Annotated in this window: 48 protein-coding genes and 1 pseudogene (1 of these 49 running past the window's edge); 21 read left to right on the forward strand and 28 right to left on the reverse strand. The window is 71.8% G+C overall.

Going from position 1 to position 56,693, the window contains the following annotated elements:
- Positions 1-58: 58 nt before the first annotated feature.
- Both hrpA and Air01nite_RS26045 read right to left on the reverse strand, forming a co-directional pair.
- On the reverse strand, positions 59-3,970 hold the full coding sequence (gene hrpA / locus Air01nite_RS26040) for an ATP-dependent RNA helicase HrpA (RefSeq protein ID WP_203705938.1): 3,912 nt from the start codon (positions 3,968-3,970) through the stop codon (positions 59-61).
- Between the two features lie 32 nt (positions 3,971-4,002).
- Positions 4,003-5,142 carry a winged helix DNA-binding domain-containing protein gene (locus Air01nite_RS26045; protein WP_203705939.1) on the reverse strand — a complete coding sequence of 380 codons (1,140 nt, stop codon included), beginning with the start codon at positions 5,140-5,142 and terminating at the stop codon, positions 4,003-4,005.
- Positions 5,143-5,260: 118 nt separating this feature from the next.
- Between Air01nite_RS26045 and Air01nite_RS26050 the strand changes: the two genes are divergently transcribed.
- Positions 5,261-7,549 (forward strand): HelD family protein, encoded by a 2,289-nt coding sequence (locus Air01nite_RS26050; protein ID WP_239090978.1) that lies wholly within the window; start codon positions 5,261-5,263, stop codon positions 7,547-7,549.
- Between the two features lie 43 nt (positions 7,550-7,592).
- Here the strand turns inward: Air01nite_RS26050 and Air01nite_RS26055 are convergent, their stop codons facing one another.
- From Air01nite_RS26055 to Air01nite_RS26070, 4 genes are read right to left on the reverse strand one after another with little or no spacing between them, the layout of a single operon-like run.
- Entirely contained in the window at positions 7,593-8,330 is a 738-nt protein-coding gene (locus tag Air01nite_RS26055; RefSeq protein WP_203705941.1) for an ABC transporter permease, read from the reverse strand.
- A 16-nt stretch (positions 8,331-8,346) separates the two neighbouring features.
- A complete protein-coding gene (locus tag Air01nite_RS26060) occupies positions 8,347-9,231 on the reverse strand; it encodes an ABC transporter ATP-binding protein (protein ID WP_203705942.1) in 885 nt (294 codons plus the stop codon).
- The gene (locus tag Air01nite_RS26065) at positions 9,228-9,545 is read right to left on the reverse strand and encodes a winged helix-turn-helix domain-containing protein (protein ID WP_203705943.1); all 318 of its coding nucleotides are present in this window, start codon (positions 9,543-9,545) and stop codon (positions 9,228-9,230) included. The genes Air01nite_RS26060 and Air01nite_RS26065 overlap by 4 nt, the downstream gene beginning before the upstream one ends.
- Positions 9,542-10,192 carry a transporter gene (locus tag Air01nite_RS26070; protein WP_203705944.1) on the reverse strand — a complete coding sequence of 217 codons (651 nt, stop codon included), beginning with the start codon at positions 10,190-10,192 and terminating at the stop codon, positions 9,542-9,544. Before Air01nite_RS26070 ends, Air01nite_RS26065 begins: the two co-directional genes overlap by 4 nt.
- A 152-nt stretch (positions 10,193-10,344) precedes the next feature.
- Between Air01nite_RS26070 and Air01nite_RS26075 the strand changes: the two genes are divergently transcribed.
- Together Air01nite_RS26075 and Air01nite_RS26080 are read left to right on the forward strand one after the other, a co-directional pair.
- On the forward strand, positions 10,345-11,373 hold the full coding sequence (locus tag Air01nite_RS26075; protein ID WP_203705945.1) for a DUF4331 family protein: 1,029 nt from the start codon (positions 10,345-10,347) through the stop codon (positions 11,371-11,373).
- Between the two features lie 19 nt (positions 11,374-11,392).
- Complete coding sequence (locus tag Air01nite_RS26080) at positions 11,393-12,214, forward strand: DUF427 domain-containing protein (RefSeq protein WP_203705946.1); 822 nt, start codon at positions 11,393-11,395, stop codon at positions 12,212-12,214.
- Here Air01nite_RS26080 and Air01nite_RS26085 read toward each other — a convergent pair.
- Both Air01nite_RS26085 and Air01nite_RS26090 read right to left on the reverse strand, forming a co-directional pair.
- Entirely contained in the window at positions 12,211-12,945 is a 735-nt protein-coding gene (locus Air01nite_RS26085; protein WP_203705947.1) for a hypothetical protein, read from the reverse strand. The genes Air01nite_RS26080 and Air01nite_RS26085 overlap by 4 nt on opposite strands.
- Positions 12,946-12,968: 23 nt before the next feature.
- Positions 12,969-13,727: an SDR family oxidoreductase gene (locus Air01nite_RS26090; protein ID WP_203705948.1), complete on the reverse strand. Its 759-nt coding sequence runs from the start codon at positions 13,725-13,727 to the stop codon at positions 12,969-12,971.
- A gap of 66 nt (positions 13,728-13,793) precedes the next feature.
- On the opposite strand from Air01nite_RS26090, the gene Air01nite_RS26095 reads away from it, so the two are divergent.
- Complete coding sequence (locus tag Air01nite_RS26095) at positions 13,794-14,378, forward strand: TetR/AcrR family transcriptional regulator (RefSeq protein ID WP_203705949.1); 585 nt, start codon at positions 13,794-13,796, stop codon at positions 14,376-14,378.
- 453 nt (positions 14,379-14,831) lie between these two features.
- Here the strand turns inward: Air01nite_RS26095 and Air01nite_RS26100 are convergent, their stop codons facing one another.
- From Air01nite_RS26100 to Air01nite_RS26110, 3 genes are read right to left on the reverse strand one after another with little or no spacing between them, the layout of a single operon-like run.
- Positions 14,832-19,751, reverse strand: coding sequence for a carbohydrate-binding protein (locus tag Air01nite_RS26100; RefSeq protein WP_203705950.1), 4,920 nt, complete (start codon positions 19,749-19,751; stop codon positions 14,832-14,834).
- 12 nt (positions 19,752-19,763) lie between these two features.
- Positions 19,764-20,468 carry a HoxN/HupN/NixA family nickel/cobalt transporter gene (locus Air01nite_RS26105; RefSeq protein ID WP_203705951.1) on the reverse strand — a complete coding sequence of 235 codons (705 nt, stop codon included), beginning with the start codon at positions 20,466-20,468 and terminating at the stop codon, positions 19,764-19,766.
- On the reverse strand, positions 20,465-21,136 hold the full coding sequence (locus Air01nite_RS26110; RefSeq protein ID WP_203705952.1) for a hypothetical protein: 672 nt from the start codon (positions 21,134-21,136) through the stop codon (positions 20,465-20,467). The genes Air01nite_RS26105 and Air01nite_RS26110 overlap by 4 nt, the downstream gene beginning before the upstream one ends.
- A 145-nt stretch (positions 21,137-21,281) precedes the next feature.
- Here Air01nite_RS26110 and Air01nite_RS26115 point away from each other — a divergent pair, with 145 nt between their 5' ends.
- Positions 21,282-21,518 (forward strand): hypothetical protein, encoded by a 237-nt coding sequence (locus Air01nite_RS26115; protein WP_203705953.1) that lies wholly within the window; start codon positions 21,282-21,284, stop codon positions 21,516-21,518.
- Between the two features lie 2 nt (positions 21,519-21,520).
- Here Air01nite_RS26115 and Air01nite_RS26120 read toward each other — a convergent pair whose 3' ends face one another.
- From Air01nite_RS26120 to Air01nite_RS26140, 5 genes are read right to left on the reverse strand one after another with little or no spacing between them, the layout of a single operon-like run.
- Positions 21,521-22,258: a GNAT family N-acetyltransferase gene (locus tag Air01nite_RS26120; protein ID WP_203705954.1), complete on the reverse strand. Its 738-nt coding sequence runs from the start codon at positions 22,256-22,258 to the stop codon at positions 21,521-21,523.
- A gap of 11 nt (positions 22,259-22,269) precedes the next feature.
- Positions 22,270-24,984, reverse strand: coding sequence for a helix-turn-helix transcriptional regulator (locus Air01nite_RS26125; RefSeq protein WP_203705955.1), 2,715 nt, complete (start codon positions 24,982-24,984; stop codon positions 22,270-22,272).
- Positions 24,985-25,005: 21 nt separating this feature from the next.
- Positions 25,006-26,448 (reverse strand): hypothetical protein, encoded by a 1,443-nt coding sequence (locus tag Air01nite_RS26130; protein ID WP_203705956.1) that lies wholly within the window; start codon positions 26,446-26,448, stop codon positions 25,006-25,008.
- On the reverse strand, positions 26,445-26,951 hold the full coding sequence (locus Air01nite_RS26135; protein ID WP_203705957.1) for a DUF3558 family protein: 507 nt from the start codon (positions 26,949-26,951) through the stop codon (positions 26,445-26,447). Before Air01nite_RS26135 ends, Air01nite_RS26130 begins: the two co-directional genes overlap by 4 nt.
- 3 nt (positions 26,952-26,954) lie before the next feature.
- A complete protein-coding gene (locus tag Air01nite_RS26140; RefSeq protein ID WP_203705958.1) occupies positions 26,955-27,467 on the reverse strand; it encodes a hypothetical protein in 513 nt (170 codons plus the stop codon).
- Between the two features lie 167 nt (positions 27,468-27,634).
- Here Air01nite_RS26140 and Air01nite_RS26145 point away from each other — a divergent pair, with 167 nt between their 5' ends.
- On the forward strand, positions 27,635-28,519 hold the full coding sequence (locus tag Air01nite_RS26145; protein WP_203705959.1) for a hypothetical protein: 885 nt from the start codon (positions 27,635-27,637) through the stop codon (positions 28,517-28,519).
- 759 nt (positions 28,520-29,278) lie between these two features.
- Here the strand turns inward: Air01nite_RS26145 and Air01nite_RS26150 are convergent.
- The 4 genes from Air01nite_RS26150 to trmB form a co-directional block, all read right to left on the reverse strand.
- Complete coding sequence (locus Air01nite_RS26150; RefSeq protein ID WP_239090979.1) at positions 29,279-29,905, reverse strand: hypothetical protein; 627 nt, start codon at positions 29,903-29,905, stop codon at positions 29,279-29,281.
- Between the two features lie 95 nt (positions 29,906-30,000).
- The gene (locus tag Air01nite_RS26155; RefSeq protein ID WP_203705960.1) at positions 30,001-30,600 is read right to left on the reverse strand and encodes a TIGR03086 family metal-binding protein; all 600 of its coding nucleotides are present in this window, start codon (positions 30,598-30,600) and stop codon (positions 30,001-30,003) included.
- 93 nt (positions 30,601-30,693) lie between these two features.
- Positions 30,694-33,213: a DEAD/DEAH box helicase gene (locus Air01nite_RS26160; protein WP_203705961.1), complete on the reverse strand. Its 2,520-nt coding sequence runs from the start codon at positions 33,211-33,213 to the stop codon at positions 30,694-30,696.
- The gene (trmB, locus tag Air01nite_RS26165; RefSeq protein ID WP_239090982.1) at positions 33,210-33,842 is read right to left on the reverse strand and encodes a tRNA (guanosine(46)-N7)-methyltransferase TrmB; all 633 of its coding nucleotides are present in this window, start codon (positions 33,840-33,842) and stop codon (positions 33,210-33,212) included. The genes Air01nite_RS26160 and trmB overlap by 4 nt, the downstream gene beginning before the upstream one ends.
- A 130-nt stretch (positions 33,843-33,972) precedes the next feature.
- Here trmB and Air01nite_RS26170 point away from each other — a divergent pair, with 130 nt between their 5' ends.
- Together Air01nite_RS26170 and Air01nite_RS26175 are read left to right on the forward strand one after the other, a co-directional pair.
- Positions 33,973-34,530, forward strand: a complete 558-nt coding sequence (locus Air01nite_RS26170) for a GVDTG sorting domain-containing protein (RefSeq protein ID WP_239090980.1) — start codon at positions 33,973-33,975, stop codon at positions 34,528-34,530.
- A 4-nt stretch (positions 34,531-34,534) separates the two neighbouring features.
- Entirely contained in the window at positions 34,535-35,140 is a 606-nt protein-coding gene (locus Air01nite_RS26175) for a class F sortase (protein ID WP_203705963.1), read from the forward strand.
- Here Air01nite_RS26175 and Air01nite_RS26180 read toward each other — a convergent pair.
- Positions 35,137-35,907 (reverse strand): exodeoxyribonuclease III, encoded by a 771-nt coding sequence (locus tag Air01nite_RS26180; RefSeq protein WP_203705964.1) that lies wholly within the window; start codon positions 35,905-35,907, stop codon positions 35,137-35,139. The two genes, Air01nite_RS26175 and Air01nite_RS26180, sit on opposite strands and share 4 nt — an antisense overlap.
- A 5-nt stretch (positions 35,908-35,912) precedes the next feature.
- Positions 35,913-36,833 carry a proteasome assembly chaperone family protein gene (locus tag Air01nite_RS26185; protein ID WP_203705965.1) on the reverse strand — a complete coding sequence of 307 codons (921 nt, stop codon included), beginning with the start codon at positions 36,831-36,833 and terminating at the stop codon, positions 35,913-35,915.
- 412 nt (positions 36,834-37,245) lie between these two features.
- Between Air01nite_RS26185 and Air01nite_RS26190 the strand changes: the two genes are divergently transcribed.
- Positions 37,246-38,316: a hypothetical protein gene (locus Air01nite_RS26190; protein ID WP_203705966.1), complete on the forward strand. Its 1,071-nt coding sequence runs from the start codon at positions 37,246-37,248 to the stop codon at positions 38,314-38,316.
- A 1-nt stretch (position 38,317) separates the two neighbouring features.
- Here the strand turns inward: Air01nite_RS26190 and Air01nite_RS26195 are convergent, their stop codons facing one another.
- A complete protein-coding gene (locus tag Air01nite_RS26195) occupies positions 38,318-39,205 on the reverse strand; it encodes a carbohydrate-binding protein (RefSeq protein ID WP_203705967.1) in 888 nt (295 codons plus the stop codon).
- Between the two features lie 149 nt (positions 39,206-39,354).
- Between Air01nite_RS26195 and Air01nite_RS26200 the strand changes: the two genes are divergently transcribed.
- Positions 39,355-40,122: an EcsC family protein gene (locus tag Air01nite_RS26200; RefSeq protein ID WP_373310470.1), complete on the forward strand. Its 768-nt coding sequence runs from the start codon at positions 39,355-39,357 to the stop codon at positions 40,120-40,122.
- Here the strand turns inward: Air01nite_RS26200 and Air01nite_RS26205 are convergent.
- Together Air01nite_RS26205 and Air01nite_RS26210 are read right to left on the reverse strand one after the other, a co-directional pair.
- A complete protein-coding gene (locus Air01nite_RS26205) occupies positions 40,119-40,787 on the reverse strand; it encodes a response regulator (protein ID WP_203705968.1) in 669 nt (222 codons plus the stop codon). The two genes, Air01nite_RS26200 and Air01nite_RS26205, sit on opposite strands and share 4 nt — an antisense overlap.
- A complete protein-coding gene (locus tag Air01nite_RS26210) occupies positions 40,784-41,995 on the reverse strand; it encodes a sensor histidine kinase (RefSeq protein WP_203705969.1) in 1,212 nt (403 codons plus the stop codon). The genes Air01nite_RS26205 and Air01nite_RS26210 overlap by 4 nt, the downstream gene beginning before the upstream one ends.
- 176 nt (positions 41,996-42,171) lie before the next feature.
- On the opposite strand from Air01nite_RS26210, the gene Air01nite_RS26215 reads away from it, so the two are divergent.
- From Air01nite_RS26215 to Air01nite_RS26255, 9 genes are all read left to right on the forward strand, one after another.
- Entirely contained in the window at positions 42,172-42,681 is a 510-nt protein-coding gene (locus Air01nite_RS26215) for a DUF1707 SHOCT-like domain-containing protein (protein WP_203705970.1), read from the forward strand.
- Positions 42,682-42,714: 33 nt separating this feature from the next.
- Entirely contained in the window at positions 42,715-43,989 is a 1,275-nt protein-coding gene (locus tag Air01nite_RS26220; protein ID WP_203705971.1) for a PQQ-dependent sugar dehydrogenase, read from the forward strand.
- Positions 43,990-44,017: 28 nt separating this feature from the next.
- On the forward strand, positions 44,018-44,296 hold the full coding sequence (locus tag Air01nite_RS26225; protein WP_203705972.1) for a DUF6343 family protein: 279 nt from the start codon (positions 44,018-44,020) through the stop codon (positions 44,294-44,296).
- Positions 44,297-44,311: 15 nt separating this feature from the next.
- Positions 44,312-45,685 carry an NADP-dependent succinic semialdehyde dehydrogenase gene (locus Air01nite_RS26230; protein ID WP_203705973.1) on the forward strand — a complete coding sequence of 458 codons (1,374 nt, stop codon included), beginning with the start codon at positions 44,312-44,314 and terminating at the stop codon, positions 45,683-45,685.
- Positions 45,686-45,736: 51 nt separating this feature from the next.
- Positions 45,737-46,324, forward strand: coding sequence for a winged helix-turn-helix domain-containing protein (locus Air01nite_RS26235; RefSeq protein ID WP_203705974.1), 588 nt, complete (start codon positions 45,737-45,739; stop codon positions 46,322-46,324).
- Positions 46,321-47,607, forward strand: coding sequence for an MFS transporter (locus tag Air01nite_RS26240; protein ID WP_203705975.1), 1,287 nt, complete (start codon positions 46,321-46,323; stop codon positions 47,605-47,607). Before Air01nite_RS26235 ends, Air01nite_RS26240 begins: the two co-directional genes overlap by 4 nt.
- Positions 47,608-47,670: 63 nt before the next feature.
- A complete protein-coding gene (locus tag Air01nite_RS26245; protein ID WP_203705976.1) occupies positions 47,671-48,627 on the forward strand; it encodes a TIGR03885 family FMN-dependent LLM class oxidoreductase in 957 nt (318 codons plus the stop codon).
- A 24-nt stretch (positions 48,628-48,651) separates the two neighbouring features.
- On the forward strand, positions 48,652-50,232 hold the full coding sequence (locus Air01nite_RS26250; protein ID WP_203705977.1) for a Na+/H+ antiporter: 1,581 nt from the start codon (positions 48,652-48,654) through the stop codon (positions 50,230-50,232).
- Positions 50,232-50,501 (forward strand): UBP-type zinc finger domain-containing protein, encoded by a 270-nt coding sequence (locus tag Air01nite_RS26255; RefSeq protein WP_373310471.1) that lies wholly within the window; start codon positions 50,232-50,234, stop codon positions 50,499-50,501. Before Air01nite_RS26250 ends, Air01nite_RS26255 begins: the two co-directional genes overlap by 1 nt.
- A 912-nt stretch (positions 50,502-51,413) precedes the next feature.
- Here Air01nite_RS26255 and Air01nite_RS26260 read toward each other — a convergent pair.
- On the reverse strand, positions 51,414-52,562 hold the full coding sequence (locus tag Air01nite_RS26260; protein ID WP_203705978.1) for a hypothetical protein: 1,149 nt from the start codon (positions 52,560-52,562) through the stop codon (positions 51,414-51,416).
- 123 nt (positions 52,563-52,685) lie between these two features.
- On the opposite strand from Air01nite_RS26260, the pseudogene Air01nite_RS26270 reads away from it, so the two are divergent.
- Positions 52,686-54,109 (forward strand): annotated as a pseudogene (locus Air01nite_RS26270) (Nramp family divalent metal transporter).
- Between the two features lie 69 nt (positions 54,110-54,178).
- Positions 54,179-54,724, forward strand: a complete 546-nt coding sequence (locus tag Air01nite_RS26275; RefSeq protein WP_203705981.1) for a hypothetical protein — start codon at positions 54,179-54,181, stop codon at positions 54,722-54,724.
- Here the strand turns inward: Air01nite_RS26275 and Air01nite_RS26280 are convergent.
- Positions 54,693-56,099 (reverse strand): DUF2252 domain-containing protein, encoded by a 1,407-nt coding sequence (locus tag Air01nite_RS26280; protein ID WP_239090981.1) that lies wholly within the window; start codon positions 56,097-56,099, stop codon positions 54,693-54,695. The two genes, Air01nite_RS26275 and Air01nite_RS26280, sit on opposite strands and share 32 nt — an antisense overlap.
- A protein-coding gene (locus Air01nite_RS26285; protein WP_203705982.1) for a hypothetical protein crosses the window boundary here: on the reverse strand, positions 56,096-56,693 show its 3' portion. Its footprint extends 14 nt past the window's final position; 598 of the gene's 612 nt are visible here — the last part of the coding sequence; the start codon falls outside the window, past its right edge; its stop codon occupies positions 56,096-56,098. Before Air01nite_RS26285 ends, Air01nite_RS26280 begins: the two co-directional genes overlap by 4 nt.

The raw sequence follows: 56,693 nt of genomic DNA on the forward strand, positions 1-56,693 counted from the left end.
ACCAAACGACGCCTGGACTCCCGTCTCGGCTCACGTTGAGCGGCAGGACAGGCCCAGGTCACGCCGCCTCGGCGGCGTCCATCGCCTTGTAGATGCGTTGTTCCGAGACCGGGTAGGGGGTGCCCAGCGCCTGGGCGAACACGTTGACCCGCAGTTCCTCGATCATCCAGCGGATCTCCGTGACCGCCTCCGCGCGCCGGCGGCTCGGTGACAGGGCCGCCATCATCGCCTCGTACTCCTTCTGCACCTGGGCGATCCGGGCCTGGCCGGCGCGGTCCCGGGCCGGGTCCTGGCCCAGCCGGTCCAGCCGCCGCTCCGCCGCCGCCATGTAGCGCGGCAGGTCGCCCAGGTGGGTCCAGCCGGTCGCGGTCACGAAGCCGGCGTAGATCAGCGACGAGATCTGCGCCCGCACGTCGCTGCGCGCCGCCAGCGCGTCGAGCGACGTCATCCGCGAGATCTGCTGCTCCACCGCATGCTGCGCCGCCAGCGCCCGCTCCACCCGGTCGACGACCAGGACCACCGTGTCGACCAGATCGGCCCGCACCTGGTCGCGCAGCGCCGCGAACGCGGCCGGGTCCCAAGCCGGGCCGCCGGCCTGGGCGACCAGCCGGTCGACGGCGGCGCCCGCACAGTCCCGCAGGAGCTCCGCCACCCCCCGGTGCGGATTGCGGGACAGCGCCAGCTTCTGCTGGTTGGTCAACCGGCCCTGCAGGAACGTCGCCGGGTTCGGCAGCGTCAACAGCAACAGGCGCCGCGTGCCGGCGACCATCGCCGCGGCCTGTTCCGCGGCCGTGTCGAACACCTCGACGCCGACCGTGGCGCCCTCGTCGACCAGCGCCGGATAGGCCGTCACCCGGAACCCCGCGCGATCCTGCTCCAGCGACCGGGGGAGAGGGCCGAAGTCCCACGCCGTCAGGCCGGTGCGGGCGATGCCGGGCGCGGCCGCGGTGACGGTCGCGCGTACCTCCGCCTTGAGCTGCGCCTGCAACGCCGGCAGGTCCTTGCCGCGGGCCACCTCGCGGTCGCCGTCGACCACCCGGTAGGTCAGCTTCAGGTGCTCGGGCACCCGCCCGTAGTCCCAGGCGTCGTGCGGCACCGTCACACCGGTCATCCGGCGCAGCTCATTGGTCACGGCGTCCACGAGCGACACACCGTCGGCGGGCCGGATCCGGGCCAGCACCGCGCGCGCGAAGTCGGGCGCCGGCACGAAGTTGGTGCGGATCGCCTTGGGCAGCGAGCGGAGCAGTGCGATCACCAGGTCCTCGCGCAGACCCGGCACCTGCCAGTCGAAGTCCTCGGGCCGCACCTGGCCCAGCATCGGCAGCGGCACGTCGACCGTGACACCGTCGTTCGTGGACCCCGGCGCGAACTCGTACGTCAGCGGCAACGGCGCCGACTCGGAGCGCCACACGTCGGGATAGGCGCCGGGGTCGACGTCGCCGCGGCCGGCGTTGACGAGGAACTCGCGCGTGAACGTGAGCAGCGCCGGGTCGCGCCGCCGCTCGGCCTTCCACCACGTGTCGAAGTGCCGTCCCGACACCACGTCGGCGGGGATCCGCGCGTCGTAGAACGAGAACAGGGTCTCGTCGTCGACCAGGATGTCGCGCCGCCGCACCCGGTCCTCCAGCGCCGCCACCGACTCCAGCAGCGCGGCGTTGTCGCTGAAGAACCGGTGGTTGGTGGTCCAGTCGCCCTCGACCAGCGCGTGCCGGATGAACAGCTCGCGGGACAGCGCCGGGTCGATCCGGCCGTACTGGACCCGCCGGCCGACCACGATCGGCACGCCGAACAGCGTCACCCGCTCGACGGCGACCACCGACGCCTGCTTCTTCTCCCAGTGGGGCTCGCTGTAGCTGCGCTTGACGAGATGGGCCGCGAGCGGCTCGACCCACTCGGGCTCGATCCGCGCGTTGACCCGCGCCCACAGCCGGGAGGTCTCGACCAGCTCGGCCGACATCACGTACCGCGGCGGCTTCTTGGTCAAGGTCGAACCCGGGAAGATGGCGAAGCGCGCGCCCCGGGCACCCAGGTATTCGCGCTTCTCGCCCTCCCGCAGCCCGATCTGCGAGAGCAACCCCGCCAGCAGCGACTGGTGCAGCCGGTCGGGGTCGGGCGACGACGACGCCACCAGCGACAGCGACTTGGTCACCTGCCGGAGCTGGGCGTGGATGTCCTGCCATTCCCGCACCCGCAGGTAGTTGAGGTGTTCGGCCCGGCACAGCCGGCGGAACGCGCTGGAGGACAGTTCGCGCTGCCGGTCGCGCAGGTGCCGCCACAGGTTGAGGTAGGCGACGAAGTCCGAGGTCGGGTCGGCGAACCGGGCGTGCAACTGGTCGGCGTGCGCGCGGTGCTCGACCGGCCGTTCGCGCGGGTCCTGGATGGACAGTGCGGCCGCGACCACCGACACCTCGTCGAGGCAGCCGTTGCGGTCGGCCTCCAGCACCATCCGGCCCAGCCGCGGGTCGACGGGGAGCTGCGCCAGTCGCCGGCCGACGTCGGTGAGCCGCTTCGCGTCGTCCAGCGCGCCCAGCTCCTGCAGCAGCGCCACACCGTCGGTGATGTTGCGCCGGTCCGGCGGGTCGATGAACGGGAACTTCGCGATGTCGCCCAGACCGATCGCGGTCATCTGAAGAATGACCGAGGCGAGGTTGGTACGCAGGATCTCCGGCTCGGTGTATTCGGCGCGGGAGAGGAAGTCCTGCTCGTCGTAGAGCCGGATGCAGATGCCCGGCGACGTCCGTCCACTGCGGCCCTTGCGCTGGTTGGCCGACGCCTGCGAGACCCGCTCGATCGGCAGCCGCTGCACCTTGAGCCGGTGGCTGTAGCGGGAGATCCGCGCGGTGCCCGGGTCGACCACGTACTTGATGCCGGGAACCGTCAGCGAGGTCTCCGCGACGTTGGTGGCGAGCACGACCCGGCGGCCGGTGTGCGGCTGGAAGACCCGGTGCTGCTCGGCGGCGGACAGCCGGGCGTAGAGCGGCACCACCTCCAGCAGGGGCAGGTCCAGGCGGCCCAGCGCGTCGGCGGTGTCCCGGATCTCCCGCTCGCCGCTCAGGAAGACCAGGATGTCGCCCGGCCCCTCGGCGGCCAGCTCGGTGACCGCGTCGCCGATCGCCTGGATCGGGTCGCGCACGACCGCGCCGGCGACCTCCTCGTCGTCCTCGTCGTCTACGGCCTCCTCCAGCACGAGGGGCCGGTAGCGGACCTCGACCGGGTACGTGCGCCCGGACACCTCCACCACCGGCGCCGGCTCGCCGGACGCCTGCCGGAAGTGCTGGGCGAACCGTTCCGTCTCGATGGTCGCCGAGGTGATGATCACCTTGAGGTCGGGCCGGCGGGGCAGGAGTGACGCCAGGTAACCGAGGATGAAGTCGATGTTGAGGCTGCGCTCGTGCGCCTCGTCGATCACCAGCGTGTCGTACCGCAGCAGGTCCCGGTCGTTCTGCAGCTCCGCCAGCAGGATGCCGTCGGTCATCAGCTTGACCAGCGTGTCGTCGCCGCCCCGGTCGGTGAACCGGACCTTGTAGCCGACGGTGCTGCCCAGCGGCGTGCCGAGCTCCTCGGCGATCCGGTCGGCGACCGTGCGGGCGGCCAGCCGGCGGGGCTGGGTGTGCCCGATCTGACCGCGGACGCCCCGGCCCAGCTCCAGGCAGATCTTGGGGATCTGGGTCGTCTTGCCGGACCCGGTCTCGCCGGCGACGATCACCACCTGGTGGTCGCGGATCGCCGCCGCGATGTCGTCGCGCCGCTCGCTGACCGGCAGCTCGGCCGGGTAGCGGATCACCGGGACAGCCGCCTGCCGGGCGGCGACCCGGCCCTGCGCCGCGTCGACCTCGGCCTCGATGGCGGCGAGCGCCGCGGCCTTCTTGGTGGCGTCGCGGATCTTGCGCGTGCCCTCCAGCCGCCGGCCCAGCCGGTGCGCGTCACGCAGGGTCAGGGTCGACAGGCGGGCGGGCAAGGGCGCGTTCATCTCGCGCCCAAGGATAGGCGGGACGGCGGTGATCAGCTCGTGGTTATCCGTACGACGTGATCTTTGGCGGTCGGCTCCGTGAAGCGGACCAGGCCCTCACCCTCGGCCTCGACCGCCGCGGCGGCCGCTTTGGTCAGGTTGTCGAAGGCGTTGACCGTGAGCGTCGCCACTCCGCGCTTGGTCTCGGACGACCAGACCCCCGCGACCAGACCGTCCACCAGCAGGGTGGGCAGCCAGCGCAGGTTCCGCTTGAGATAGACCCGCTCCTTGTGCGCGTCGGGCAGGATCCGGGCCCGGCGGTTGGCGGCGTACGCCAGCAGCGCGTTGTCGAACGCCGGCAGGAACCGCGGCGGCGCGTCCGTGTCGTCGGCCGGCCGGGGCGCGCCAGGCAGGTCGTAGAGCGTCCGCCGGCCACCCGCCTCGCCGAGCGTGAGCAGGTCGAGCCGGTCGATCGCGGCCTTGACCGGCCCGGCCGTGGCGCCGAGCCAGTAGGCGATGTCGTCGGCACCGGCCGGCCCGAACGCGCCCAGGTGCCGGGTGACCGCCGTCTCCCACGCCTTTTCGCTGGTCAGACCGTTCGGGGTGGGCGGGCCGGCGTGGTAGGCGGCCGGGGTCTTGGCACCCCAGTCGCCGTTCGCGGGCACCTTGACGAAGGCCGGCTGGGCCCGGAACGGGCGCCACTTGTATTCCCGCTGGGCCGCCACCGCCTTGTCGGGCAGGGCATCCGGGTGGTCTTCCACCCACTGGTCCGCGAACGCCGTCAGCTCGTCGCCGGTGCGAGCCTGCTTCGCGTACGCGATGGTCGCCTTCAGCATGTCGTCGGCGCGCTCCGGTGTCTCGACGCCGCGCAGCAACCAGCCGCCGACCCCGGTCTCCGCGGCGATCCGGGCCCAGCTCGGGTGCTCGGCCGCGCTGACGAGGTGGAGGGTGCGGCGCATGAGGATGCCGGTGACGACGTCGCCCTTGCCGAGCACGGCCCACAGGTCGTCGTGGGCGAAGTCGGCCAGCCGGCTCCAGAGGCCGACGGGTGGCGAGGACCACTGTTGAGCCTGAAGTGCGCCCACCTGTTCGATAGCCGACACCAGTGCTTTGCCGCTGTGCTTACCGCCACCTGGTCCGATATGCCTGTCCAGCAGGCCCTGGCGGGCCAGCAGCGCGCGGTTCAGACCCACCGCGGTCGCGGTATCTTGGGGAGTTCGCATGGTTCCCGGTTCGCTTCCGGAGGAAAAGTCGTTGTCTGAGCGCGTTGATCCTAGTCGCGTCCTCGATCCCACAGACTCACCCGCCGAGATGGAAGCTGAGCAAAAGCACCTGACGGGGCTCTACGACCGCCTGGACGCGATGCGGGCGCTGGCCGAGCAGCGCCTCGCGGGCGTCCTCGAGGCCACCGGCGGCACGCCGCAGGCCCGGTCACAGCGCGAGTCGTCGGTCGGTATGTACACCGAGCAGCTCGGCCAGCTCTCCGCGGTGGAGAGCGGGCTGTGCTTCGGCCGGCTCGACCCGGAGTCCGGCGACCCGCTCTACATCGGCCGGATCGGCATCTTCGACGAGGCCGGCGACTACGAGCCGCTGCTGCTCGACTGGCGGGCGCCCGCGTCGCGGCCGTTCTACCTCGCCACCGCGGCCGACCCGCTGGGCATCCGCCGGCGCCGGCACATCCGCTCCAAGGGGCGCACGGTGGTCGCGCTCGACGACGAGGTGCTCGACCTGTCCGACGCGGCCGGCTCCGCCAACCGGGAGGGTCTCGCCGGCGAGGCGGCGCTGCTCGCCGCGGTCGACGCCCGGCGCACGGGGCGCATGCGCGACATCGTCGAGACGATCCAGGCCGAACAGGACCGGATCATCCGCGCCGACCTGAGCGGGGTGCTGGTCGTCCAAGGTGGCCCGGGCACCGGCAAGACCGCGGTGGCGCTGCACCGGGCCGCGTACCTGCTCTACACCCACCGCCGCGAGCTGTCGTCGCGGGCCGTGCTGGTCGTCGGTCCCAACCCGACGTTCCTGCGCTACATCTCGCACGTGCTGCCGTCGCTGGCCGAGACCGGCGTGCTGCTGTGGACGCTCGGCGACCTCTACCCGGGCGTGACCGCGCGCGGCGAGGAGCCCGAGCAGATCGCCGCGATCAAGGGCCGGGCCGCCATGGTCGACGTGCTCGCCGCCGCGATCGCCGACCGGCAGGAGCTGCCCGCCGAGCCGATCACCGTCGAGCTCGACCAGGAGACCCTGACGGTCGACCGCGACCTGGTCAGCGCGGCGCGCGACCGGGCGCGGCGCTCCGGCCGGCCGCACAACCTGGCCCGCGAGGTGTTCGCGAACGCGGTTACCGAGGGGCTCGTGGCCCAGATGGCGGAGATCATCGGCACCGACCCGTACGCCGACGACCCGCTCGGCGAGGGCGACGCGCCCGGCGACCCGATGCTGATGGGCGCGGCCGACCTCGCGGACATCCGGGCCGAGTTGGACGCCGATCCGGGTGTACGCGCGGCGCTGGACGCGCTCTGGCCCCCGCTGACCCCGCAGCGCCTGCTGCGCGAGCTGTTCTCCTCGGCCGAGCGGCTGGCCGCGGCCCGGGTCGCCGCCGACGGCACCGAGCTGCTCACCCTGGCCGAGGCCGCGTCGTTGACCCGCCCGGTGAACGCGGCGTGGACCCCGGCCGACGCGCCGCTGCTCGACGAGGCCGCCGAGCAGCTCGGCGAGCTGCCCGACGCGGAGGCCGCCGCCCGCCGGCTGGCCGACCGGGTCCGCCGTTCCGAGCTGGCCTACGCCGAGGGCGCTCTGGAGATCGCCCGCGGTTCGGCCTCGATCGACGTGGAGGACGAGGACGACCCCGAGCTGCTGCTGGTCACCGACCTGCTGGACGCCTCGCGGCTGGCCGAGCGGCAGGAGGACGGCCTGCGGCTCAGCGCCGCCGAGCGGGCCGCCCGCGACCGGAAGTGGGCGTTCGGGCACATCATCGTCGACGAGGCGCAGGAGCTGTCGCCGATGGCGTGGCGGCTGCTGATGCGCCGGGCGCCGAGCCGGTCGATGACCGTGGTGGGCGACATCGCGCAGACCGGCGACCCGGCCGGCGCCTCGGCCTGGTCCGAGGTGTTCGACCCGTACGTGGCCGACCGCTGGAAGCTGGCCGAGCTGACGGTCAACTACCGCACGCCGGCCGAGGTGATGTCGCTGGCCGGCGAGGTGCTGGCGCGGATCGACCCGGCGGCCACCCCGCCGCGCTCGGTCCGTTCGACGGGTCGGCCGCCGGTGCTGGGCCGCGTCGACGAGCTGGGCTCGGTGCTCGCGGCCGAGGCGGCGGCGCTGGGCGACGGGCGGCTCGCGGTGATCGCGCCGGCCGGTCGCGTCGCCGGGTTGGCCGACGAGGTGCGCGCGGCGCTGCCGGACCTGGCGGTCGCGGTCGGCGACGAGCCCGACCTGGAGAGCCCCGTCGCGGTGCTCTCCGCCCGGCAGGCGAAGGGTCTGGAGTTCGACGCGGTCGTGGTCGCCGATCCCGACGGCATCGAGGCGGAGTCGCCGCGGGGCCTCAACGACCTCTACGTCGCCCTGACCCGCGCCACCCAGCGGCTGACCGTCCTCAAGTGAGGGTGCTGGCCGGGGACCCCCGTGCTCCCCGGCCAGCAGGTCTTCAGTGGAAGCGGCGGCCTTCGTCGCGGCGGTAGGCCCAGACCGCGACCGCGCCGGCCGCGACCGTCCAGACGGCGAGCATCACCAGCGACAGCGGCCGCACCGGGTAGTCGCCGACCGCCGCCCACATGAGCTCGACCGCACCGCGGGTGGGCAGGTAGGGGGCGATCGCTTGGATGAAGCCCGGTGCCTGGCCGGGCGCGGACATCAGGCCACCGCCGAACGCCAGCGGGAAGAAGATGACCTGGCAGACGACGAGCGCGGCCTTGAGCGGCAGCGCGTACCCGATGGCCAGGCCCATCAGGGTGAACGGCAGCGCGCCGACGAACACCGTGCCCAGGCCCAGCAGGAAACCGGCCGGCGTCACTGTCGCCTCGGTGAACAGGGCGCCGATCAGCACCACGGGCACGAGCGACACGAGGGCCATCGTCATGCCGGCGAGGATCCGGCCGGCGAACCGCGGCCCGGCACCGGCGGCGAGCGTGCGCGTGTAGCCGTCCCACGGCTGGGACCGGTCGTCGGCCACGCCCACGCCGTACGTGAACAGGCTGCTCACCATGATGGAGAACGTGACCATGGAGGCCGTCGCGAAGGTGGCGGCCACCGGGTCGTCGCCCGCGAACGGCACGACGAAGAAGAGCATCGAGGCGGCCGGGAAGAACGCCGAGCCGATCAGCGCGATCGGGATGCGGATGGTCTCGAGGAGCTGGTATCTGGCGTGGACGAGGGCGAGCGTCAAGGGGTGCTCCTCCTTCTCAGGCTGCGGCGGTGGCGGGCTCTTTGGTGATGGCGAGGAACGCCTCCTCGAGCGAGGTCGGCGCCACCTCCAGGTCGCGAAAGTCCACATCGGACGCGACCAGGGCCCGGACCAGCGCGTCCGAGTCGGGGGTGAGCAGGTGGGTGCGGTCCTCGTGGCGCTCGACCGCGACCACGCCCGGCAGCGCGGGCGGTTCGCCGGCGAGCGCGAAGCTGACCCGGCGGACGCCGACCATGCCGCGCACGGCGGTAACGGTGTCGTCGGCGAGCACGCGCCCGTGGCCGAGCACCACGACCCGGTCGGCGAGCGCCTCGATCTCCTCGAGGTAGTGGCTCGACAGCAGCACGGTGCCGCCGCCGGCGTGGTAGGCCTTGATGGCGTCCCACAGGCCGCGCCGGGACTGCACGTCGAGGCCGGTGGTCGGCTCGTCGAGCACCACGACCCTGGGCCGCCCGACGAACGCCAGCGCGATCGCGAGGCGCCTCTTCTGGCCGCCGGAGAGGCCGCCGGTCTGCCGCTTGGCGAGGTCGGCGATGCCGAACTGGTCGAGCAGTTCGGCGCGGGGGACCGGGTCGGGATAGTGCGCGGCGACGAAGTCGACGACCTCGCCGACCCGCAGGGTGGCCGGCAGGCCCGTCTCCTGGGGCGTCACACCGAGGGCTTTGCGGGTACGCGGGTCGCGCGGGTCGCCGCCGCACAGGGTCACCCGGCCCTGGTCGGGCCGGCGCACACCGGTGATCAGGCTGGCCAGCGTGGTCTTGCCGGCGCCGTTGGGGCCGAGCAGGCCGACCAGTTCGCCCTCGGCCACCTGGAGCGAGACGTTGTCGAGGGCGATGACGTCGCCGTACCTCCGGGTGACCTCGATGGCCTCCGCGAGGATCATGCCTTCTCCTTGATGTCCGGGGGTTGCAGCAGGGCGCGCACGGAGGCGGTGTATTCCTCGAACGCCGTCCGGCCGCGGTTGGTAAGCGCGACGAGGGTCATCGGGGTGCGGCCGCGGTGGGTCTTGGTGATCTCGACATAGCCGGCGTCCTCGAGCTTGCGCAGGTGCACCGAGAGGTTGCCGGGCGTCATGCGCAGGACGTCCTGGAGGCGCGGGAACGCGATCTGGTCGCCGGTGCCCAACGTGGACAGTGCCGCCACGACCCGCAACCGGGCCTGTGCGTGGATCACCGGGTCCAGCGGGGCATCGGTCATGCGGTGACCCGGCGGCGCCAGCGGCCGGCGAACGCGCCGAACACGATCATGCCGCCGCCGGCCGCGACGCACATGATCAGCGACTGCCAGCCCGGCCCGGCGAGGACGCCCGCGACGTTGACCACGGAGATCCAGACGCCGAGCTGGAAGAGCGTGCGGTTGAGCCAGATCGCGCCGCCGGCCATGTGCAGCGCGCCGGTGAGCGCGACCATGGTGGCCGACCAGACCAGCGTCCGCAGGTCCTCCGGCAGGGCGTCGCTGACCCGCACGAGGATCACCGTCGCGCCGGTGAACGCGATGCTCCAGGCCCAGCCGTAGTAGGCGCCGCGCCGGGAGGACTCGCCGACCACCGAACCGTAGGCCCGCGCGCCGGTCAGCCCGGAGATCACGCCGGCGCCGACCAGCAGGGCGATCAGCGCGGCGACGGGCAGCCACTCGGGCAGGTCGACGAAGACCCGGCCGTCGGGGCCGAACCGGAGGAACAGCAGGCCGAAGCCGATGAGCCAGGCGAACCCCCACGGCCAGTACCACCAGCGGTCGTCGATGTGGATGTGGCGCAGCGCGGCGGCGCGCTGCTCCTCGATCAGCCGGAGGGCCTCGGCCGGGTCGCCCGGCGGCTGGTCGTTGTCGACAAAGCTCTCACTCACGTAAAGAACTTTACGCCACAAAGTCAAGCGGCGGCGCCGGGCGTGCCCGTGCCGCTGCCCCGATCGATGGCCGAGGTCTGACCAAACCGCGATGGTGGGTGCCTCTTCGCCGGTAGCGTCGAAAGCTTCCGGGGTTTCGAAGGAGTGCCACCATGTCCCACCACCTCCCCACCCCTGAGGCGCCGCAGCGCGGCCAGCTCTTCATCGACGACCTGTACGTCTTCGGCGGTGACGGTTGCACCGTGCTGATGATGGACGTCAACTCGAACGTCACCGGTGACGAGGTGATGCCCGGTTTCCACCCGGAGGCGCGCTACGAGTTCCGCGTCCACTTCGACGCCGCCGAGCACGAGGAGCTGACCTACCGGGTGTCGTTCGAGCCGATCGGGGCCGACGGGCAGCAGGCGTACGAAGTTCGTGAGCTGACCGGCACCGAGGCCCGTGGTGACGAGGGGATCGGCAACCCGGTCGTGTCCGGTCGCACCGGCGAGGCCGCGGAGGCCGGCACGGTGCGGGCCTGGGCCGGGCGGATCGACGACCCGTTCTACATCGACCTCGACGAGCTGTCCGTGATCAACGCGGCGGTGCGCGACGGCACGAAGGCCGACCTGTCCAAGTGGCGCGCGGGCAAACCGAAGAACAGCTTCGCGGGTACGCAGGTCTACTCGATCGTGCTCGAAGTCAGGCACGAGCACCCGCGCCTGCGTCCGGGCGCCGAGATCGGCGTCTGGTGCGCCACCAAGCTGGCGGACGACGAGGGCGGCTGGCACCAGATCAACCGGTTCGGGCTGCCGATGATGTGGCCGATCTTCTGGCCCGACGACCTCGACTTCAGCAATCCCGCTGACGGGCGGCACCCGTCGGCGGACTTCAACCAGGACGGCAAGTACATCGCCGAGCGGATCGCCGCGTTCGTCGCCGCCAACGGCGGCAACTCGAATGATCCGGAGGGCTACGGGGAACTGGTCGCCCGCCGGATCTTCCCCGAGGTCATGCCGTACACGGTCGGCACGCCCGCGAGTTTCGGTTTCACCGGCATCAACGGGCGCACGCTGGCCGACAACGCCCCAGAGGTGATGTTCTCGCTGGTCAGTGACTCGGCGACCAGCTCCGGCCTGGACCCGTCGGTGGCAGCCGATACGCGCCGCGACACGTTCCCGTGGGTGGTGCCTTCGCGCTGACTGCGTAATGGTGGGTTCTATGAGTACGCGTATGCGCGACGCCATGGGGCGGCTTTTCAAGGAGCTTCGGCACGAGCCCACCGAGAAGCGGGTCCGGGTGGTGCTCGACGGCGAGACCATCGTGGACACCACCGACGCGGTGCTGGTGTGGGAGCCTCGGCGGATCGTGCCGACCTACGCGGTGCCGGCGACCGACCTGCGGGCCGAGGTGACCGAGGCCGGCGAGGTCACGCCGGGTGGGCCGGGGCTGCTGCACCCCGGGATCCCGTTCACCACGCACTCCACGGCGGGCTCGTCGCTCGACATCGCCATCGGCGGTGAACGCCGCGCCGGCGCGGGGTTCCGGCCCGCCGACCCCAACCTGCGCGACCACGTCCTGCTCGACTTCGACGCCATGGACCAGTGGTTCGAGGAGGAAGAGGAGATCCACGGTCACCCGCGCGACCCCTACCACCGCGTCGACTCCCGGGCCAGCACGCGGCACGTCCGGATCGAGGACGGCGGCGTGCTGCTGGCCGAGACCAACCGGCCGACGCTCGTCTTCGAGACCAACCTGCCGGTGCGGTTCTACCTGCCGATGGAGGACGTGGTCGCCGACCTGACGCCCAGCGACCAGAAGACCTACTGCCCCTACAAGGGCCAGGCGTCGTACTGGTCGACGGACAGCCGGCCCAACGTGGTCTGGTCCTACGAGCGCCCGCTGCCCGACGCGGGACCGATCGCGGAACTGGTCGCGTTCTACGACGACATCCTCGACGTCACGGTCGACGGCAAGCTCCGCGACCGCCCGGGCGGCGCCGTCGTCCGCTCGTTGCGCGAGGAGTTCGGCGTCGAGTCCTAGGCGGTGTGCTCGACCCAGAGGTTCTCCTCGACGTAGACGCCTCGGTCGCGCTCGCGGTCGATCCGCACGAGGTTGAGCGCGTCCGGGACGACGTAGTCGCCGGTGACCGGGAACGCCATGTCGGCCCAGCTTTCCCAGTCGGCGACGGTCCCTTCGATCACCATCGACCGGGCCGCGGTGCCGAGGATCCGGGCGCCCATCCGCTGGTGCGTGCGGATCCACGGGTCGACGGAGAGGCCGTCGGCGCGGGTCCAGCCGGCGTAGTCGGCCATCGGCACGAGTGGGTAGCGGTGCTTCCAGGTGGGCCGCAACGGCGCGATGACCCGCCCGAGGCCATCCGCGCGGGCCCGCGCGGCCAGTCCGGACAGGACGGTGGTGGCCAGACCGCGCTTGTCGTGCTGCGAGCTGACCGCCGCGGCCATGAAGGACAGTGCGGTCGGCGGCGTGCCGGCCTCGCGCCCCTCGACCGCGCGCACCATCGCGTCGTCGTACCCGGTGGGTAGGTCCTCGATCTCGCCGTTCCAGGCGAGCGGCACGCCCCAGCCGCCGGCCACCACGGCACCGTCGTCGTCGAGCACCATGACGTCGTAGCGGGAGAAGAACTCCTCGACCCGCGCCAGGTATTTCTTCGGCACGTCGTCGTGGAAGATGAACTCGGGCCACCGTTCCCGGAAGACCTCGGCCGCCTGCCCGTCCAGATCGGGCCGGTCGACCCGCGTCACGATCTCCACGGCCCGAGGCTAGCGGGGACGGATCAAACGCGTGGCCCCAGGAAGAGGCCGCCGGTGGCGTCGATGACCTGGCCCGTGATCCAGCGGGCCTCGGCGGAGGCCAGGAACGTGACCACTTCGGCGACGTCGTCGGCGGTGCCCAGCCGGCCGAGTGCCGTCGCGCCCGCGATGAAGTCGGCGAGGCCCGGCGCCGCGAAGGCCGCGCCGTTGGTGGCCGTGCGGGTGGCGCCCGGCGAGACCGCGTTCACCGTGATGCCGCGTGCGCCGAGTTGGTTGGCCAGCGTGCGGGTCATCGTCTCGACCGCGCCCTTCGTCATCGCGAAGGACGTCTGGGTGGGGTTGGCCATCCGGGTCGCCACCGACGAGATCGTGATGACACGGCCGCCGTCGCGGAGCAACGGCAGGGCCCGCTCGATGATGAAGTACGGCGCCCGCACGTTGACCGCGAACAGCCGGTCGAAATCCGCTTGGGTGGTGACGCCGAGCGGGCCGGCGGGCGCCGCGGCCGCGTTGTTGACGAGGATGTCGAGCGGGCGTCCGGCCAGACCCTCCTCGAGGCCGGCGAACAGCGTCTCGACGTCCCCCTCTGCGCCGAGCTCGGCCTGGACGCTGAACGCGGTGCCGCCGGCGCGTTCGATCTCGCCGACCGTCGCGGCGGCGCCCTCCTTGTCCGTGCCGTAGTGCACGGCCACCGCCGCGCCGCGCGCCGCCAGCCGGATCGCGATCGCCTGCCCGATGCCCCGCGACGCGCCCGTGACCAGCGCGGTCCTGTCGTCCGTCATCGTCTGCCTCCGCATGTTAGTCACTACCAAGTCGGTAGACACTAACATGACGGTAGTCTCTCACACATGCCCGACCAGCACCCGACCTTGCGCGCGCAGCGGCGTGCCGACACCCAGCGGACCATCCAGGCCCACGCGGTGCGGCTGTTCACCGAGCGCGGCTACGACGCGACGACCGTTGCCGACGTCGCCGAGGCCGCGGGCGTCTCGCCGATGACCGTCTACCGGCACTTCCCGACCAAAGAGGACCTCGTGCTGGTCGACCAGCACCGGGAACTGGCCGCCGAGCGGGTCGCCGCGGCACCGGCCGGGCAGCCGCTGGTGCGCCGCATCGGCCGCGCGCTGGTCGAGTCGGCGGACGTGCTGACCGGCGACGGTGACGAGCGGTTCCTGCTCGCCCGCCTCCGCCTGATGATCTCGACCCCGGCGTTGCGGGCGAAGCACCTGGACAGCCACTACGCCCTGCAACAGGCGATCGTCGACGCCCTCGAACCCGGCGGCGACACGTTCCACGCCCAGGCCGCCGCGGGCGCCTGCCTGGCCGCGATGCACACGGCCCTGATGCGCTGGGCCGAGGACGACGGCCGCACCGCGCTGCCGGACCTGATCGCCGAGGCGCTCACCGCCGCCTTCGGGCCCGACGCCCTCTGATCAATTCCGTGGGTCGTCGGGACAGCGAATCTACGCGAGGGTCCACAACCGTGGCGCAACGTGCAAGGACCACCCTCGTTCGACCCGCCTGGGCAACACACCCAGCCGGGCCGCGGCAGTCATGGATCAGCCAGCCCGGCCCGGGTCGGGCCGGCCCCAGCCATGATCGTGTGAACCTCACCGGATCAGGGCAACCCCGCGTACCTGATCAGGTGTGTAGGATCAGGTAGACCGGCGGCGTGTCGCGCAGACCAACCGCACCCGATCATTCGACGCGCACCATCCCGGGCTGACCAGCCACACATGATCAGCCACCGGACAACCCGAAGCGGACCAGTCCGGGCGCAGAGGGTCAACGGCCACCGGGCCAGCCCGCCCGGGGTGCGTACCCGAATACGAGCGGCCCGCGACTCCCTCCGGAGAGGGAGCCGCGGGCCGCGTTCGTGAAAGGCGTCAGCCGATCTGCTTCCACGGGCCGTTGCGGTCACCGGGGCGCTGGTTGCGCGAGTACCACTTGGCCTCGTAGACCTTGCCCTCGTACGTCACGCGGTCGCCGGCGTCGTACGGCATGCTCGCCGTCCACGCCGCCGGGCTGCCGTCGGCCGGCACCGGGGCGATCTCCGCCCACGGGCCGTTCGGGTCGCCGGGCCGCTGGTTGCGGGTCCACCAGAGCGCCTGCCACCGCTTGCCGTCGTGCACCACGATCTCGCCGCCGTCGAAGATGCGCGACGGCGTCCAGATCGCCGCGCCCTCCTCCGTGATGGCCAACTCCTGCCACGCACCGGTCGCGTTGCTGCCGGGCTTCTCGCCCTTCGCGTACCAGGAGGCCACGAAGACCTTGCCGTCGTACGTGACGCGCTGGCCGGTGTTGTAGGCCGTCGACGCGTTCCAGGCCGGCGGCAGCTTGACGGTCACCGTCACCGGCACCGACGTCGCCTCGACGTAGTCGTTGCCCGAGTACGAAACCGTCAGCGCGTGCGTACCACCGGCGAGGCCCGCCGGGAGAGTGAACGTCGCCGCCCCCGAGGCCGGCACCGCCGCCGAACCGCGGACCTGGTTGCCCTCGCGGAGGGTGAGCGTCCCGGTGATCGGGGCCGGCGCGGCCTCGACCTTGACCGTCACCTTGGCCGCCGTGCCCCAGTCGACCGGGTTCGACGTCGCGGTCACCGAAGCCTTGCCCGCGGCGGTGCGGAACACCGCCGGCTGAGCCACCGCGATGCCACCGTCAGCGCTGCGCGCCTCGACCACCCACGCGTACGACGTCGCGGGCAGCAGCCCCGACCACCTCACCGACGCCGTCCCGTTCGCGGTGATCTCGTCGCTGCCGATCACGCCGGACGGCACGTACGCCGCCAGCGAGTCCGTCGTGAACGAGGTCTTCCGCGTGGTCAGGTCGACCGGGAGCTTGAGGTTGTCCTCCGCGCCGTTGTACCGGGGCCGCGGCTGGCTGCCGTCGGCCCGGATGTCGTACTCGGTGGCGCCGAAGTTGTCGAGCAGCGGCGAGTAGGTGTCGATGCTCATCTCGGCCCGGTCCACGTCGAACTGGAGCAACCGCAGGAAGCTCGCGCCGAACTGCAGCCGGTCGGTGGCCTTGCGGTCGACCGTGCCATCGCCGTTGAGGTCGATGTTGCCGGCCGCGTCGACCCGTTCGGGCCACAGCTCGCCCGCGGACACCGTGTAGAACTGGTAGTCCGCCAGCAGTTCGACCACGTCGTGCGTCACGGTGACGCCGACCTTCGACTTCACGTTGGTGCCGACGCCGTGCTCGTGGCCGGCCAGCACCAGGAACACGTTGGGGTTGGCCTCCACCACGAGCTTGTAGAGCGGCGAGCCGTCCGGTGCCGAGAACGCGGCGTCGCGGCCGTCGGGGTTGGTCGACGGGCGCAGGTAGTCGTGGGAGAGCAGGATGCCGTTGCGGTCCTTGTAGCGCTTGAAGATCGAGTCGGCCCAGCGGGCCTCCTCCGGCGTCACGCCGTACGACAGACCGACCGCGACGAAGTCGAGGCCGCCGGCCGAGAACAGCACGTAGTTGTTCTGGTTGTCCTTGCCCGGGGTGACGGTGCCGTCGGCGTTGGTCACCTCGTCCCACGCGTGGTACTCGGTGCCGGCCGGCCAGGCGTCGGCCACACCGTAGTAGCGGTTGGCGCCGAACGTCCTGCTGAACCGCGAGTTCGGGCCGGTCTCGGCGCCGAGCTGGTTGTCGTGGTTGCCGGCGATGACCTGGTTGACGACGCCCTTGTCGTCCAGGACCTTCTGGTACTCCGACGCCCGCTCGAACTCCCGGGTGACCTGCGCGTCGAGACCCGGCCGCAGGAGCGAGCCGTCCGGGTTCTTGGCGAGCGGGTCGTAGTAGTCGTTCTCGATGACGTCGCCGGTGTGCGCCGTGTAGGCGATCTTCCGCCCGGCCATGTTGTCGGCGATCCACTGCGTGGTCTTGCGGTACGCCGCCGCGAAGACGGCCTGCTCCTCGGCGACCTGGACGTCGGAGGGCTCGGCCCGCCCGTCGAAGTCGTCGTTGGTGCCGCCGGCCGCGCCCTCGCTGAGGTACTGGGTGTCGGTGAAGTGCGCGAGCGCGAAGTCGTACGAGTTGGGGTCCTCGAACCGGTCCTTGTCGTTCTGCGCCGAGGAGTCCCGCGGCGACAGGTCGTCGGCGAACGGGTCCTCGCCGGTGACCAGCACGTGCACGGTGCCGGCGTCGCGGTAGCCGGCGGTGAGCGGCGCGGTGAGCACGGTGCTCTTGCCCGCCGTGCCGCGCGAGCTGGTCAGCACGACCCACTTCTTGGCGGCCGGGTCCCACACGCGCAGCGCGGCGACGCGGGCCGGGTCGATGGTGCCCTCCCAGCGCAGCGTCGGTGCCTGCTGCGCGTCGGTGAGCGCGAGGTCGTACCGCTGGAAGACCACGTCCCGGCTGGACGCCGAGTCGACGGTGCGGCCGTCGAGCGGGCGCAGGGAGGCGACGTCGACGGTGCCCTCGTGCTGCGTGTCCAATGTGGTCGGCACCGATGCGGCCACGCCCTGGTAGCCGGCGGTCGGGGTGACGACGTCGGCCTTGGTGAAGGTGGCGGTCAGCGGGGTGCCGTCCGCACCCGGGACCTTCGCGGACAGCGTGGCCGTCGGGCCGTTCACGCCCTCGACGACCGAGCTCAGCGCGGTCGGCACGTCCGGGATGCTGGCGCTGCTGAACGTGACCTCGCGGGTCGCGGTGTTGCCGAGGGTGTCGGTCGCGGTGACGGCCAGCGTGTGCGCGCCGGCCGGCAGGCCGTGGCCGATCTGGTCGCCCTGCTTGACCGGCTTGCCGTCGAGCGTGATGGTCGGGGTGCCGGCGACGCCGGTCGCGTCCTTGACCCGCACGTCGAGCGCCACGGTCGCGGTGAGCCGCTGGCCCTGCGCGGGCACGCTGCTCTCCACCACCGGTGCGGCGTTGTCGACGGTGAACGTACGTGTAGCCGTACGATCTCCGCTCCTCGCCGAGACCGTGTGCCGGCCGTCGTCGATCGACTTGGTGTCCACGTCGGCCCGCAGGCCCTTCGCGGGCGCGTCGACCGCGAACAGGATCTCCTTGCGGAGCGCGTTGTTGTAGGTGCTGCCGCAGGTGCCGTCACCGATGAACGTCGTGACCTGCGCACCCGGCGGGTACGAGGAGGAGCCGATCGTGACGGTCGTCTGCGCGACCATCCTGGTCAGCCGGGTCGCGGTGCCGCCGGCCGGCAGGAGCTCGAAGTCGCGCATCGTGAAGTCGTCGAAGTTGCCGGTCGGGCAGTCCGGCGCGATCGTGGTCGGGTTGATGCCGGCCACGAAGTCGAGCACGTTGACGCCCGGCACGAGCCACTCGTTGGGGAACGACAGCTCGGCCGTCTCCTTCTCCCAGATGCCGAGGTCGAGCGGGATGCCGTTGATCAGCACCTGGTTCTGGTAGCCACCGTCGGTGCCGTTGCCGCCGATGAACAGCCGCAGCTTGGCGTCCGCGCCACTGGCCAGGGTCGCGACCGTACGCGTCGTCCTGGCACCGTCGATGGTGAACGTGAACTCGGCGTCCTTGTTGGCACCGCACGTGCCGTCGCCCAGCGCGAGCGTGGCGTCCTGCGTCGGGGTCCGGGTGCCGGCGGTGACGTAGGAGACGCCGTCCAGCGTGGCGGTGCCGGTGCTGACCGAAAGGCCGGCGGTGCTCCGGGTGATCCGGAAGTCGTCGTGGTTGGCGCAGAGGGTCGCGCCGCTGCCGGAGTTGTAGTCACCGGTGACGACGTGGACGGTGTTCTGGCCGGGGCGGAGGAAGCGGTTCGGCAGGTCGATCGAGACCGCCTCGGCCGCCGTCGCGCCGTAGTCGCCGCCGAGGTCGACGCGGTTGCCGTTGACCAGCAGATAGTTGTGATAGCGCGCCTCGACCGAGTTGCCGGCCGCGACGGTGAACGAGAACGTCGAGGTGCCGGTGTCGAGCGTCTCCGCGTTCTGTGCGGGCGCGCCGTCCAGGGAGATCGCGTCGACGCCGTCGCCGTCCCGCGGGGTGGCCGCGATGACCGGCTGGGTGCCGCGGACCAGCGCGCCCTCGGCCGGGGTCACCTTGGCGGAACCGATGGGCGCGTTGTTCACGCCGACCGTCACGCTGGTCGACGCGCCCGACGCGGTGACCGCCTTGACGGTGTGGTCACCGTTCGACAGCGAGCGGGTGTCGAGCTCGAAGCCGCGGCCCGCGGTGCTGCCCGGCTCGCCGGAGAGCACGAACGTCAGCGTCTGGCTCAGCCGAGGCGTCGAGCTGCCGCAGGTGCCGTCGCCGAAGCTGTAGCTGAACAGGTTCTGCTCGCCGTCGATCACCACGCCCAGCAGGCTCAGGCTGATGCTGCTCAGCGGGAAGTCGTCGAAGTTCGGGCAGCGCCCGCCCTCGCCGTTGGGCAGCACCTCGTACCCGATGGCTGAGGTGTTGGTGGTGTCGACCCAGTTGGCGCCCGCGTTCACGGTGATGGTGTTGGCGCCGGAGCGCAGCCACTCGCCGGGGAAGTCGAGGACGCCCGAGCGGCCGCCCGGGATGTCGGGGAAGTAGACCCGATCGGTGCGGCCGTTGACGGTGATGTAGTTGTGGTACCGCGCCTCGGTGCCGTTGCCGCCCATGTCGAACGCGAAATGCGCGGTGCCGGCGGTGGCGGTCGCGTCGACGGCGTGCCCGTCGACGGTGATCTCCGTGACCGAGTCGTTCTCGGCGGTGGGCTCGGCCTTGACGGCGACGGTGCCGTCCAGCTCCTGGCCGTCGCGGAGGTTGAGCGTCGGCGGACCACCGACAACGGGTGGGGCCACCTCGGCCCCGGCACTGGTCGGCGCGACGACCGCGGTGGCGGCGACGAGGACCAGCACTGTGGCGAGCGCACGAACGCGGCGCTTCATGACAGCGTCTCCTTACATCAGTTGGATCGCGGCGACGGCGGTGAGCCCGGCGCCGAAGAGCGTGATGCCGATGGCGGCGAGCAGCGGTGCCACGCGAGCGGCGCGGCGGAGGAGGGCGTGCGTCCGCGCGCCGCTGGTGACGACGGTGCTGCCGCCGATCGCGAGCAGGCCGACGCCGAAGAGGACGACGGCCATGCCGAGGCCGAACGTCAGGACCAGCAGCAGGGCGAAACCGGCCCGGCCGAGGAACAGCCCGGTGACGAGCACGAGGAACGCGGCGGGGGAGGGGGTGAGACCGCCGGAGGCGCCGAGCAGCAGGATGCCGGGCCGTTCGTGGTGATGGTCATGGTCGTGGTCGTGATGGTGGCGCTGTCTGCGGAGGAGCCACGCGCCGGTGCCGATGACCAGCAGGCCCGCGGCAAGCTGGAGCCAGCGGGTCAGGTCCGCCATGCCGATCACGTCCGAAAGGGACAGAAACGTCCAAGCCAGACCGATCACGAGTACGGAGAGCGTGTGCATCACCGCGACCGAGCCGCCGAGCCAGGCCGCGTCCCGGATCCGTCCGCGCGAGCCGACCAGGTATGCGGCGGCCAGGCTCTTGCCGTGCCCGGGGGTGACGGCGTGGCCGGCACCGGCGACGAAGGCGAGGCCGAACGCCAGCGGTGGCACGCCCGGTGACTGGATCGCGCTCTGGAGTTGGTCGGCGATGCTGCTCACGCCCGCCTCTTGCGCTTTCTCACCAGGACGTACGCGGCCGCGACCAGCAGCAGGCCACCGAGCACGACGGCGATCTGGACGGCGGCGCGCCGCCCGGCTTGTCCAGCCGCGCCGCCGCTCAGCGTCCAGTCGTGGGTGTCCGCGTCATCGGTGTAGACGGCGCGCGCCCCGCCCGGCCCGGTGGCGAGGGTCCGGTAGGCGGGGTTGAGGTCGGTCAGCGTCCGCACGGCGACGCTGGCGACGCCGACGGCCTTGGGACAGGTGTAGTCGATGCCAGCCCCGGTCTTGGCCAGATCGTCGGGCGGCGTGACCGTGCCGGTGCAGGCCCGTCCGTCGCTGGTGACCGTGACCTGCTCGAGCAGGTAGGCCGCGAACTCTTTGGACGGACCGATCGTCGCGGCGTCGGCGGGCTGGTAGAAGACCGCGCCGTCGAGCAGCACCCGGTCCTGCGGCAGCAGGCCGAGGTTGACGCCGAGGACGGTCAGGTCATCGAGGCCGCCGACCTTCCAGCGAACGCGGACGACCTCGGGCCGGCCCGGATCGGCGGTGATGGCGACCGTCTGCGGGTCGCCGAACGGATGCGCGCCCGCGGGTGCGGGCGCTCCGAACACGGCGACGACACACGCGAGCGCGGTTGCCAGGCCGCCCGCCAGGCCGCGTAAGGGCACGGTGCAACGCTCCAGCTCAATCGGGGTCCGCGGCTGAGTCTCTGCCAACTCCGTGAAACACACAGGCGCCGCAGCATGATCACCAGGAGATGCCGACGTGAACAGTCGGCTGTGGAGCTTGCGCCGAACGGCTACCGTCGCCGACGTGAGCGGAGGGTGGCTGCCGAACGTCCTTTGTGTCGTCGCAGCGGTCGCAGCCACGGTCGGTCTGATCCGCATGCGTCTGCGGGTCGCCCGCCTACCCGGCCTCGCGTCCGCACCGGGCTCCCGGCGTGCCGGCGGTGGAGCCGACGACGACGCGCATCCGCGGGAGGCCGACGCCCCGGACGACTCGGATGACGACGGCGACGCCGACGACGGCGGCGACGGTGGTGACGCGTGACGCTAGGCCGCGGGTGTCGTGAGGGTCAGCACGCGGGTGACGACGGTGAAGCCGGTGCGGTCGTAGAGGTGGCGGGCCGGGTTGCCGTCGACCACCGAGAGTGCGAGCACCGGTTGCCCCGCGTCGCGGGTGCCGTGCAGGGCGTGCAGGAGCAGGGCCCGGCCGAAGCCGTTGCCCTGGGCGTGTGGGCCGACGCCGATGTTGAGGATCCAGGCGCACGGGTATTCGGTCCATGGCACCGGGCCCGCGCACAGCACGTGTCCGGCGCTGCGGCCGTCGGGGCCGACCAGGCGGGCCGACGCCGGCAGGAGTGGCGGGACCGGGTCGGATCGCTCGAACATGTCGCGTACCGAGGTGGTGTCGTTGTCGGTCCACCCGCCGTCCGGATGGTCCGGGCCGTAGGCCGCGTCGAGTGCCGCGGCCAGGTCGCCGTCCCAGCCGGCCGCGGACAGTGACCAGCCGGCCGGCAACGCCACCGGGTCGGGCAGGTCCTCCAGGTCGTGCTGGAGTTCCGTCGCCGACCGGGTGAGGGTGGCGCCGGCCGCGACCAGCGCCTTTGCCAACGCGTCGTCCGGGGTCTCCACCTGGCGGCCAGGGAGGTCGCGCAGCATCTGCCGGGCCACGCGGTCGGCGGCCGCGATCGGCCGCACCATCGGGCCGTCGTCGTCGCGCTCACGCAGCCGGGCCAGCGGCTCGCCGTCGTCGGCGCAGAGCAGTGCGTCAGCGGGGCGGATCGGCATGGCTCGGAAGCCTAACCCGCGGGCGGCACCTGGATCATCGCGATTGCGAGTTGGGCGCGGTTGGTGATGCCGAGCTTGCGGTACGCGCGGGCCAGGTTGGCCTCGACCGTCTTCGGGCTGATGAACAGCGCGTCCGCGATCGCCCGGTTGGTCTGGCCCGCGGCGGCCAGCCGGGCCACTCGCAGCTCGGTCGGCGTCAGCTCCATTGTGGATGACGCGGTCCGGCCGGTTGTGCGGGCCAACTCGGCGGCGGCGCGTTCGGCGAAGGCCGCGGCGCCGACGGCGGCGAACTCGGCCGCGGCGGTCTCCAGCGCCTCACGAGCCTCGCGCTTGCGGCGACCCCGGCGGTGCGCCATTCCCGCGACCAGCAGGCACCGGGCCCGGTCGAGCGGCAGCACGCCGGCCGGCACCGCCGCGCGGGCCTCGGCCAGCGCGGCCAGGGCGGGCAGCGGGTCGGCGCCGGTCGCGGTGTCCAGCAGCACGCGGCTGCGGGCCAGGCCCAGGGTGGTCCACGGGCGGGGCAGCCGGGCGTGCCGCTCGGCCAGCCGGTCCAGGGCTCGCTGGGCCGTCTCCAGGTCGCCGGCGCCGACGCACGCCTCGATCCAGTCGGGCTCGAAGCGCTGGGTGATCGGCTCGACGACGCCCAGGTCGGCGAGCAGGGTGGCCAGCTCGCTGTAGGCCGCCGCGGCGTCGCCCGGGCGACCCGCGGAGAGGTGCGTGAAGCCGGCCAGTTGCAGGTGGATGCGGATCGACCAGGGCTCGTCGGTCGCCCGGCCGCGGGCCAGCCCGGCGTCTGCGACGGCGCCGGCCGCGTCGAGGCGCCCGCGGAGCGCGTCGAGGGTGCCGGCCAGCCACGTCTCGCCGACCAGCCCGGTGCCGAGCATCTCGCCCAACTCGCGAGCCGCGGCGATGTGCCGGCCGGCGGCGGCGAACCGGCCCGCCAGCAGCTCGGTCTCGCCGAGGTGGGTGACGACCTCGTGCTGCCAGGGCTCGTCGCCGCGGGCCACCGCGTGCGCCAGCAGGTCGTGGAGCCGGGCCCGCGCCCGGTCGTGGTCGTCGATGCCCTTCCACCAGATCGCCGGCACGGTGCCGGACAGCCAGGACGGGGTGCCGTCCTCCAGCCGGAGCGCCCGGTCGAGCAGCTCGGTGGGCGCTTTGCCCTCCCGTACCTCGTGGAAGAAGAGGTTGAGCAGTGCCCCACAGAGCAGTTGGCGGTCGCGTCCCCGGTCGGTGAGCAGGGCGATGGCCGCGTTGGCGTGCGCGCGGCCGCGTTCGGGCAGGTCGTGGAACATGGACAGGTGCGCGTGGACGCGCCCGGCCAACGCGTCGGTGGCGCTGGCGAGGCTCGCTTCGGCGGCCGTGACCGCGCCCGTCAGGTCGTCGGCGGACCAGGCGACCATCGCGCGCAGCAGCAGCGCCTCGGCGCGAGCGTCGCCGGTCAGCTTGGCCGCCGCGGCGTCCGCGGCCGCTCCCGCGGCGGTGTAGTCCCCGCAGTCGAACCGGCACTGCACGGCGGCCAGCCGCCACCCGTCGGCGTCGCGGTCGGCCAGCTCGATCGCCCGCTCGTAGAGGTCCGCCGCGACCGCCGGGGCGCCCCGGGCGTGCTGGCGGCGGGCGGCCGCGGCCAGCTCCGCCGCCACGGCAGGATCGGGCGGCGTCGCGACCTCGGCGAGCTGGCGGGCCCGCTCGTCGGGATCCGCGACCGCCGCGGCCAGCGCCTGCCGCATCCGCTGCCGGGTGGCCGCGGGTATCCCGGCGCGGACCGTGCTGGCGTAGACCGGGTGCGCGAAGGTGATGGCGTCGCCGCGCACGGTGAGCAGCCCGGCCTCCTCGGCCGGGTCGAGGTCGGCGGCGGCGACCCCGGCGGCCGTCAGATCGTCCACTGTGGGCACGGTGAGCAGCGCGGCCAGCCGGATCGCGGCACGGCTCGGCGCCGGCAGGGCGGCGGTGGCGTCCGCGACGAGCTGGCGCATCGAGGCCACGACCGGCAGGTCCTCGCCCGGGCCGGGCGGTTGCGGCAACCGCAGCACCGCGCGGGCGAGCTCGATCGCGAGCAGCGGGTTGCCGCCGGCGTCGCGGGCGATGCGGGCCAGCAGCGAGCGGCTCAGCGTGCCACCGAGGCGGTCCCGGATGATCTGGTGCAGCGCGCCGGCGCCGAGCGGGGCCAGGGCGAACCGGTGTGCGTCGTCGAGGTCGAGGGCGGCGGTGGCCGGCGCGGTGCCGCCGGTGCGGCAGGCGACCAGCGTGCGCGGCCGGGGCGCCAGCCTGCGCAGGGCGAAGCGGATCGCCCGCTCGCTGGGCTGGTCGAGCCAGGGCGCGTCGTCGAGCGCGAGCAGCAGGGGACTCTTCGTGTGCGCGGTCGCCTGCTCGAGCAGCGACCGGGTGGCCGCACCGATGGCGCGCTCGTCGACGGCCTCGTCGGGGAAGTCGGCCAGCAGCACCGCATCCGCCGCGGCCCGCTGCGGTGGTGGCAGCGCGGGCACCAGCTCGTGCAGCGGACGGATCAGGTCGGCGAGGGCGGCGAACGGCAGCGCGGCCTCGGCCTCGGTGGGCGCGCAGGTGAGCACCAGCCAGTCGCGCCGGCGGGCGTCGTCGACGAGGGCACGCCAGACCGCGGTCTTGCCGATGCCGGCGTCGCCCTCGAGCAGCACGGACGTGCCCGCGGTCAGGGTCTGTCGAGCCTCGGCCAGGACCGCGTCCCGACCCACCACCGCCGCCCGCTCCACACGGGCGATGATGACATGCCGTTACGAGGGTGCGTGCCCGCAGATCGAGACCTTGGGGATTACCTCCTCGTTCTTGTAGATCTCGCTGGACGAGCTGATCCCGCCGCTGTTCTTGATCTGTGGGACGTTGACCACTTTGAACGGTTTCAGCAGACTCAGGAACGAGTTGATCACTTTGACCACGGGATCCAGGATCGTGTAGCCGACCCCGAACGTGGCGTTGAGGCCGATGGCCGTCCCGCGGCATTGCGCGTACGCGGCGCCGAGCGCGGAGCCGAGCGTCATGCCGTACTTCGTGGAGAGCTCGAAGTAGACGCCGGCCTTGAACAGGAACGCGCCGATCCCGACCGTGAACCGCACGCCGTGCTCGATGAGCAGACCCATCACGCCGACGGGTACGCCGGTCAGGGAGTTGAGCAGGCTCGACTTGCGCTGGAAGTTCTCGGTGACGTGTGGGCCGAACGTGCCGTTCGCGTACCCGAAGCCGAGTTTGCCGGCAAGCGAGAACTCGCCGGAACCCTTGATGGTGCCGAGCTTGGCGCCGAACGCGGTGGTCACGCCCAGCGTCTGGCTGACGGTGAACGAGAGCGGGATGCCGGCTATCGCGCCGATCGGGAACGACAGGTCGGCCGCGATCGGGAAGACCTTCTTGTGGTTCTTGCCGTCCTGGATGCCGGCCTCGAACTCGACCTTGATGCCGAAGCCGCCGCTGATCTCCAGCTCGGCCCGGGTGACCTTGCCCGCGCCGATCGCGAGGTGGAAGCCCGCGTTGGGGCGCTGGGTGGTGAGCGTCACCGTGCCGACGAGCCGCACGCCGCCGTCGTCGTAGCTGAAGTGCGCGCCGGCGCCGTTGGTGCAGCAGGTCGGGTAGACGGTGTAGCCGAGGGCGCGGGTCAGCACGTCGCCGCCGCGTTGCGGGCCGGGCTGGGTCGGCTGGTCGGTGCGGCGCTGCAGCGGCACCGAGCGGCCGTAGGTGCTCGGCGGTGGCGGCTGCTCGTCGCCGTAGAACGGCTCGCCGGCGGGGTAGATCACCGGGTCGCCGAGCGCGACGTCGGCGCGCTCGAAGGTGCCGTCCTTGACCACCTCGGTCAGGTCGACGGGACCGATGGTGACGAGCAGGTCGTCGTCGACCGGAGCGACGTCGAGCACCCGGCCGACGCCGCGCTCGGTGATGAACATGACCTTGCCGGGCGCGAGCTCGTCGGCGTGCTTCGCCTTGCCGTCGATGCGCCAGGAGAGGCCGTCCGCGGTGACCGAGCGCACCGACTTGCCGCCACCGCCGACGATGACCACATCGGGCTGGAGGGTGACGCCGTCCGGTGCCGGGGCGGCGCCGTACCGGAGGTCCTCGTCGGCGGTGGCGGAGCCGGCCGCGTCACTGCTCCGGGTGCACCCGGTGGCGGTGACGGCGAGCAGGCCGGCCAACGCCGCCGCGAGCAGCCGGACCCGTCTGGTGCGTCTCACATCCGGCCCGCGGCGGTCCGGGCGGCTTCTTCGAGCGGCTTGCGGGTCTGCGCGGGGTCGACCAGGAGCACGAGCCGGATCGCGACCCAGACGCCGCCCTTGGCGTAGAAGACGGTGCCGTCCTCGAGGTGGGCCTCGTCCCCGATGCCGCTCAGCTCGGTGAACTCGTGCTTGAGCTCACGATCGATGTCGAGAAACTTCTTGGCGCCGTCACCGACGTAGATCTCGACCTGCGCGGTGGGCCCGGTCACGGGCCCGGTGTACGAGCAGCTCTCGCTGGACTCGACGGCCGGGTCCAGTTTGGTGCCGGCGAGCTTCTCGGCGTCGTCCTGGGTGATCAGCTCGCAGGCGTTCGGCAGCGCGGCGGGTGCCTCTTCGGTCGGTGCGGCGGCTTCGGTGGGCGCGGCTTCGGTCGCGACGGCGCCGACCGTGGCCGGCTCTTCGCCGCCACACCCGGCGAGCAGCGCGACGGCGGTGACGAGGACGATCAGCTGACGCTTCATGACTCAGCCCAGAATCGTGTCGATGAGGGTGTTCATGGTCTTGTCGTACGTCGCCTCGTCAAACCCGAAACTGCTCATGATCAGCGTGTACGCACCCTTGTCGCTGATCAGCGCGGCCTCGGCCTGGATGTCCTTGATGGCGAGGTAGGACTTCTTGCCCTTGCCGATGTCGCTCACCTTGGGGAACGACTTGCCGGCCGTGTCCCGCTGGTAGTCGTAGGTGGTCTCACCGGCAAGCGCGGACGAGACGGTGACGGTGAGACTGGCCACGCCCTTGCCGTCGCCGAACAGGCAGTTGCCCTCGTCCTTCATCGGCTGGCCGATGATCTCGGACACCTTGTCGGCCGTGAACGGACACTCGGGCTTGACGTCGGAGAGCCCCGCACCCGCGTCGCCCACGTTTTCGTCACCGGCGACCACGCCGACACCGGAGTCGCCCGCGTCGTCGGAACCACCACAACCCGCCGGCATCAGCAGGGCCCCCACCAGCAGCAACGACGTAACTACCCGCCGCATGAAACATTCCTCCGTCGGTCCACGCACCCGACGCGACCACCCACCCCAGACAGCCGTCACGGATACAGCCCGACGCTATGGCCCTAGCCCCTCGAAGGAATCGGGTGTTTCCCTATGCGGCGCGGTAGCGTGCGCCTGCGACGGACCGCGGCCAAAGGAGGACGTCGATGACGGCGCCGGTTGTGCCGGCTGACGTGCGGGCTGCGGGCGCGCGGACGGTCGAGCTGATGCTCGAGTTCTTCGAGGACGAGCTCGATGGCCCGCCCACTCTCGGTGAGTTCCTCGAGATTCTGAACTTCTCGACGCCGTCAGGGCGGGGCCTCCCGCGGTCGTTGCGCCTGCGAGCCACGGTTAAGGGCGGCCGACGCTACGTCATGAACCGTGCGTCACGGGTCGCAGACTTGAACGACGCTGTCTTCGTCGAGGCCGCTGAGCTGCTCGTGTCCCTTGTCGACAGCAGGCTCTCCAACGGCGGTCAGGAGCTGACGGGAGGCGGGTTGGCGTCGGCATTGCTCCAGGTCGTGCACGAGTCGGGAGTCTCGTTCGCCGACCTCCCGGCCGGTGAGGTCGTCGCGCTGGATGCCGACAAATCCCGGACCATCAGAGCGGTGGCGGGTGATGTCGTGGCCGTCCCTGGGCGAAACGGCGGCTACCACCTGGGCGTCGTGATCATGCGTAGCCGCTTCGGAACCGCCATCGGCTTCCTCCGGGGCACTTCCGCCGTCCCGCGACTCGACAGTTCAAGCCACCGCCAGCCCCGCGTCCGCCCGCTGTACACGGACGACCGGGCGATCGCAGACGGCACTTGGCCGATCGTCGGCCACGATGAAGACCTGCGTGCGCTCTTTCCGGATCAACCGGAGATCTACCACGCACCCGGACAACCTTGGTCACCCGTCGACCTCGGCGAGTTCGGGTCAGCGGAGTCACCCAGCGGCACCTTGCGTCCGATCACCAGACAAGAGGCGGACGAAGTCGGACTGCTGGCGAACGGATTCAGCCAGACCTACCCCAGCGAGCACCTTCAAGAACTGCTGGACAAGACCCTCTAACAAAGCGCCGCCGCGCCGGCCAGCCGCACCACGGCCGGGGCCCGCGCCCGTGGCCGCACGACCCGCCGCCGCGGTTGAAGGCCGGCCCACGAGGAGACCACGGTCGACCTGGGCCCGCCCCGACGCCGCGACGAGCGTCTCGCCCGAATGGCGGCGGGCTTTGCCGGCTAGCCGCAGGCCGGCTAACGGCAGAGGGTTACGCCGCGACTGACCAGGTCGCCCAGGAGGCGGCGGTCTCGCCGGCCAGCCGCAGGCCCGGCAAAGGCCGGGGGTTACGCCGCGACTGACCAGGTGGCGCGGAAGGCGACGGCCTCGCCGGCCAGCCGCAATCCGACCAAGCCGGGGGTTACGCGGCGACGACCAGGTGGCACGGACGGCGGCGGGCTCGAAGCCGCCGCCGGTCATCCGGGCGCCGTACGCGCCCGCCGTCTCCCAACCGCAATCCGGTAGAGGCCGGGGTTGCGCGGCGACGACCGGCTGGCGCGGACGGCGGCGGTCTGGCCCGCGAGCCGTTGCTCGACCGGGACCCCCGCCCTTGCGCCGGGACGAGCCTCTGGCGCGGAAGGCGGCGGCTTCGCCCGCGAGCCGTTGGTCGACCGGGACCTGCCCTGGCGCCGCGACGAGCCTCTGGCGCGGATGGCGGCGTGCTTCGCCGGCCAGCCGCAGGCCGGCCAACGGCCGGGGTTGCGCGGCGACTGACCAGGTGGCGCGGATGGCCCCGGGCTTCGCCGGCCAGCCGCAGGCCGGCAACGGCCGGGGTTACGCGGCGACCGACCAGGTGGCGCGGAAGGCGGCGGCCTCGCCCGCGAGCCATTGCTCGACCTGGTCTGGCTTCACGCTCGGGTCTGGGCGGTGGACGATGCCGCGGCGGAGGTCGACCAGCGCGGGGTCTGCGTGGGGGAGGACCTGGTCCATGTGGCGCGACATCAAGTGGAGCGTGGCGATGATGGTTTCGCGGCTCGGCGGTTGCTCGTCCATGTGTAGGCGGACGGCTTCGGCGTGGCCGTCCGGGTGGCGTAGGCCGAAGTGTGGGTTGATCTTGACTGGTAGGTCGCCGAGCATCGCGATCGCGTCTCGGGTCTGGGCCAACTCCGTGTCCTTGTCCAGCGTGCCCAGGTAGGTCAGGGCGCCCGGTAGCAGGATCTCGTAGAGCGGCTTCCAGCGTGGCTTGACCTCGTTGACCACCGCGTGGAGGTGGCGGCCGTTGCCGTGGAAGGCTATGTCGCTTTTGAGGGCCTTGATGAGTTGGCCGTGTGGGTTGAAGCCGGAGCGGGACTCGCGCTGCTTGCGCAGGCCGCCGACGAAGGTGGCCTTCGCGGGGCCGGTGCGGTCGACGTAACGGGCGAACGCGAGAAGGGTGGCGTAAGGGACGGCGGGTGCGGTCACGTGGCCCTCCAGCTTCCAAGATCTCCGCTGGTCAGCGGCGATTTTCGTACACACATTCTAATCGAAAATCGCCGCTGTGCCCACCCGCGGAAGCGTCAGCCGGCGGCCGTCCAGTGCGGGTCGCGACCGAGGTAGCGGAGCAACTCCGCGGGCGCGCCGTCAGTCGATGACGACGACGGCGGCAGGGCCGGCGCGTAGGCGCCGTACTGACGCAGCGGTTCGACGATCGCCCGGGCCACCGGCAACAGAGCCAGCGCAAGGTCCTCGCTCAACGGCGACGGCTGGCCCGTCGCGACCGCGATGTCCCACGCGTGCACGCCCGCGTCCAGGGCGGCCGCGCCGGCCGCCGTCGCGGCGGGCAGGTCGCCATGCGGCAACGGGGTCGGTGTCGTCCCGTTCGGGTCGACCGTCGCGAAGGCGGCGGCCGTTACCGCGAGGCTCGGCGAGATCAGGTCGGCCGGCGTGCCGGCCAGGACGCCCGACGGGGTGAACGGGTTCTCCGTCGGCCCGTCCTGCCCGGTGATCGCCGAGGCGAAGGCGCGCTGGTCGCCGGCCGCGTGCTGGAGGACCTGGGTGACGTTCCACTCGGTGCAGGGGGTCGGCCGGTCGAGGTCCGCGGTGGTCAGCGCGGCGGTCACGTCGCGCAGTGCGGTGTGGGCCAGGTCCAGGATCGTCCAGGTGGCGGTCGCGGTCATCGTCGTCTCCCCAGCAATGTCGAGGCCAGAACGGAACGGAACGTTCCGCTGTCATCAAAGATAGCGGAACGCTCCGTTCCGTTCAAGACCCTTCTAGCCGAAGGACGAAGCCGGCCCCACCGCCGTGACCGTGACCGCCGCGACGCCCGCGGCGTCCGAGGCCGCCAGGTCGACCGTGGCCTCGATGGCCCAGTCGTGGTCGTCCTCCGGGTCGTCGAAGATCTGCCGGACCTCCCAGCGGTCCGGCTTTTCGTCGATGACCAGCAGGGCGGGGCCGCGGGCGTCCGGGCCCACGCCGATGTCTGCGTACTCCTCGTAGTAGGGCGCCAGAGCAGAAGCCCACTCCGACGCCGTGTAGCCGTCCGCGCCGTCCAGCTCGCCCAGCGACTCCCAGTCGCGCAGCGCCGCCAACTCCACCCGGCGGAACAGCGCGTTGCGGACCAGCACCCGGAAGGCCCGGCGGTTGCGGGTCACCGCCGGCGGTGGGCGGTCCTCGTCCGCCACCGCTTCCTCCACCGACTGCGGATCCCGCAGGCGCTCCCACTCGTCGAGCAGGCTCGAGTCCACCTGGCGCACCAGCTCACCCAGCCACTCGATCAGGTCCGCCAGGTCCTCGGTGCGCGCGTCCTCGGGCACGGTCCGGCGCAGCGCGTGATAGGCGTCAGCCAGGTAGCGCAGGACCAGCCCCTCCGACCGGGAGAGGCCGTAGAAGGCGACAAACTCGCCGAACGTCATCGCCCGCTCGTACATGTCGCGGACCACCGACTTCGGGCGCAGCTCGTGGTCGGCGACCCACGGATGACCCCGGGCATACATCGCGTACGCATCCTCGAGCAGCTCGGCCAGCGGGCGCGGGTGGGTCACCTCCTCGAGCAGCTCCATCCGCTCCTCGTACTCGATGCCCTCGGCCTTCATCGCCGCGACCGCCTCGCCGCGGGCCTTGAACTGCTGCGCGGACAGCACCTGGCGCGGGTCGTCCAGAGTGGACTCGATGACCGACAGCGCGTCCAGGAAGTAGTCCGGCGACTCGCGGTCCAGCAGCTCGATCGCGGCCAGCGCGAACGGCGACAGCGGCTGGTTCAACGCGAAGTCGGCCTGCAGGTCGACGGTCAGCCGGACCGTGCGACCCGAGGCGTCGGGCGGCGAGACCCGTTCCACGACACCACCGGCCAGCAACGCGCGGTAGATCGCGATCGCCCGACGGATGTGTCGCCGCTGCGCGGCCGGATCCTCGTGGTTGTCCGTCAGCAGATGGCGCATCGCGGCGAACGGGTCGCCGGGGCGGCCGATCACGTTGAGCAGCATCGCGTGCGACACGTGGAACGACGACTGCAGCGGCTCCGGCTCCGCCTCGACCAGGCGGTCGAAGGTCGGCCGGCCCCAGCCGATCGCGCCGTCCGGCGGCTTCTTCTTGACGACCTTCCGCCGCTTCTTGGGATCGTCGCCCGCTTTCGCCAGCGCCCGCTCGTTGTCGATGACGTGCTCCGGCGCCTGCACCACCACGTTGCCGACGGTGTCGAACCCCGCACGCCCCGCCCGGCCGGCGATCTGGTGGAACTCCCGCGCCTTGAGCAGCCGTACCCGCGTGCCGTCGAACTTGGACAGTCCTGTGAAAAGGACCGTGCGGATCGGCACGTTGATGCCGACCCCGAGCGTGTCGGTCCCGCAGATCACCTTCAGCAGACCGGCCTGCGCCAACGTCTCCACGAGCCGGCGGTAGCGCGGCAGCATGCCGGCGTGGTGCACCCCGATCCCGTGCCGCACCAGCCGCGAGAGCACGCGCCCGAAGCCAGACGAGAACCGGAAGTTCCCGATGGCCGAGGCGATGGCGTCCTTCTCCGCGCGGGTCGACACGTTCACCGACATCAGCGCCGACGCCCGCTCCAGCGCGGCGGCCTGCGTGAAGTGCACGACGTAGACGGGAGCCTGCCGCGTCGACAGCAGTTCCTCCAGCGTCTCGTGCAACGGCGTGACCGCGTACGAGTACATCAGCGGCACGGGCCGTTCCACGGATCGGACGACCGCCGTCGGTCGCCCCGTCCGCCGCGTCAGGTCGCTCTCGAACCGCGACACGTCGCCCAGCGTCGCCGACATCAACAGGAACTGCGTGTGCGGCAGCTCGATCAGCGGCACCTGCCAGGCCCAACCGCGGTCCGGCTCCGCGTAGAAATGGAACTCGTCCATCACGACCTGACCCACATCGGCGTACGTGCCGTCGCGCAGCGCGATGTTGGCCAGGATCTCCGCCGTGCAGCAGATGATCGGCGCGGTCTCGTTGACCGCCGCGTCACCGGTGAGCATGCCGACGTTGGCCGCGCCGAAGACCCGGCACAGGTCGAAGAACTTCTCGGACACCAGAGCCTTGATCGGCGCGGTGTAGAAGGTCCGCCGCCCCTGCGCGAAGGCCGCGAAGTGGGCACCCATCGCCACCAGGCTCTTACCGGACCCGGTCGGCGTGTTCAGGATGACGTTGGCGTCCGAGACCAGCTCGATCAACGCCTCTTCCTGGTGCGGGTAGAGGGTCAACCCGCGCTCGCCGGCCCAGGCGGCGAAGGACTCGAAGAGCGAATCAGGCGTGATCTCAGCGGGTACGAGGTCGGCGAGCGTCGTCACGCGGCGCGCCTCCGGAAGACGAGGTCGAAGACGTCCCGCCCTTGCCGGGCCGCGCGGCGTTCGAAGTGTGTGACCGCCCGGTGCGCCGGCCGCGGCGCGTAGTCGGGCGCCGTGTTCACCAGGCCGGGGTCGGCTGACAGGGTCGACAACATCGACGCAGCGTACGGCGCCCAGTCGGTCGCGCAGTGCAGCACACCCGCACCCGGCACGAGCCGGGACCGCAGCAGCGCCACGTGCGGGGGCTGGATGATCCGCCGCTTGTGGTGCTTGAGCTTGGGCCATGGATCGGGGAAGAACACGTGCACGGCGTCCAGCCGGTCCGGCGGCAGCATCTGCCGCAGCAGGTCGAGAGCGTCACCGCGGGCGATCCGGACATTGGTCAACCCGCGCGCCTCGATGTGGCCGAGCAGCGACGCGATGCCCGGCACGTGCACCTCGACCGCCAGGTAGTCCCGCGCCGGGTCGGCCGCCGCCATCGCCGCGGTCGCGTCACCCATCCCGGACCCGATCTCAACCACCAACGGAGCGGAACGCCCGAAAAGCCCCACGACATCAAGCGGCGCGTCCGACACGGCGATGCCGTACGACGGCCACAACCGGGAGAGCGCATCGTGATGCCGGTCACCCATCCGCCCGCCACGGTTGTGGAAGGTGCGGATGTGGGGCGACACAGCGATAGCACTCACCGCCCGATTTTGGCAGGTGTCGCGTTGGCGCTCCAAATGCGACAATCGACGCACGGGCGGCAGGGAGGTCATGATGTCCGGTCGTCGGTCATTGGCAACGGTCGCGCTCACCGCGTGGATCGTCGTCCTCACCGGTGCGCCGGCGCTGGCCGCGCCCGCGCCGACACCGACTCCCACGCCGACGGCCGACGCCGTCCCCGAGGGACTGTTCATCGAGGTCAACCCCAGCACGGCCGAGGCCGGCCAGATCGTCGGCATCCGGGCGAGCTGCACCGAGGCCGACGACGACCCGCCCGAGGACACCGAGGACGCGATCGTCGAGTCGACCGCGTTCGGCGAGGTCACGGTGAAGCCCCAGTTCGGCCACCTGACCGGCGCGGTGACGATCCCGGCCGACACCCCGGCCCGCTCCTACCGGGTCGTCCTCGACTGCCCGGGCCTGTTCACCGGCAGCGCCGACACCACGGTCAACGTGCTCAACGGCAACCGGCCGAGCCGCGGCCCGGCGACCGGCTTCGGCGGCACGGCCGGCGACGACAACAGCACGATGGTGCTGACCGGGGGCGCCGTCGCGCTTGCCGCGGGTCTGGTGCTCGGCGTGCTCACCCTGCGCCGGCGGCGGACCGCATAGAGATATGGCCAAGGGCAGGCTGTCCGGCCCGTTGGCGGTGGTGTTGATCGCCGTCGGGGGCATCGCGACCTTTGCCGGTGTGGTGCAGAAGGGTGCGTTCGGTCCCGACGACGTGGCGCCGCCCGGGCGGTTCCCGGTGATGGAGCCGAGCCGGCCCGTCGAGGTGCGGATCCCGTCGATCGAGGTCGACGCGCCCGTGCACGACGTGGGGCTGGCCGACGACGGCTCGATCGAGGTGCCGGCCCTGGAGAAGCACAACCAGGCCGGCTGGTTCGAGAAGAGCCCGACGCCGGGGCAGTACGGCCCCGCCGTGCTGGTCGGCCACGCCGACACCCGGGACGGTCCGTCGATCTTCCACGACCTGGCCAAGGTACGCCCGGGCGCGCGCATCGAGATCCGACGGCGCGACGACTCGGTGGCCGTCTTCGAGGTCAACTCCGTCGAGAAGTTCAAGAAGAACAGCCAGCCGATCGACCGCATCTACGGCGACTTCAGCCGCCCCGCACTGCGCCTGATCACCTGCGGCGGCGATTTCAAGGGCGGCAGCATCGGCTACGTCGACAACATCATCGTCTTCGCCTCGCTGATCGAGGCCAAGAACGACGGCTAGAAGTCGACGATGATCGGCGCGTGGTCGGACGGGCCCTTGCCCTTGCGGGCCTCCCGGTCGACCACGGCACCCGTCACCCGGCCGGCAAGAGACGGCGTCGCGTACACCAGGTCGATCCGCATGCCCTTGTTCTGGTGGAAGTTGCCCGCCCGGTAGTCCCAGTAGGTGAAGGGGAACGGCCCCTTCATCGGCGTCGGCACCACGTCGCGCAGCCCCGTGTCGAGCAGCGCCGTCAGCGCCGACCGCTCGGGTGCGGTGACGTGGGTCGAGCCCACGAAGACCGCCGGGTCCCAGACGTCGGCGTCGGTCGGCGCCACGTTGAAGTCGCCGCAGACAGCCAGGTCGGCGTGCCCGGCCAGGTCGGCGGCGACCGCGTCGCGCAGGGCCGCCAGCCAGGTCAGCTTGTACTGGTAGTGCGGGTCCTCGGGCGTACGCCCGTTGGGCACGTAGATCGACCAGACCCGGACGCCGCCGCAGGTCGCGGAGATCGCCCGGGTCTCGGGGTCGGGAAACCCGGGCTCGCCGGCGAACCCGCGCACCACGTCGTCGAGGCCGACCCGGGAGAGGAGCGCCACCCCGTTCCACCGGCCGTCGACGTGTGTGGCCACGGTGTAACCCAGCTCACCCACCTGCTCGGTGGGGAACTGCTCGGTGGTCGACTTGACCTCCTGGAGGCAGACGACGTCAGGCTTCTTGTCGTCGAGCCACGCCAACAGACGCGGTTCGCGCGCTTTGACCGAGTTGACGTTCCAGGTCGCGAGTCGCATGAGAGCTAGGTACCCGGATTGTCGCCCGGGCGGGGCTGGGAGGCGAGGAACCGCTCCAGCTCGGCGCCGAGCTCGTCGGCCGTCGGCAGCGGGCCCGTCTGTGGGCCGAGCAGGTTGTTGCCGGCGCGCCCGCGGGTGAACGCGTCGTACTGCTCTTCCAGTGCCCGGACCACCCCGGCGGCGTCGTTGGTCTCCTCCACCTGGCGGTCGATGTCGACCCGGACCGCGTCGGCGGCCGTGCGCAGACCCTCCGTGGGGAGCAGGAGACCGGTGGTGCGGGAGACGGAGGAGAGCAGGACCTCGGCGGCCGCGGGATATTCGGCCTGGGAGACATAGTGCGGGACGTGCGCGGCGAACCCGATCGCGTCGCGCCCGGACTGGCCGAGCCGGAACTCGAGCAGGTGGCCGGCGCTGCCGGGCACCTGCACCCGCTGCAGCCAGGGCTCGTACCCGCTGATCAGGTCACGACGGGTGGCGTGGGCGGTGACGCCCGCGGGCCGGGTGTGCGGCACGGCCATCGGGATCGAGTTGAGGCCGATCGTGACGCCGACCCGGAACCGGTCGACGAGGCTCATGACGGCCTTGGTGAACCGCTCCCAGTGCAGGTCGGGCTCGGGGCCGCCGAGCATGAGATATGGAGTGCCGGCGTCGTCCCGGAGCATCCGCAGCTCGAGCACCGGGTCGGCATATTCCTCCCAGTGGTCCTCCATGAAGACCATCGGGGGGCGCCGGGACCGGTAGTCGAGCAGCTGGTCGATGTCGAAGGTCGCGACGACGCGGCTTTCGGCCGTGGCCAGGAGATGTTCGCGGGCAAGCCGGGTGGCGTTGCCGGCGTCGACGAAGCCGGACAGCGTCTGGATCAGCACCGGCTCGCCCATTTCGGGCAGGTCGCCGGAAAGCTCGTAGAGCGTGTGCGGATCGAGCACCGCGGTCCTACCTCCCTGAGTTGTGGTGGCTTCCCGATATGGGGAACCACGCGTCTATCTTCCTGCATTCCGCCCGCGCTTGACGTTAGGCGGGCCTGGCCTACGGTTCGGCGGTCATTTCTCTACGCAGAGTAGCGATCTGGTCGCTGGAAGGGCGCCCCGAAGCGGCCGGGAGGGTGCCGACGGGGCCGCCAGACCATGACGACAGAGCGTCACTGTACGTATACACAAAATCGGACATTGTGGCCCAGCGAGTCCGTCATTAGGGTAATTTCCGACTTGCCTCTTACGCGTGGCTATGTGCGGGCAGTGAGCGACCGATATCGACTGACCGATTAGGTATTCGGCTTTTGTGGCAACTGCCACTAAATAACACTGGGTAATCGGCGGTCGGCCTGCCTAGCCTCGTCCAATGCGTGACGACCACACCCTCGAGAACGAGAACGGCGCCGCTACCCCCGCGGACCGTTCACCCGAAACCCCCACCACCGAACGGCCGACCGGCGCCCGCCGCCTCCAGGAGCGGCTCGCCCGCACGGCCAACTCGATCAAGAGCAGCGCGTACGCCGAGCGTGCCGCCGGCATGTGGACCACTTCGCGTGGCCGCGTGACCTCGGCCCCCGCGTACGGCAAGGTGCGCGGTGTCCTGAACGAGCGTGGCCCGGCGCGGGTCGCGATCGCGGGCGGCGTCCTGGCCGCGGTCGGCGTTGCCGCCGCCGCCGGTACGGCAGCTGCCACCCAGGGCGGCCACGACGACACCCGGGCCACCAGCGCCGCCATCGCGGCGGTCGACTCGGCCAAGCAGGCCGAGATCAGCCACTTCCCGACGGCTCCGCCCGTTTCGGGCAACGCCACGGAAAGCCCCGCGGCTGCTGCGCCGGACGCCGGCCAGCCCGTCGGCGGTTCGAAGGGTGCCGACAAGCCGACCCCGACCGTGGAGAAGCCGAAGGCCGAGCCCAAGGCCGACGAGAAGAAGGCCGCGGAGAAGCCGGCCAAGAAGGCTGAGAAGAAGGCCGACAAGCCCAAGGTCGTGAAGCCGGTGCAGCCGAAGCCGGTCATGGGCCTGAGCCAGACCCAGATGAACAACGCCATGCAGATCGTCAAGGCCGCCGAGAAGCGTGGCATGGGCGAGCGGGGCGCGATCATCGCGATCGCGACCTCGATGCAGGAGAGCCAGCTGCTCAACCTGGCCAGCACCGCGGTGCCGGAGTCGTACGACTACCACCACGAGGGCCAGGGTTCGGACCACGACTCCGTCGGTCTGTTCCAGCAGCGGTCCACCTCCGGCTGGGGCGAGGTCAAGGACCTGATGACCCCGTCGTACTCGGCCGGCGCGTTCCTGGACGCCCTGAAGCAGGTGCCGAACTGGAAGAACATGCCGCTGTCGGCCGCTGCCCAGGCCGTGCAGGTGTCGGCGTTCCCCGACGCCTACGCCCAGCACGAGTTCCGCGCCACGCAGGTCGCGGACGCCTTGATGAAGTAATTCAGTCGCTCGTGGTGAGGGCGATCCGGTCGATGTCCGGCGCCCACCCATCCGAGTTGCTGAGCTCGACGGTGTTCGGTCCGGCTGCCAACGGCAGCCGGACCGTCATCGTCTGTACGGTCTCCCAACCACCCGACGACGGGAAGTCGAACCGGCCGGCGTCACGGCCGTTCACCCGCACCGAGAGTTCGCGGCGGTCGTCGGCGACGAACGAGAACACCACGTCGTAGTCGCCGGCCCGGGGCGCATCCAGGCCGGAGAAGGTCAGCTCGCCGCGGTGGCGGCCGATCCCGGTGACCACCTCGCCGCCGGAGGCGGAGTCGACCTGGCGCGTCCGGGCCCAGCCGTCGAGATCGGCGTCCTCGGCCTCGATCACCTGGGTCCGTTGCGGTGCGGCGGCCACGAGCGGCGCCGCGGAGGTCCGCGGCGTGGCCGGCGGCGTCGTGGCATGTGCCGGCGGCCGGACCGCGCCGCGGCTGGCCGGCGGCTTGGTCGGCCGGCCGGGCGTCGCGGTCGGCCCGGTCGGCTCAGGCTCAGGCTCCGGCAGGGGCCAACCCGACGCGGTCGGCACCGGCAGGACCACCTGATCCGGCGGCTCCGGCTGCCCAAGGGTCGACATCAGCAGGGGTACGCCCGCCGCCACCGCCACGGTGGTCAACGAGGCCGCGACCGCGAGCACGGTCCGGCGTCCCCGGCGGCGCGGCTCGGTCGGCGGCTCGTCGTCGGAAACTGGTGCACCCCGCCGCGCCTCGGAACGGCGCGGCTGGTCGCGCACGGCCGGAATCACCTGTGTGACCGGTGCATCGTCGGCGGCCGCCGGGTCCGCGGGTGGCAGCCACCCGCCGATCCGCAGCTCGCCGGGTTCGTCGCCGGCCGTCGACATGCGCACCCTCACGGTCCTTGATCACAGTCAGTCAGGCGGGGACGCTACCGCACCAGGAACGGGTACGCCCATCGACCGCCCGGTCGAGTCGGAAGCTTGACGGTGGCGCGGCTGGGGTACAAAGGGTGCCTCCCCCATCTCCCCCGGAGGACGCCGTGACCCACCCAGAGGCGGGTGCCGACACCCCGCCCCCGATAGCACCGTCCGCACCGGACCCCGAGCCGGCACTGGACGCGGGCACCACGGCGGACGCCCCACCCGCGGGCCTGTGGGAGAAGATGCGGGCCGACCCGCAGTACGCACCGGAACACCTCGCGCTGGAGGCGGTGCGCAGGCTCGGCCCCGAAGCACACGAGTGGCAGGAGCGCACCCGCGCCGAGCGCCCCGGCATCCCGCCGGACGCGCTCGCCGACCTCGCGGTCAAGCGGTTCGTCAACCTGGCCCGGCTCTCCGGCGCGGTGTCCGGCGCGACCGGCATCGCCGGTGCGGTCGTCGACGTCGGCGTGCTCGCCTGGAACCAGGCGCGCATGGTGCTGCACATGGCGGCCGCGTACGGCGTCGACCCGCGCGAGCCCGAGCGCGCCACGGACCTGCTGGTGCTGCAGAAGGTGCACAAGGTCGCCGAGACCGCCCGCCTGGCGTTGGGTGTCGCGGCCGGCCGGGAGCGCGCGGGCGCCCTGCTGAGCGGCAGTGGCCGGCCGGTGCACCAGGTGCTGGTCAAGCTCGGCGTCAAGCTGGCCCAGATGGCCGGCATGCGTGCCGCCAAGCGGATCTTCGCGAAGATCGTGCCGGGCGCCGCGATCATCCTCGGCACCTGGGCCAACTCGACGGCCACCACCGACCTGGCCCGCCGCACCCGCGAGCTCTACCGCCCGCGCGCCGCCTGGTGGACCACGCCACCCCAGATCCCGGGGCCCCGTTAATCAGTCCACGATGGCCGGACGAGTCCGGCCTCGTACGCGTACACGACGAGCTGTGCCCGGTCGCGCGTGGACAGCTTCACCATCGCCCGGCTGACGTGCGTCTTCGCCGTGGCCGGGCTGACCACCAGCCGCGCCGCGATCTCGTCGTTGGACAGCCCGGCACCGACCAGCGCGACCACCTCCCGCTCGCGGTCGGTGAGCTGGTCCGGCGGCGGCAGCGGTGGCGCGGGCCGGCGGTCGCGGGACGCGAACTCGGCGATGAGCCGCCTGGTGACGCCGGGGGAGAGCAGCGCGTCGCCGGCCGCCACCGCGCGCACGCCGCGCAGCAGCTCGACCGGCTCCGTGTCCTTGACCAGGAAGCCGGACGCGCCGACCCGCAGCGCCTCGAACAGGTACTCGTCGAGCTCGAACGTCGTCAGGATGACGATCCGGGTCGCGGCCAGCGCCGGGTCGGTGGTGATCCGCCGCGTGGCCTCCAGCCCGTCGACGCCCGGCATCCGGATGTCCATCAGCACCACGTCGGGCCGGCTGGCGGCGGCCGCGCGTACCGCTGCCAGACCGTCGCCCGCCTCCGCGACCACCGTGATGTCGTCCTCGGCGTCGAGCAGGGCGCGAAAGCCCGCGCGGACGAGCGCCTGGTCGTCGGCGAGCAGCACGCTGATCATCGGACCGATTCTCCCGCGTCGGGCAGGACCGCCTCGACCCGCCAGCCGCCGTCGGCGCCCGGCCCGGCGGTCAACGTGCCGCCGAGCGCCGCGGCCCGGGCCCGCATCCCCGCGATCCCGTTGCCGGCCCCCGCGTCGGCGGCGGGCGCACCGTCGTCGGCCACGGACACCGACACCCGCCCCGGTTCGTACGCCACCGCGACCCGCGCCGACACCGCCGGACCCGCGTGCCGCCGCACGTTGGTCAACGCCTCCTGCACGATCCGGAACGCCGCCCGGTCGACCTCGGCCGGTAGCGGCCGGGCCGGCCCGGTCACCACGGTCTCCACCGGAAAACCGGCACCCGAGGTCAGCTCGGTGAGCCGGGCCAGACCGGGAGCGGGCTCCCGCGGCGCCGCCTCCTCCGCCGGCCGCAACGCCGCCAGCACCGACCGCACCTCCCGCAGCGCCTCCGCGCTCGCCGACTTGATCACCGTGAGCGCCTCCCGGGCCTGCTCGGGTCGCTGGTCTATCAGGTGCAGCCCGACCCCGGCCTGCACGTTGATCAGGGAAAGGTGGTGGCCGAGCACGTCGTGCAGCTCCCGCGCGATCCGCAGCCGCTCCTCGCTGGCCTGCCGCCGTTCCTGCTCCTCGCGGGCGCGCCGCTGCTCGGTGCGCATCCGGGTCATCTCGGCCAACTGGGCCTGCTGGATCCGGGCGAACTCGCCGGCGCTGAGCACGACCACCAGCCAGATCAGGGCGGTGACGGCATCCCGCGGCGACACCGTGGAAGGCTCCGGCACGCCCAAGTCGCTCGCGAACCACCAGCCACACGCGGTGTATGCGGTCACGGCGACGGTCGCCAGCACCAGCGCGGGGTACCGGCGGCCCTGCGCGACCGCGGAGAAATAGGCGGCGGTGGCGGCGAGGAAGAACGGCCCGTGTGGGTAACCGGAGAGGGCGTACGCGAGCGTGGCGGCCAACACGACGGCGAGCACCGTCAGCGGTGCGCGCCGACGCCACGCCAGCGCCACGGAACTGGTGAGCAGCAAGGCAGCGCCGGGATAGGTGAGGTGACCCAGGACCCGGTCGTCCCGGGCGGCCGCCTCGGCGCCGGCCAGCTGGACAATAGAAAGCAGTGTCGCGAGGCCGGCACCGTGGCGGCCCGAACGGCGCGGGCGGGCCCAGGGCGCGCGATAGCGCCCCTCGTCGGCGCTCCGCCCGTGCATGGCACAGACGCTAGGACACCGTGACCAGCCGGGACATACGGCAGGGGGAGTAGGAACGCCACATGCGTCCCACCCGTGTACTCCCTGCGGAGTAGAGCGAGAGCCGTCACACGCCGCAGGCAATCGAGCGCGGAAAGGAGCAGTCTTGTAAGAGGTCGACATGAGCGGAGGGAGCCATGACCACGCCATCAGGCCCGCGGCTTCGAGCCTCGGACGCCGAACGCGAACAGATTGCGACCATCCTGCGCGCCGCCATGACCGAGGGCCGGCTCAACCTCGACGAGGGCGAGCAGCGACTGGCCGCGGCGTACGGCGCGACGTACCGAGACGAGCTCGGCCCGCTGACGGCGGACCTGCCCGACGGCGGCCGTGCGGCGCTCGCGCGCACGCCGGAGGCCCAGGAGCAGGCCAAGGCCGAGATGAAGCTCTTCCTGCGCCGCCGGGCCGGCGTGCTTGCCGCGGTCGGGGTGCTGTTCGCCCTGCTGTTCCTCGCCAACGGTGCGCTGTTCTTCCCGGTCTTCCCGTTGATCGTGCTGCTGTTCTTCCTGAGCTGGGCCAGCCGCGGCCGGCGCGTCTACTACGCGCGCACGGCCAAGGGCGACTGGTACGCCCGGGGCGACGTGCAGGGTCGCGGCGACTGGCGAGGCCGGCGCGACTGGTACGGGCACGGCCGTTACGGGCATTGACAGGGGTCGGGTTCGGCCGGGTAGGTTGCGCGAATGCGCCCGGCCGGACCCGTAGCCCTGCTGGCAACTCTCGCCGCGCTCGTCGCCGGCTGCGCCGGTGACGAGCCGCCGTCCCGTGCCCCGGCACCGCCACCCAGCTCATCGCCCAGCCCGGCCGCGGCCGCGCCGCCGGCCCGCCTCGTCCCGGTGCCGATCGCCGGCACCGACCACAGTGTCAACCTCCCCGAGGGCTGGACCGCCGAGGTCTACGCGCCCGTGCCCAAGGCCCGCTTCCTGCTCACGCTCCCCGACGGCGCCGTGCTGGTCTCCCGCCCCAGCGAGAACCGGGTCGACCGGATCCCGGCCGGCGGCGGCCGCGCGACCACCTTCCTCACCGGCCTCGACCGCCCGCACGACCTGGTGCTCGCCACCGTCGGCGGTCGGCAGTGGATCTACGTTTCCGCGGTGGACCGGGTGGTCCGCTACCGCTACGCCGCCGACGCCACGAAGGCCGGCACGCCGCAGACGGTGGTCGACGGCCTGCCCGACGAGAGCCTGCCGGAGCTGCGCGGCCGCTACGGCCACGTGCTGAAGAACATCGCCATCGACGGCGACACCCTCTACGTCTCGATCGCCTCGACCTGCAACGCCTGCGCCTCCGACACCAGGTCGGACCCGGTCCGCGGCGCCGTCTACCGCTGGGACGCCGACGGTCGCAACGCCGGAAAGGCGCTGGTCGCCACGGGGTTGCGCAACGCCGAAGGGCTGGCGATCGCGCCCGGCACGCACGACCTGTGGGTCGTGGTCAACAACCGCGACAACATCATCGACCCGAAGACGGGCCGCAAGGACACCGCGTACGTCGACAACAACCCGCCCGAGCTGTTCGTCAAGGTCAAGAAGGGCGGCTTCTACGGCTGGCCGTTCTGCAACCCCGACCCGGCCGGCGGCATGCGCAACATGCCCTACCTGCGCGACTACGAGCTCAACCGCGACGGCGCGGAGGCCGACTGCGAGGCCGCGACCCCGGTCGACGTCGGCATCCAGGCCCACTCCGCCCCGCTCGGCCTGACCTTCGTGCCCGACCTGGGCGCGGTGGTCCCGCTGCACGGCTCCTGGAACCGCAGCGAGCGCACCGGTTACAAGGTGATCAACTTCCCCTGGGCCGGTGGCCGCCCCGGTGAGCAGCAGGACCTGGTCACCGGCTTCCTCGAGAACGGCGCGCCGTGGGGCCGGCCGGTCGACGTCGCCCGGCTGTCCGACGGGTCGCTGCTGGTCAGCGACGATCATGGTGGCAACGTCTTCCGGTTCGCGCCGCCTCCGGGTTAGCGGGGTCAGGGACGGGTAGTCGTCCCGTATGACCGGAAACCGTCCAACCGGTGGGCAGCCACGCGGCGCCAGGGGCACGGTCGGGCACCCGTACTCGGCGCTGAATCTGCGATTGGTCCTGGCCCTGTTCGGCCTCGTCGTGTTCGCCGTGCTGACCTGGCTGGCCGCCGCGGCCGGCATCGTGGTGCTCGCGGTTCTCTGCGGGATCGTCGTGCTGACCGCCGTCGTCGACCTGGCCGTCATCCAGCACCGCCGCCGGGCCCGGCACCGAGCCGACCCGGGCGCGCACCACTCGCTGTTCGAATGATCGCAAGGAGTCGCCATGGCCATCGCCACGACCAACCCCGCGACCGGCGAGATGCTCAAGACCTTCGATCCGATGGGCGAGAAGCAGATCGAGGAGATCCTCGCCAACGCGGCGGAGGCGGCCGCGGCGCTGCGGGCGACCACGTTCGACCAGCGGGCCGCCTGGATGCGGGAGGCGGCGCTGCTGCTGGAGGGCGAGGTGGTCGAGGTCGCCCGGCTGGTCACGCTGGAGATGGGCAAGCGGATCGAGGAGGCCAAGGCCGAGGTCGCGAAGTGCGCGTCCGCGTGCCGCTACTACGCGGCGCACGCCGAGCGGTTCCTGGCCGACATGCCCGCGGACGCCAGGGCCGTCGGTGCGCGGCGCGCGTACACCCGGTTCGAACCGCTCGGTCCTGTCCTCGCGATCATGCCGTGGAACTTCCCGCTCTGGCAGGTCATGCGGTTCGCGGCGCCCGCCCTGATGGCCGGCAACCCGGGGCTGCTCAAGCACGCGTCCAACGTGCCGCAGACCGCGCTCTATCTGGACGAACTGTTCGACCGGGCCGGGTTCCCGCCGGGCGCGTTCCAGACCCTGCTCGTCGGCTCCGACGCCGTGGAGAACATCCTGCTCGATCATCGGGTCCGCGCGGCGACGCTGACCGGCAGCGCGCCCGCGGGTCGGGCGGTGGCCGCGATCGCCGGGCGGGCGCTGAAGAAGACCGTGCTGGAGTTGGGTGGCAGCGACCCGTACGTGGTGATGCCCTCGGCCGACTTCGACCGCGCCGTCTCGACCGCGGTGCGGGCGCGCTGCCAGAACAACGGCCAGTCCTGCATCGCGGCGAAGCGTTTCATCGTGCACGGAGAGGTCTACGACGCGTTCGCCCGCGCGTTCACCGACCAGATGGCCAACCTGGTGGTCGGCGAGCCGCTCGACCACGGCGTCGACATCGGCCCGCTGGCCACGGCGCAGGGCCGCGACGAGGTGGCCGCGCAGGTCGACGACGCGGTGGCCAAGGGCGCGACGGTGCTGACCGGCGGCCGTGCGCCGGACCGGCCGGGCTGGTACTACCCGCCGACGGTGGTCACGGACCTCACCCACGACATGCGGATGTACCAGGAGGAGGTGTTCGGCCCGGTCGCCGGCCTCTACAGGGTGGCGTCGCTGGACGAGGCGTTGGAGCTGGCCAACACCACATCGTACGGCCTGGGCAGCAACGCCTGGACGAACGATCCGGGGGAGCAGCGGCGCTTCGTCAGCGAGTTGGCCGCGGGTCAGGTGTTCGTCAACGGCATGGTCACCTCACACCCGGAACTGCCGTTCGGCGGCGTCCGCGACTCGGGCTACGGCCGCGAACTCTCCGACCTCGGCATCAGGGAGTTCTGCAACGCCAAGGCCGTCTGGGTCGGCTAACTCCAGAATTTTATTTGCAAAATTCTCTCTGCAATTGGTACGGTCCGTCGCATGGCGGATCGCATCATCACCGAGGTCGATGAGCTGAAGGCGGTCACGCACCCGTTGCGGGTGCGGATGCTGGGCGCGCTGCGGGCCGACGGGCCGGCCACCGCGACCGAGCTGGCCCGCCGGTTCGAGACCGACACCGGCACCACGAGCTACCACCTGCGCAAGCTGGCCCACTACGGGTTCGTCGAGGAGGCCGAGCAGCGCGACGCGCGGGAGCGGCGCTGGCAGGCCAGCCAGCCGACCACCACCTGGGACGACGCCGCGCTGGCGGCCACCGCCGCGGGCCGGGCGGCGATGTCGGTCATGCGCCGGCATCAGCTGGCGGCGATCGAGCGGGCCGTCTCGGCCTACGAGGCCGCGCAGACGGACCTGCCGCCCGAGTGGGTCGCGGCGTCCGGGATGAGCGACGTGCGGGCCCGGCTCACCGCGCGCTCGCTGCGCGAGCTGGAGGAGCGGGTCGAGGCGCTGGTCGAGGAGCTGGCAGCGGCCGACGCCGACGACCCCGCGGCCCGCACGGTGCTGCTGCACTTCGGCGGTTTCCCGCGCATCGACCCGGCCGGCTGGGCCGACGTCGCGGACGAGTCGTGACCGGCGCGCGCGCCGAGTGGCGCTACGCGCTGCTGGTCTTCCTGTTCTGGCTGCCGACCGGGCTCTACGTGGCGACGAAGATCCTGCTCATGCACGACCGCGGTCTCGACGTCGCGGCGATCGGCACGGTCGTGCTGGTCTTCTCGCTTACCACGGCGGCGCTCGAGCTGCCGACGGGCGGGCTGGCCGACGTGATCGGCCGCCGCACGGTGCTGGCGGCCTCTGCCGTGGCCAGCTTCGCCGGGCTCGCGTTGCTCGCGCTGGCCGACTCGTTCTGGCTCTTCGCCGCGTCGGCCGTGTTGCGGGGTGTCGCGCGGGCCCTGTCCAGCGGGCCCGACCAGGCCTGGTTCGTCGACACCATGCACGCGGTCTCGGGTCCGGACGCTTCCCTGACCCGCGGCCTGGCCCGGGGTGAGGCCGCTTCGTCGGTGGGGCTCGGGCTCGGGACGTTGGCCGGCGGTGCGCTGCCGGTCGCGCTCGGCGCGGTCGGTCCGCTGCCGGCGCTCGCGGTGCCGGTGGCGCTCGCCGCGGTCGTCGAACTGGTCCGTCTGGCGGTGACGCTGTTCGGCATGCCCGAGCCGCCGCGGCCGCGCACCTCGCTGCGCGCGGTGCTGCGGGACGTGCCCGCGACGGTCGCGACCGGCCTGCGGCTCGGCGTCCGCGACGGGGTGCTGGCCCGTCTCCTGCTGGCGGGCGCCGGGGTCGGCGTCGCACTGGCCGCGATCGAGCTGCTCACCCCGGGCTGGCTGGCGGGGTTGGTCGGCGACGCGGAGCGGGGCGCCTCGACCTACGCGGTGATCGCGGCAGCCGGCTTCGGGGCCAGCGCGGTCGGCAGCCTGCTGGGCCCGTGGGCGCAGCGGCGTCTCGGCTCGGCGGTCCGGGCCGGCGTGGCGGGCATCGCGCTGGGCGCGGTCGCCCTGCTCGGTGTCGGGCTCGCCGGGCCGGCCCTGGACGGGCCGGCGTCGGGTGTGCCGGTGGTGGCGGCGGCTTATCTGCTGCTGTTCGTCGGGCTCGGCGTGACCGCGGCGCCGGAGGGCGCGCTGCTGCACGGGCGGGTGGCGCCGGCGGAGCGGGCCACCGTCATCTCGGTGCAGTCGCTGGCGCTGCAGGCCGCGGGGGCGCTCGGCGCGGTGACCCTCGGCGCCTTGGCCGCCGCTCGGGGCGCGGCCTTCGCCTTCGGCGTCGCCGGCACGGTCCTGGTCGCCGCGGCGTGGGTGGTGTCCCGGATCCGAGTGCCGGACCCGGCCCCGCAACCGGTCCGCGAGCCAGCAAGCGCGCTGTAAGGGTTCTCCGTCATGGACCTGCGGTCGTGTAGCCCGCCGTCCGCGCGGGTAGTAACCGACCGCATGACGGTCTATGGCTGGCACGCGTCCCATGAGCAGGTCCATCCCCGCGCCCTCCTGGACGCCGCGGTAGCGGCCGAGGAGTCCGGTTTCGGCGCCGCGATGTGTTCCGACCACTTCTCGCCCTGGAGCGAGCGGCAGGGCCAGTCCGGCTTCGCCTGGTCCTGGCTCGGCGCCGCCCTGCAGGCCACCGGCCTGTCGTTCGGTGTCGTCAACGCGCCGGGGCAGCGCTACCACCCCGCGATCGTCGCGCAGGCGATCGGCACGCTGGCCGCGATGTACCCGGGTCGCTTCTGGGCCGCGCTCGGCACCGGTGAGGCCAGCAACGAGCACATCACCGGCGGCGGATGGCCGCGCAAGGAGCTGCGGGCCGCCCGGTTGCGCGAGTCCGTCGACGTGATCCGGGCCCTGCTGGCCGGCGAGGAGGTCAGCCGCGACGGGCTGGTCACCGTCGACCGGGCCCGGCTGTGGACCCGGCCGGCCGAGCCGCCGGCGTTGGTCGGGGCGGCGGTCAGCGTCGAGACCGCGCGGTGGTGCGCTGAATGGGCCGACGGGCTCATCACCGTCAACGCGCCGCACGCGCACCTGCGCCGGATGATCGCGGCCTACCGGGACGCCGGCGGGCGTGGGCTGGTGTGCCTGCAGGCCCACCTCAGCTGGGCCGGCACCGATGCGGAGGCCGAGGCGATCGCCTACGAGCAGTGGCGGTCCAACGTCTTCCCGCCGCCGGTCTGCTGGGACCTGGAGCTGACCGACCACTTCGACGCCGTCTCGGCCGAGGTGCCGATGGCGAAGGTGGCCGCGACCGTCGACATCTCCGCCGACCTCGGTTGGCACGCGGCGCGGCTGCGCTCGTACGCCGATCTCGGTTTCGACCGTATTTACCTGCATCATGTCGGTCAGGACCAGGCCGCGTTCATCGACGCGTTCGGTGCGAAGGTCCTGCCGCAACTCGCGTGAGAAAAGCCGGGCTAGCATTCGCGCATGCACGAGCTGACCGAGATCGTCATCCTGCTGGCGGTCGCCGTCTTCGGTGCGGCGCTCGCCCGCAAGATCGGTGTCCTGTCGCCGATCGTACTGATGATCATCGGTCTCGGTCTGTCGTTCCTGCCGGGCTTCCCGGAGTTCCACCTCGAACCGGAGCTGGTGCTGATCGGCATCCTGCCGCCGCTGCTCTACATCGCCGCGCTGCAGACCTCGGTGCCGGCCTTCCGGTTCAACCTGCGACCGATCCTGCTGCTCGGCATCGGCCTGGTGGTGTTCACCGCGCTCGGCGTGGGGTGGGTGGTGCACCTGATCATCCCGGAGGCGCCGTTCGCGGTCTGCGTGGCGTTGGGCGCGGTGGTCGCGCCGCCGGACGCGGTATCGGCGACCGCGATCGCCCGCCGGATCGGCCTGCCCAGACGGGTCGTCACGATCCTCGAGGGCGAGAGCCTGATCAACGACGCCAGCGCGCTGGTGCTGCTCCGGGTGGCCACCGCCGCGGCGGTCGGCGGCGCGGTCGGCTTCGGCGAGGTGGCCGAGCAGGTCGTCGTCTCGGCCGGCGGCGGCATCGCGATCGGCATCGCCGGTGCGCTGATCTTCGGGTACCTGCACAAGAAGATCAAAGACCCCCTGCTCGACAACGCGCTGTCCCTGCTGATCCCGTTCGCGGTGGTGATCGCGTCCGAGGCGATCCACGCCTCCGGCGTGGTCGCGGTGGTCGTCACGGGCCTGGCCCTGGGCCACCGGATGCCGACCCTGATGGCGGCGGGTTCGCGCCTGCAGATGGACGCGTTCTGGCGGCTGATCCGGTTCCTCCTGGAGGGCCTCGTCTTCCTGCTCGTCGGCCTCCAGCTACGCACGGTCATCAACGAGATCACCACACCCTGGGGCACCGTCTTCGCGGCGACGGGCGCGGTGATCGCGACGCTGATCGTCACCCGCTACGTCTGGGTGGTCCCGGGCGCCTTCCTACCTCGCCTATCGGCCCGGATCCGCAGCCGGGAGACCACGTTCACCTGGCGCCACCCGGTCATCATCGGCTGGGCCGGCATGCGCGGGGTGGTGACGCTGGCCGCGGCCCTGGCCCTGCCCTCGGTAGGCACCGGCGAGAACGAGGCCCTCTATCCCCGCGACGTGTTCATCTTCATCGCGTTCGCCGTGATCGTCTTCACACTGCTGGTCTTCGGCCTGACCCTGCCGATGTTCGCGCGGATGGTCGGCCTCCCACCGGACGACCCGACCAAGGACTTCCTGGCCGAGGCGGCGGTGCAACAGGCGGCGACCCGGGCGGCGAAGGCACGGCTGGAGGAGAACCTGGAGGGCGCACCGGAGTCGGTGGTCCAGCGGCTGCGCCAACAGGTGATCGACCGCACGAACACGGCCTGGGAACGCCTGGGCGGCGACGGGCGGGAGACCCCGTCGGCGGCGTACGGTCGACTCCGGCAGGAGATGATCGACGCCGAGCGGGAGGTCTTCCGCACGGCCCGCGACGAGGGCCGCATCCCGGAAGAGGTGCTCACCCGCGCCTACCGCGACCTGGACCTCGAGGAATCCCTGCTGCAACGCCGGGAAGACGACTGATGGGGGAACGAATGACCTGCGAGGACATCACCCTGGCCGACTCGCCGCAGCCCCAGACGACGGAAGGTTGCCAGGACTGCCTGGCCGCCGGCCGCCACGACTGGGTGCACCTGCGCCTCTGCGAAACCTGCGGCCACGTAGGCTGCTGCGACTCCTCACCGTCCCGCCACGCCACGGCGCACTTCAAGGACACCGCCCACCCGGTAATCAAGTCCTTCCAGCCGGGCGAAAACTGGAAATGGTGCTTCGTCCACGAAACCCTGGGCTGAAGACCAACTTCTAGATCAAATTCCGGTCTCCTGCTCGGGTCCGCGGCGGTGCGGACCGTTGCTCCCGCCAGACACCGCTCCGCTGCCAGGTCCGCGTTGGGTCGCCGTGAGGGCGGGTGCCACAAAGCAGCAGACGTTTTCCTGAGCGCTGCCGTCGGCGTCGGCCGACGGGGGCCCTCGATGCTTGGCGGGAGATCTTGGTAGTTCGTTGCTGCGGGAGTAGCAACCGATCACCAACGTCCGCCGCGCCGGGGTGGCTTGCGTCCGCTCCGCAGCAAGACCCGCGGTTCGCGTCCGGGGCCCGTCAGGCAGGCGGCGGGGCGTCCGCGTGCGAACGTGGTGCGGAGCGGGTTCGCCCAAGCTTCGGCTGCATTCTCGTGATCGGCGGGCTTCGGCGAGATGGACAACGCTCGCCGGGTCGACGTTTCGTGTTGGACGGCAGCTGTCGGCGTTGACCGGCCGGCCCACCATCCCCCGCACATGTGGTCAGCACGGCACCGGCTCGCAAGGAGCGCAAAGCACCATGATCATGTGTGCTGTCTCGAGTGTCCGCATCGTTAGGGGTCACGATCCTGTGCGCCCGATCGGTGGCGCCGAGGGCGCGTCGTGCGGTTCCGCTGCACCGGATCATGATCTGGTGGCTCTGATAGCTGGACGTGCTGCACACGATCAATCGGCGCCTTGCGGTCGTTGTCCAGGCGGCCCACATCAGCGCCCAGCCCCGTCCGGACGCCCCCCCCCGGGCGCCGGCGAACGCTTCTCCGCCGCACGGGTGCCAGCGAGTCGCGGTGCCAACCCGCCAGGTTCACCAGAGCCTGGTCGCGTCGAATCAGGTTCTTGCTCGAGGTACCGTCCGCGTCCATCCAGGTTGGGCTGCGCGGTGGTGCGGTCTCGCGCTGCGTGGTGACCTCGCTATCGGTCTTCGCCTGGTTCTGTCGGGAGTGTGGGCAGCGTGTCGAGCCAGGGGTCCGACCAGGTCGGTGGGGTCGTCGGGGCCGGCGGTTGCGTCGGCACCGGGGGCGACGTCGGGGTCGGTGGGAAGGTCGGCTGTGGCGGGGCCGGGGTCCAGGGCGGCTCGCCATACGTCTGCGGGCGCGCGTAATAGATGTTCTCGTCCTCCGCCACGAACGCGATGTCATGGCTGTCGCGTACGAACGTGCCGCCCTCGACCGACGCCCCGCCCGGTGCCTCGAAGCGGGCCGTGCCCGTCGCGGCCCGGCTGACCGCGTCCGTCATGAAGTCGTCGCCCGTGCGGTTCGGGTCCGTGGTGAAGACCCACAGGCGCTCGTGGTCCTGCACCATCATCCGGGTGCGGTCGTCGGAGATGCTGGCCGACGAGATGTTGTCGACGCCGCCGCCGAAGCGGCCGATCCGGGTCAGGCGAGCCGCACCCGACGTGCCGGACGGCAGGTCCACCCGGTAGACCGGCGTGCCGCTCGTCTTCGCGAAGACGTAGAAATGCCCATCGAGCCAGAGCATGGCCTCCGAGTTGTACGTCTTGCAGCCCGGCTTCGTGTTGTCGGTGAACCGCACCTCGTACGACGCGACCACCTCCAGCGGCCCCGCACCCGCCGGGTCCGGTTCGGCCAGGCGGAGCAGCCGCTGCTGGTCCTTGCAGTTGTTGGCGCCCAACTGCCCGATCCACAGCGCGCCCGCGCCGTCGATCGTCAGGTCCTCCCAGTCCTGGTTCTTGGCGCCCACCACCGGATAGCTGGTGAACAGGGTGCTGCCGTGCACCGGCACCGGCATCCCGCCCGCCGACAGGCGCATGCCCCAGATCGCGTCCCGCGGCTTGCCGGGCTTGCTCGACCCGCCGTCCCGCAGCCAGTAGTACATGCCGGGATAGGCCCGGCTCGCGATCAACCCGGACGCCTCCGACGCCGGCAGTTTCACACCGAGCACCGGCATCTTGCCGGGGACGATCGGCGCTTCCTCCGGCGCCGCCGCCACCTTGCCCGTCGGTTCGGTGGTGGCGCCGGCGCCCACGCTGTTCACGGCGTACCAGCCCATCAGCGCGGCTGCCGCCAGGGCCACGACGCTCCACAGTGATCGTCTGCGCACCTGAGCCTCCCCAAGATGAGTTGGTCTCTGTTATTCGTAACATAAAGGACAGTTCGGACTCTACGGGTTTGATGCCCATGAATATGGGGAAGGAGGGGCGCCACCCTGCCCCGGGAGGCATCGATGACCCAGACCGCCGCCGAACGTTTCCGCAGCCGACACGTACACGAGGTCAAGGTCCGGGATCTGCCCGACCCGCCCCGGTCGCACTGGCGGATCATCGGGCCCGGAGTGATCGCCGCCGGTGTCGGGCTGGCCTCCGGCGAGTTCATCCTGTTCCCGTACATCGCCTCGCAGGTCGGTCTGGTCTTCCTCTGGGCGGCGGTGGTCGGCCTGATCACCCAGTGGTTCCTCAACATGGAGATCGAGCGCTACACGCTGGCGACCGGCGAGACGGCGTTGACCGGCTTCTCCCGTACCTGGCGGCACTGGGGTCTGGTGTTCGCGATCCTGACCTACTTCGCCAACCTCTGGCCCGGCTGGGCGACCAGTTCGGCGACGATGGTGACCTACATCTTCGGCGGCGAGCCGCGCTGGATCGCGATCGGCATGCTCGCCCTGATCGGCGTCACGCTCACGCTCGCCCGGTGATCTACACGGTCCTGGAGCGGGTCGAGTTCCTCAAGGTCGGGCTCGTCGTGCTGTTCATCGCGATCGCGTTGATCTTCGCGGTGACCACGGACGCCTGGTCGGCGCTCGGCCACGACGCGGTCCGGCCGGACTTCCCGACGGAGCTCGGCTTCGCGCTGATGCTCTCGGCCCTTGTCTTCGCGGGCGCCGGCGGCGGCCAGAACCTCGTCCAGAGCAACTGGATCAGGGACAAGGGCTTCGGCATGGGCGCGTACGTGCCGCGCCTGGTCAGCCCGGTCACCGGCAAGGAGGAGGCGGCCCCCGACTCGGCCGGCTTCGTGTTCGAGGACAACGAGGCCAACATGGCCCGCTGGCGGCAGTGGTGGAAGCTGGCCAACAAGGAGCAGCTCTACACGTTCGTGCTGATCACCTTCGTGACCATCACGCTGATGTCGCTGCTGTCGTACTCGACCGTGTTCGGCGTCCCGGGCCTGGCCAACAGCGTCAGCTTCCTCGAGGTCGAGGGGGAGCGGCTCAAGGAGCTGGTCGGCGAGTGGTTCGGCGTCCTGTTCTGGGCGATCGGCGCGGTGTCGCTGTTCGCCGCCGCGATGGGCATCGTCGACTACACCAGCCGCCTGGCCGCCGACGTGCTCAAGGTCTCCTACCTGCGCCGCGTCTCGGAGAGCCGGATCTACTTCGCGCTGGTCTGGGGCCTGGTGCTGATCGGCGTCGTGGTCCTGCTGGGCGGCTTCGACCAGCCGCTGGTCCTGCTGGTCATCTCGGCCTGCGTCGGCGGCCTGATGATGTTCCTCTACTCGGGCCTGCTCCTGCTGATCAACAAGAAGTTCCTACCTGAGCGGGTACGCCCGCGCGGCGTACGCGTCATTGCCCTGATCTGGGGTGTCCTGCTCTTCGGCGTCTTCTCGATCCTCACCCTCAAGGAACAGGGCGCGAAGCTGCTGGACTGGCTCGGGTAAGAGCCCTACGGGGCCGGCAGGGGATCTTCCCGATGTCACTAAGGGCGGCGGGCTTGGAAGTCTTCGGACATGCCTTTCCCGATCCGGTTCGCCGCCCTGGCGGCGCCTCTGCTCATGCTGTTCTACGGGATCATGCGGTACGTCGACGGGCGCGACGGTGACCGCGGCAACGGTGCCGCCTGGGACGTCGGGCACACGGCGTTCTTCGTCGCGTTCGTGCTCTTCGCCGTGCTCGCGGTCAACCTGCACCGGGTCGTGCCGGTGGTGGCCCGCTGGCAGCGCATCCTGCGGGACGTCGCGCTGGGCGCCGCCCTCGTCGGTGCCGCGGCGTTCCTCTGGGTGACGTTCACCGACCTGTTCCGCGCGGTGCCCACCGGGCTGCCCGACGCCGCGATGATCGGGCTGCCGGTGCTCTTCCAGCTCGGCATGCTCACGCTGCTCGGTCAGCTCGTCGCCGCCCGGCTGCTGCCGGTCTGGAGCCCGCTCACCATGGTCTTCGGGTTCGCGCTGATCGCGGTGAACCTCGACCTGCTCCCGTTCGCCTCCGTCGTCATCCTCAGTGGACTGTCGCCGTTGGCAACCGCTAGGCGCTCACCCCGACCAGTTGGTCCTTGACCTGGTCGCAGAACTCGGCGTAGTCCTTCTCGTTCTGGTCGGCATAGTCCTCCGAGTACGCGTGGATCGCCTTCTCGAAGCGGTCCGACCCACCGAGGTACGCGCCGATCGCGACCGCGTCGCCCGAGCGGGCGTGTGCCCGCGCCAGGGTCCAGCCGCACATCCGGGCGTAGAGGGCCATGCCCTCCGGGCGCATCCGCTCGATCGGCGCCGAGAACTTCCAGTCGCGTAGCTGCCGGACGTAGAAGTCGCGCGTCTCGCCGTCGGGAGCGTTGACCCGCGTCCAGCCCAGGAAGATGTCGCTGAGCGCCTGCATCAGGTGCTGCCCGGCGACCACCCGCTCGCCCTGGTTGCGGTAGCGGCTGGCACCCGCGTACTTCGCCAGCACCGACTTCTGCGCCTCCTTGGCCTGCAGGAACAGCGGCTCGCCGTCGCCGGTCTCGAGCAGCACGATCCACGCCCGGGTGCCGACGCTGCCCACGCCGACCACCTTGCGGGCCACCTGGACCAGCTCGAACTGGTGCAGCAGGTGCCGGCGGTCGGTCTGCAGGCTGCGCTGGTACGACTCGATCACGTTGCCGATGAGCTGGTAGATGACGTCGGCCTCGATGCCGCTGAAGACCTCCTCGATCGGCACGATCGTGGGCGGCTCGCTGATGATCTGGCGGCGTCCGTCGACCACTGTGGTCAGCTTCTCCAACGCCTGCATGCTGTCCTTGCCGCGCGCCTTGGCCAGCGCGACCGTGGCCTCGCTGTACGCCTTCGGCCGGATCTGGTCGCGGAACCGGTTGATCGCGTCGGAGACGTCGAGGTGCGCGTACCAGACCGCGAGCTTGCCCTGTGCCCCGAATGCCCGGATGTTGTTCCGGTAGGCCTCGACACCGGCCCGGACGATCTCCTTGCGCTGCTTGCGCTTGAAGCCGTTGTCCCGGGCCGCGACGACGAGGCTCGCCGCCAGCCGCTTCACGTCCCACTCGAAGGGGCCCGGCAGCGTCTCGTCGAAGTCGTTGCAGTCGAACACGAGCCGCCGCTCCGGCGACGCGAACGCGCCGAAGTTGGACAGGTGCGCGTCGCCGCAGAGCTGCACGTCGAGCCCCGAGCGCGGCGCCCGCGCCAGGTCCGCGGCCATCGGCAGCGCGGCTCCGCGGAAGTAGGTGAACGGCGACACGGCCATCCGCGCGTGCCGGACCGGCACGAGCTCCGGGACGCGGGACTCGGCCTGGCCCATCAGGAGCCCGATCGGGTCGCGGTCGCTGTCGAACCCCGTCGCGGCGTGGGCGTCCACCGGGACCTCGGCGCGCATGGCGCGCCCTTCCAACGCCCGTTCGGCGCGCCCGGGTTGGTGTCCGTTGTGGTGGTGTCCGTTGCCGTTCATGGCGTCTCGATCCATGGCTGGTGGAGGTCGTAGTACGCGGGCGGACCGATCATGATCTTCTGCAGCTCGGCCATCTGCTGTGCCAGCTCCGGCGGTGGCTGCTTGCGCTCGCCGGCCCGCGCTTCCGCCTCGTTGGTGAAGTAGACCGCGACCGTGAACTCGCCGTCGCCGTACGCGCAGGCGGTCGTGCCCAGGATGTCGGGGCGGAACGCGGCCCACTCGGGGGCGTCCTGCAGCAGCAGTTCCATCGCGCGGTCGTGGTCGGTGCCCTTGCCCTGCATGATCTGCACGAACCCCGCCTTGTGCGGGTCGCCGTCGCCGGGGTTGTCGGTGACCGCGTTGTCCGCGTCGTGGAACGTGACCTCGCCGTCGAACAGTTGCGACGTGCGCTTCCACCAGGCGTCCTGGTCGGGGCGTTCGCTGTTGCGGTGGGCCGACACCAGGTCGGTGAACTTGGCCAGGCCGATGAACTCGCCCTGGTCGGTCACCCCGCCGGTCGAGCCGATCCAGCCTTTGGCGCCGGGCGAGATGTCGCGTACCCACTCGTCGAGGGCCGCTTTGAGCTGGCCGGCGTCACGTACGTGACCTTGGATG

This window comes from Asanoa iriomotensis, from assembly GCF_016862515.1.
GTDB classification, from domain to species: domain Bacteria; phylum Actinomycetota; class Actinomycetes; order Mycobacteriales; family Micromonosporaceae; genus Asanoa; species Asanoa iriomotensis.

Bases quoted from the DNA above. Each gene is read 5' to 3' on its own strand.
- Air01nite_RS26205 (WP_203705968.1), bottom strand. From the start codon at position 40,787: ATGATCAGCGTGCTGCTCGCCGACGACCAGGCGCTCGTCCGCGCGGGC.
- Air01nite_RS26215 (WP_203705970.1), top strand. From the start codon at position 42,172: ATGACCACGCCATCAGGCCCGCGGCTTCGAGCCTCGGACGCCGAACGC.
- Air01nite_RS26065 (WP_203705943.1), bottom strand. From the start codon at position 9,545: ATGACCGATGCCCCGCTGGACCCGGTGATCCACGCACAGGCCCGGTTG.
- Air01nite_RS26190 (WP_203705966.1), top strand. From the start codon at position 37,246: ATGCGTGACGACCACACCCTCGAGAACGAGAACGGCGCCGCTACCCCC.
- Air01nite_RS26220 (WP_203705971.1), top strand. From the start codon at position 42,715: ATGCGCCCGGCCGGACCCGTAGCCCTGCTGGCAACTCTCGCCGCGCTC.
- Air01nite_RS26250 (WP_203705977.1), top strand. From the start codon at position 48,652: ATGCACGAGCTGACCGAGATCGTCATCCTGCTGGCGGTCGCCGTCTTC.
- Air01nite_RS26210 (WP_203705969.1), bottom strand. From the start codon at position 41,995: ATGCACGGGCGGAGCGCCGACGAGGGGCGCTATCGCGCGCCCTGGGCC.
- Air01nite_RS26235 (WP_203705974.1), top strand. From the start codon at position 45,737: ATGGCGGATCGCATCATCACCGAGGTCGATGAGCTGAAGGCGGTCACG.
- Air01nite_RS26080 (WP_203705946.1), top strand. From the start codon at position 11,393: ATGAGTACGCGTATGCGCGACGCCATGGGGCGGCTTTTCAAGGAGCTT.
- Air01nite_RS26280 (WP_239090981.1), bottom strand. From the start codon at position 56,099: ATGAACGGCAACGGACACCACCACAACGGACACCAACCCGGGCGCGCC.
- Air01nite_RS26180 (WP_203705964.1), bottom strand. From the start codon at position 35,907: ATGCGACTCGCGACCTGGAACGTCAACTCGGTCAAAGCGCGCGAACCG.
- hrpA (WP_203705938.1), bottom strand. From the start codon at position 3,970: ATGAACGCGCCCTTGCCCGCCCGCCTGTCGACCCTGACCCTGCGTGAC.
- Air01nite_RS26145 (WP_203705959.1), top strand. From the start codon at position 27,635: ATGACGGCGCCGGTTGTGCCGGCTGACGTGCGGGCTGCGGGCGCGCGG.
- Air01nite_RS26075 (WP_203705945.1), top strand. From the start codon at position 10,345: ATGTCCCACCACCTCCCCACCCCTGAGGCGCCGCAGCGCGGCCAGCTC.
- Air01nite_RS26155 (WP_203705960.1), bottom strand. From the start codon at position 30,600: ATGACCGCGACCGCCACCTGGACGATCCTGGACCTGGCCCACACCGCA.
- Air01nite_RS26120 (WP_203705954.1), bottom strand. From the start codon at position 22,258: ATGCCGATCCGCCCCGCTGACGCACTGCTCTGCGCCGACGACGGCGAG.
- Air01nite_RS26245 (WP_203705976.1), top strand. From the start codon at position 47,671: ATGACGGTCTATGGCTGGCACGCGTCCCATGAGCAGGTCCATCCCCGC.
- Air01nite_RS26100 (WP_203705950.1), bottom strand. From the start codon at position 19,751: ATGAAGCGCCGCGTTCGTGCGCTCGCCACAGTGCTGGTCCTCGTCGCC.
- Air01nite_RS26060 (WP_203705942.1), bottom strand. From the start codon at position 9,231: ATGATCCTCGCGGAGGCCATCGAGGTCACCCGGAGGTACGGCGACGTC.
- Air01nite_RS26050 (WP_239090978.1), top strand. From the start codon at position 5,261: ATGGAAGCTGAGCAAAAGCACCTGACGGGGCTCTACGACCGCCTGGAC.
- Air01nite_RS26095 (WP_203705949.1), top strand. From the start codon at position 13,794: ATGCCCGACCAGCACCCGACCTTGCGCGCGCAGCGGCGTGCCGACACC.
- Air01nite_RS26135 (WP_203705957.1), bottom strand. From the start codon at position 26,951: ATGAAGCGTCAGCTGATCGTCCTCGTCACCGCCGTCGCGCTGCTCGCC.
- Air01nite_RS26255 (WP_373310471.1), top strand. From the start codon at position 50,232: ATGGGGGAACGAATGACCTGCGAGGACATCACCCTGGCCGACTCGCCG.
- Air01nite_RS26170 (WP_239090980.1), top strand. From the start codon at position 33,973: ATGTCCGGTCGTCGGTCATTGGCAACGGTCGCGCTCACCGCGTGGATC.
- Air01nite_RS26230 (WP_203705973.1), top strand. From the start codon at position 44,312: ATGGCCATCGCCACGACCAACCCCGCGACCGGCGAGATGCTCAAGACC.
- Air01nite_RS26090 (WP_203705948.1), bottom strand. From the start codon at position 13,727: ATGACGGACGACAGGACCGCGCTGGTCACGGGCGCGTCGCGGGGCATC.
- Air01nite_RS26140 (WP_203705958.1), bottom strand. From the start codon at position 27,467: ATGCGGCGGGTAGTTACGTCGTTGCTGCTGGTGGGGGCCCTGCTGATG.
- Air01nite_RS26275 (WP_203705981.1), top strand. From the start codon at position 54,179: ATGCCTTTCCCGATCCGGTTCGCCGCCCTGGCGGCGCCTCTGCTCATG.
- trmB (WP_239090982.1), bottom strand. From the start codon at position 33,842: ATGGGTGACCGGCATCACGATGCGCTCTCCCGGTTGTGGCCGTCGTAC.
- Air01nite_RS26225 (WP_203705972.1), top strand. From the start codon at position 44,018: ATGACCGGAAACCGTCCAACCGGTGGGCAGCCACGCGGCGCCAGGGGC.
- Air01nite_RS26175 (WP_203705963.1), top strand. From the start codon at position 34,535: ATGGCCAAGGGCAGGCTGTCCGGCCCGTTGGCGGTGGTGTTGATCGCC.